This window comes from Variovorax dokdonensis (genome assembly GCF_030316895.1).
Lineage (GTDB): Bacteria > Pseudomonadota > Gammaproteobacteria > Burkholderiales > Burkholderiaceae_C > Variovorax > Variovorax dokdonensis.
Map to the genome: position 1 here is coordinate 395,355 of NZ_JASZYV010000003.1, position 57,671 is coordinate 453,025.

The 57,671-nt window shown below is 67.7% G+C and carries 44 protein-coding genes and 1 tRNA gene (2 of these 45 cut by a window edge); 24 read left to right on the forward strand and 21 right to left on the reverse strand.

All coding sequences use genetic code 11. The annotated features are described in order from the left end of the window. A protein-coding gene (locus tag QTH91_RS15615; RefSeq protein WP_286661019.1) for a hypothetical protein crosses the window boundary here: on the forward strand, nt 1-141 show its final stretch. It extends 837 nt beyond the left edge of the window; only the last 141 of its 978 coding nucleotides appear in the window; its start codon lies beyond the left edge, outside the window; it ends in the stop codon at nt 139-141. 100 nt (nt 142-241) lie between these two features. Here the strand turns inward: QTH91_RS15615 and QTH91_RS15620 are convergent, their stop codons facing one another. After that, the gene (locus tag QTH91_RS15620; RefSeq protein WP_286661020.1) at nt 242-1,327 is read right to left on the reverse strand and encodes a PKD domain-containing protein; all 1,086 of its coding nucleotides are present in this window, start codon (nt 1,325-1,327) and stop codon (nt 242-244) included. Nucleotides 1,328-1,586: 259 nt separating this feature from the next. Here QTH91_RS15620 and QTH91_RS15625 point away from each other — a divergent pair, with 259 nt between their 5' ends. Next, nucleotides 1,587-2,336 (forward strand): response regulator transcription factor, encoded by a 750-nt coding sequence (locus QTH91_RS15625; RefSeq protein ID WP_286661021.1) that lies wholly within the window; start codon nt 1,587-1,589, stop codon nt 2,334-2,336. Between the two features lie 93 nt (nt 2,337-2,429). Here the strand turns inward: QTH91_RS15625 and oxlT are convergent, their stop codons facing one another. Then, complete coding sequence (gene oxlT / locus QTH91_RS15630; protein WP_286661022.1) at nt 2,430-3,782, reverse strand: oxalate/formate MFS antiporter; 1,353 nt, start codon at nt 3,780-3,782, stop codon at nt 2,430-2,432. Nucleotides 3,783-4,048: 266 nt separating this feature from the next. Between oxlT and QTH91_RS15635 the strand changes: the two genes are divergently transcribed. Beyond that, complete coding sequence (locus tag QTH91_RS15635; protein WP_286661023.1) at nt 4,049-5,875, forward strand: sensor histidine kinase; 1,827 nt, start codon at nt 4,049-4,051, stop codon at nt 5,873-5,875. Here QTH91_RS15635 and QTH91_RS15640 read toward each other — a convergent pair. Continuing rightward, nucleotides 5,872-6,273, reverse strand: coding sequence for a response regulator (locus QTH91_RS15640; protein ID WP_286661024.1), 402 nt, complete (start codon nt 6,271-6,273; stop codon nt 5,872-5,874). The two genes, QTH91_RS15635 and QTH91_RS15640, sit on opposite strands and share 4 nt — an antisense overlap. A 257-nt stretch (nt 6,274-6,530) precedes the next feature. Between QTH91_RS15640 and QTH91_RS15645 the strand changes: the two genes are divergently transcribed. After that, complete coding sequence (locus QTH91_RS15645; RefSeq protein ID WP_286661025.1) at nt 6,531-8,042, forward strand: hypothetical protein; 1,512 nt, start codon at nt 6,531-6,533, stop codon at nt 8,040-8,042. Here the strand turns inward: QTH91_RS15645 and QTH91_RS15650 are convergent. Next, complete coding sequence (locus QTH91_RS15650; RefSeq protein ID WP_286661026.1) at nt 7,994-9,349, reverse strand: glycosyltransferase family 87 protein; 1,356 nt, start codon at nt 9,347-9,349, stop codon at nt 7,994-7,996. The two genes, QTH91_RS15645 and QTH91_RS15650, sit on opposite strands and share 49 nt — an antisense overlap. Nucleotides 9,350-9,560: 211 nt before the next feature. Here QTH91_RS15650 and QTH91_RS15655 point away from each other — a divergent pair, with 211 nt between their 5' ends. The 4 genes from QTH91_RS15655 to QTH91_RS15670 are packed head-to-tail and all read left to right on the forward strand — an operon-like array spanning nt 9,561 to nt 14,446. Further along, nucleotides 9,561-9,935: a DMT family transporter gene (locus QTH91_RS15655; protein ID WP_286661027.1), complete on the forward strand. Its 375-nt coding sequence runs from the start codon at nt 9,561-9,563 to the stop codon at nt 9,933-9,935. A 23-nt stretch (nt 9,936-9,958) separates the two neighbouring features. Beyond that, on the forward strand, nt 9,959-11,383 hold the full coding sequence (locus tag QTH91_RS15660) for a UbiA family prenyltransferase (RefSeq protein WP_286661028.1): 1,425 nt from the start codon (nt 9,959-9,961) through the stop codon (nt 11,381-11,383). A gap of 30 nt (nt 11,384-11,413) precedes the next feature. Beyond that, nucleotides 11,414-13,087 carry a hypothetical protein gene (locus tag QTH91_RS15665; RefSeq protein WP_286661029.1) on the forward strand — a complete coding sequence of 558 codons (1,674 nt, stop codon included), beginning with the start codon at nt 11,414-11,416 and terminating at the stop codon, nt 13,085-13,087. 9 nt (nt 13,088-13,096) lie between these two features. Further along, entirely contained in the window at nt 13,097-14,446 is a 1,350-nt protein-coding gene (locus tag QTH91_RS15670) for a glycosyltransferase family 87 protein (protein WP_286661030.1), read from the forward strand. 4 nt (nt 14,447-14,450) lie between these two features. Here QTH91_RS15670 and QTH91_RS15675 read toward each other — a convergent pair whose 3' ends face one another. Then, complete coding sequence (locus QTH91_RS15675; RefSeq protein WP_286661031.1) at nt 14,451-16,061, reverse strand: FAD-dependent monooxygenase; 1,611 nt, start codon at nt 16,059-16,061, stop codon at nt 14,451-14,453. Nucleotides 16,062-16,068: 7 nt separating this feature from the next. After that, a complete protein-coding gene (locus QTH91_RS15680) occupies nt 16,069-17,058 on the reverse strand; it encodes a Bug family tripartite tricarboxylate transporter substrate binding protein (RefSeq protein ID WP_286661032.1) in 990 nt (329 codons plus the stop codon). Between the two features lie 71 nt (nt 17,059-17,129). Here QTH91_RS15680 and QTH91_RS15685 point away from each other — a divergent pair, with 71 nt between their 5' ends. Continuing rightward, complete coding sequence (locus tag QTH91_RS15685; RefSeq protein ID WP_286661033.1) at nt 17,130-18,053, forward strand: LysR family transcriptional regulator; 924 nt, start codon at nt 17,130-17,132, stop codon at nt 18,051-18,053. Between the two features lie 53 nt (nt 18,054-18,106). Beyond that, nucleotides 18,107-18,180 (forward strand) — tRNA-Gly (locus QTH91_RS15690). Nucleotides 18,181-18,226: 46 nt separating this feature from the next. On the opposite strand, the gene asd is transcribed toward QTH91_RS15690, so the two are convergent. Further along, a complete protein-coding gene (gene asd / locus QTH91_RS15695; RefSeq protein WP_286661034.1) occupies nt 18,227-19,168 on the reverse strand; it encodes an archaetidylserine decarboxylase in 942 nt (313 codons plus the stop codon). Between the two features lie 58 nt (nt 19,169-19,226). Between asd and QTH91_RS15700 the strand changes: the two genes are divergently transcribed. Further along, entirely contained in the window at nt 19,227-20,894 is a 1,668-nt protein-coding gene (locus QTH91_RS15700) for an aminotransferase class III-fold pyridoxal phosphate-dependent enzyme (protein WP_286661035.1), read from the forward strand. A gap of 24 nt (nt 20,895-20,918) precedes the next feature. Here the strand turns inward: QTH91_RS15700 and QTH91_RS15705 are convergent, their stop codons facing one another. Continuing rightward, nucleotides 20,919-21,545 carry a hypothetical protein gene (locus QTH91_RS15705; protein WP_286661036.1) on the reverse strand — a complete coding sequence of 209 codons (627 nt, stop codon included), beginning with the start codon at nt 21,543-21,545 and terminating at the stop codon, nt 20,919-20,921. A gap of 156 nt (nt 21,546-21,701) precedes the next feature. On the opposite strand from QTH91_RS15705, the gene QTH91_RS15710 reads away from it, so the two are divergent. After that, nucleotides 21,702-22,952 (forward strand): glycosyltransferase family 4 protein, encoded by a 1,251-nt coding sequence (locus QTH91_RS15710; RefSeq protein ID WP_286661037.1) that lies wholly within the window; start codon nt 21,702-21,704, stop codon nt 22,950-22,952. A gap of 1 nt (nt 22,953) precedes the next feature. Here the strand turns inward: QTH91_RS15710 and QTH91_RS15715 are convergent, their stop codons facing one another. Together QTH91_RS15715 and QTH91_RS15720 are read right to left on the reverse strand one after the other, a co-directional pair. Continuing rightward, complete coding sequence (locus QTH91_RS15715; RefSeq protein ID WP_286661038.1) at nt 22,954-24,768, reverse strand: ATP-binding response regulator; 1,815 nt, start codon at nt 24,766-24,768, stop codon at nt 22,954-22,956. Continuing rightward, on the reverse strand, nt 24,768-25,370 hold the full coding sequence (locus QTH91_RS15720) for a response regulator (RefSeq protein WP_286661039.1): 603 nt from the start codon (nt 25,368-25,370) through the stop codon (nt 24,768-24,770). Before QTH91_RS15720 ends, QTH91_RS15715 begins: the two co-directional genes overlap by 1 nt. A 118-nt stretch (nt 25,371-25,488) precedes the next feature. On the opposite strand from QTH91_RS15720, the gene QTH91_RS15725 reads away from it, so the two are divergent. The 3 genes from QTH91_RS15725 to fusA all read left to right on the forward strand — a co-directional run bounded on the left by QTH91_RS15725 (nt 25,489) and on the right by fusA (nt 28,586). Then, nucleotides 25,489-25,755: a hypothetical protein gene (locus QTH91_RS15725; RefSeq protein ID WP_286661040.1), complete on the forward strand. Its 267-nt coding sequence runs from the start codon at nt 25,489-25,491 to the stop codon at nt 25,753-25,755. 68 nt (nt 25,756-25,823) lie between these two features. Next, a complete protein-coding gene (locus QTH91_RS15730) occupies nt 25,824-26,462 on the forward strand; it encodes a class I SAM-dependent methyltransferase (protein ID WP_286661041.1) in 639 nt (212 codons plus the stop codon). Nucleotides 26,463-26,525: 63 nt separating this feature from the next. Next, entirely contained in the window at nt 26,526-28,586 is a 2,061-nt protein-coding gene (fusA, locus tag QTH91_RS15735; protein ID WP_286661042.1) for an elongation factor G, read from the forward strand. Between the two features lie 7 nt (nt 28,587-28,593). On the opposite strand, the gene QTH91_RS15740 is transcribed toward fusA, so the two are convergent. Next, nucleotides 28,594-30,441: a tannase/feruloyl esterase family alpha/beta hydrolase gene (locus QTH91_RS15740; protein ID WP_286661043.1), complete on the reverse strand. Its 1,848-nt coding sequence runs from the start codon at nt 30,439-30,441 to the stop codon at nt 28,594-28,596. 353 nt (nt 30,442-30,794) lie between these two features. Between QTH91_RS15740 and QTH91_RS15745 the strand changes: the two genes are divergently transcribed. After that, complete coding sequence (locus QTH91_RS15745; RefSeq protein ID WP_286661044.1) at nt 30,795-31,832, forward strand: FUSC family protein; 1,038 nt, start codon at nt 30,795-30,797, stop codon at nt 31,830-31,832. Nucleotides 31,833-31,860: 28 nt separating this feature from the next. Here the strand turns inward: QTH91_RS15745 and QTH91_RS15750 are convergent, their stop codons facing one another. The 5 genes from QTH91_RS15750 to imuA form a co-directional block, all read right to left on the reverse strand. Next, nucleotides 31,861-32,055, reverse strand: coding sequence for a hypothetical protein (locus QTH91_RS15750; protein WP_286661045.1), 195 nt, complete (start codon nt 32,053-32,055; stop codon nt 31,861-31,863). A 36-nt stretch (nt 32,056-32,091) separates the two neighbouring features. Beyond that, nucleotides 32,092-32,886, reverse strand: coding sequence for a hypothetical protein (locus QTH91_RS15755; protein WP_286661046.1), 795 nt, complete (start codon nt 32,884-32,886; stop codon nt 32,092-32,094). Between the two features lie 107 nt (nt 32,887-32,993). After that, entirely contained in the window at nt 32,994-36,362 is a 3,369-nt protein-coding gene (locus tag QTH91_RS15760; RefSeq protein WP_286661047.1) for an error-prone DNA polymerase, read from the reverse strand. Next, entirely contained in the window at nt 36,355-37,746 is a 1,392-nt protein-coding gene (locus tag QTH91_RS15765) for a Y-family DNA polymerase (RefSeq protein WP_286661048.1), read from the reverse strand. Before QTH91_RS15765 ends, QTH91_RS15760 begins: the two co-directional genes overlap by 8 nt. Continuing rightward, nucleotides 37,715-38,524: a translesion DNA synthesis-associated protein ImuA gene (imuA, locus tag QTH91_RS15770; RefSeq protein ID WP_286661049.1), complete on the reverse strand. Its 810-nt coding sequence runs from the start codon at nt 38,522-38,524 to the stop codon at nt 37,715-37,717. The genes QTH91_RS15765 and imuA overlap by 32 nt, the downstream gene beginning before the upstream one ends. 109 nt (nt 38,525-38,633) lie before the next feature. Here imuA and QTH91_RS15775 point away from each other — a divergent pair, with 109 nt between their 5' ends. Together QTH91_RS15775 and QTH91_RS15780 are read left to right on the forward strand one after the other, a co-directional pair. Further along, nucleotides 38,634-40,493, forward strand: a complete 1,860-nt coding sequence (locus QTH91_RS15775) for an ABC transporter ATP-binding protein (protein ID WP_286661050.1) — start codon at nt 38,634-38,636, stop codon at nt 40,491-40,493. A gap of 239 nt (nt 40,494-40,732) precedes the next feature. Further along, nucleotides 40,733-43,879: an ATP-binding protein gene (locus tag QTH91_RS15780; protein ID WP_286661051.1), complete on the forward strand. Its 3,147-nt coding sequence runs from the start codon at nt 40,733-40,735 to the stop codon at nt 43,877-43,879. On the opposite strand, the gene QTH91_RS15785 is transcribed toward QTH91_RS15780, so the two are convergent. Genes QTH91_RS15785 through QTH91_RS15805 form a run of 5 tightly spaced genes read right to left on the reverse strand, consistent with a single transcriptional unit; the run spans nt 43,857 to nt 51,076 of the window. Continuing rightward, nucleotides 43,857-45,695, reverse strand: coding sequence for an acetoacetate decarboxylase family protein (locus QTH91_RS15785; protein WP_286661052.1), 1,839 nt, complete (start codon nt 45,693-45,695; stop codon nt 43,857-43,859). The genes QTH91_RS15780 and QTH91_RS15785 overlap by 23 nt on opposite strands. Before the next feature lie 12 nt (nt 45,696-45,707). Beyond that, on the reverse strand, nt 45,708-46,892 hold the full coding sequence (locus QTH91_RS15790; RefSeq protein ID WP_286661053.1) for a saccharopine dehydrogenase NADP-binding domain-containing protein: 1,185 nt from the start codon (nt 46,890-46,892) through the stop codon (nt 45,708-45,710). Between the two features lie 37 nt (nt 46,893-46,929). Further along, a complete protein-coding gene (locus QTH91_RS15795; protein ID WP_286661054.1) occupies nt 46,930-47,997 on the reverse strand; it encodes a polyprenyl synthetase family protein in 1,068 nt (355 codons plus the stop codon). Between the two features lie 8 nt (nt 47,998-48,005). Beyond that, complete coding sequence (locus QTH91_RS15800) at nt 48,006-48,839, reverse strand: hypothetical protein (protein WP_286661055.1); 834 nt, start codon at nt 48,837-48,839, stop codon at nt 48,006-48,008. Then, the gene (locus QTH91_RS15805) at nt 48,836-51,076 is read right to left on the reverse strand and encodes an FAD-dependent oxidoreductase (RefSeq protein WP_286661056.1); all 2,241 of its coding nucleotides are present in this window, start codon (nt 51,074-51,076) and stop codon (nt 48,836-48,838) included. The genes QTH91_RS15800 and QTH91_RS15805 overlap by 4 nt, the downstream gene beginning before the upstream one ends. 332 nt (nt 51,077-51,408) lie before the next feature. On the opposite strand from QTH91_RS15805, the gene QTH91_RS15810 reads away from it, so the two are divergent. From QTH91_RS15810 to QTH91_RS15835, 6 genes are all read left to right on the forward strand, one after another. Then, entirely contained in the window at nt 51,409-52,140 is a 732-nt protein-coding gene (locus QTH91_RS15810; protein WP_286661057.1) for a carbonic anhydrase, read from the forward strand. 118 nt (nt 52,141-52,258) lie between these two features. Then, the gene (gene argG / locus QTH91_RS15815; protein ID WP_286661058.1) at nt 52,259-53,599 is read left to right on the forward strand and encodes an argininosuccinate synthase; all 1,341 of its coding nucleotides are present in this window, start codon (nt 52,259-52,261) and stop codon (nt 53,597-53,599) included. Nucleotides 53,600-53,627: 28 nt separating this feature from the next. After that, nucleotides 53,628-54,983 (forward strand): DUF2868 domain-containing protein, encoded by a 1,356-nt coding sequence (locus QTH91_RS15820; RefSeq protein WP_286661059.1) that lies wholly within the window; start codon nt 53,628-53,630, stop codon nt 54,981-54,983. Continuing rightward, complete coding sequence (locus QTH91_RS15825; protein WP_286661060.1) at nt 54,980-56,431, forward strand: GTPase/DUF3482 domain-containing protein; 1,452 nt, start codon at nt 54,980-54,982, stop codon at nt 56,429-56,431. The genes QTH91_RS15820 and QTH91_RS15825 overlap by 4 nt, the downstream gene beginning before the upstream one ends. A gap of 261 nt (nt 56,432-56,692) precedes the next feature. After that, complete coding sequence (locus QTH91_RS15830; protein WP_286661061.1) at nt 56,693-57,541, forward strand: glutamine amidotransferase; 849 nt, start codon at nt 56,693-56,695, stop codon at nt 57,539-57,541. Then, a protein-coding gene (locus QTH91_RS15835) for a CDP-alcohol phosphatidyltransferase family protein (RefSeq protein ID WP_286661062.1) crosses the window boundary here: on the forward strand, nt 57,538-57,671 show its start. It continues 508 nt past the right edge of the window; 134 of the gene's 642 nt are visible here — the first part of the coding sequence; the start codon lies at nt 57,538-57,540; its stop codon lies off the right edge, out of view. The genes QTH91_RS15830 and QTH91_RS15835 overlap by 4 nt, the downstream gene beginning before the upstream one ends.

The window sequence follows — 57,671 nt, forward strand, 5'->3', positions numbered from 1 at the left end:
CTCAGCACCGTCGGTCTCGGCCTCGAACTGGACACCAGCAAGTACAACCCCTTCTACGTGAGCCGCCTGCGCCTTGTCGCGCGCTATGTGTTCGGCAACAACGTCGAGGGCGTTTCGCTGGGGCTGGCGGCAAGCTTCTGAGCTTCGCGGCGCATCTGGCCCAATGAAAAAACGCCCATGCCTTGGCGGGCATGGGCGTCTTGCGTCGAGGCTCGCCTGTGGGGCGAGCGCTCCAGGCCGATCAGGGCGTGGTCGTCTGGATCTGGGCCATGACGCCGTAGGTCTCCAGGCCCACCCAGTCGGCACCGTTCTTCAGCACGTTGCTGGTCGTTGCGCCAGCCGTCGGCGAAGCCTTGGCGACTTCGTAGAGGCCGACGTTCAGCGAATCCCAGCCGCCGGTGGCGCCGATCGGCGTGGGGCCGTGGGTGCGCGTGTTGTATTCGACGGCGAAGCGGACCGCGTCAGGCAGCGTGACCTTCAGGCTGGCCATGTCGAAGACGATCTTGAAGGCGTAGCCGTTGTAGCACTTGCCGTCGCCGCCCTTCCACTGCTTCGTATCAGCACAGGTCGCATCGGCGGTCGGACGATAAGGAATGGCGAATTGCTGGGTGCGCACGGCCAGTTCGTTGCCCATGTTGTCGAACAGGCGCAACGTGATCTCATGCGGGAAGCTGGCACCGACTGCTGAGGTGCAGGTGCCCAGGTTCCATTCGCCGCTTTCGCATGCCCAGCTGCTCATGCCGACGGTGACGCTGTCGAGAAGGCGCGGCACGTCCGCGGCCAACGTGACTGCCTGCCCGACGTTCTTGAACGAATAGGCTTCGGCGCCCACGCTGGGCATGTTGAACGGGAACGTGGCCGGAATCGCATCGAAAGCGGCCGACTTCATCGCATCGACCGTCAGCTCGACCGTGGAAGCGGCGCTGTCGACCTTGCCGTCGTTGACGATCAGGCTGAAGGTGTACGTGCCGGCCATGTCCGGCGTGAAGGTGGGTTCGGCGCTGGTGAAGCCGCTCAGTGCGGCGGTGCTGCCGTCCGGCTTGCTGGCCACGGTCCAGACGTACGTCAGGCTGTCGCCATCCGCGTCGGCGCTGGCCAGGCCGCTCAGCGAGACGGACTTGCCCGTCTTGCCCGTCAGGGCGGCGCCGGCGTTGGCAACGGGTGCCACATTGCCCTTCGGCGTGACCGTTTCGCTGGGCTTCGGGGTCTGGGTCGAGGTGTCGGTCGCGGCTGCGTTCGATCCTCCCCCGCCGCAGCCGACCAGAGTGGCGGCGACGAGCATGGCGAGTGCGGTGGACGAGGCTTGAATGGGGCGGAATTGTTTCATTGCCTAACGTTCTATATCTTTTGTTACAACGTTAGGAATTCTATGAATCCTTTCGTCTTAATAAATAAGACAAACAGGCCTTTTCGCCTATTCAGGTAGGAAACTTCTGCATTGGTGAGACTTTTTTCCGTCTTTGTTGCCAGATGTCAACAGATAGCGGCAACATGACGTCATCAACACTGATGAGACTCGGCGCGCTTCGCATGCCGGCACAATGGCGGCGTCACATTTGAAAGACGTTTCTCGCCTCCTCATGACCATGCCCGACACCGCCGCCATCCGCGTGCTGATTGCCGATGACCAGGCGCTGATCCGCCGGGGGATGGGCATGCTGCTGGATGCCGCGCCAGACATCGAAGTGGTCGGTCAGGCTGCCGACGGCGTCGAGGCCGTGGCGCTCGCCCGGCAGTTGCAGCCGGACGTCGTGCTGATGGACCTGCACATGCCGCGCATGGGCGGCGTGCTGGCCACGCGCCAGATCACCGCCGCCCTGCCCCACACCCGGGTGATGGTGCTGACCACCTTCGACCGCGACGACCTGGTCTTCGACGCGGTGCGGGCGGGGGCGCAGGCCTACCTGCTCAAGGACGCCTCCGAAAGCGAAGTGATCGACACGGTGCGCGCGGTGCACCGGGGCGAGTCGCGCCTGACGCCGCAGATTGCGCGCAAGGTGATGGACCAGTTCCGCCTGCTGGCCGATCGCATCGCGCATGAGCCCGAGCATCCGGCGGCAGTCGCGCCAGTGCCGGCGACAACATCCGGGGCCGTGGCAACGGACCTGCAAGCAGCCGAAGCCGGTACGCCCGACCCGTTGACCGACCGTGAAACCGCCGTGCTCGAACTGATCGCCAAAGGCCAGAGCAACCGGCAGATCGCCACGGCGCTGCACCTGGCCGAAGGCACGGTCAAGAACCACGTCAGCCGGATCATGCAGAAGCTGCACGCCAACACCCGCACCGAACTGGCGGTGCTCGTGCTGGCACGCAACAAGCGCCAGCACGAAGTCTGAAAGCAACACGGCGCGCAGCCCTTTCAGACTGCGCGCCGTGTGTCGCGGCTAACGTTGCGCGCCCCGGTTGTCGACCGGGGGCACGAAGGCGGATCAGCCTGCCGAAGCCAGGCCCTGCATGGGCTTGCGAGGCGGCTGCTCCTCGGGCGGTGGCAGCTTGGTGCCGGCCACATGTGCCGCCAGCATCGGCCGCAGGGCGACGATGGCCAGGAAGGCCGCGAACAGATCCAACCCCGCCACCGTGTAGAGCACGGTCGACCACGTGCCGGTGGCTTCCATCATCAGGTTGCCGAGCGGCACGAACAGCGCGCCGATGCCCTTCGCGCAGTACAGCACGCCGTAGATCTTGCCGATGTGCTTGGTGCCGAAGGCATCACCCGCCAGGGCGGAGAACAGCGAATACACCTCGCCCCAGGCCAGGAACACCACGCCCGACAGGATCAGGAAGGCCCACGGGTTGTGGCCGAAGTAGCCCAGCGCGATGATGCCCAGGCCCTCCAGCGTGAAGGCGATCACCATCGTCTTCTCGCGGCCGATGTGGTCGGAGATCCAGCCGAACAGGGGGCGCGAGATGCCGTTCATGATGCGGTCGAGCATCAGGGCAAGCGGCAGCGCGGCCATGGTGAAGAAGTACAGGTCGACCTTGAAGCTCTTGACGCCCAGATCCTGCGCGATCACGCCCAGTTGAGCCACCGCCATCATGCCGCCGGTCACGACGCACGAGAACATGAGCAGCATCAGCCAGAACAGCTTGGTGTGCAGCGCCTCCTTGAGCGTGTAGTCGCGGCGGCTTTGCGTGAGCTTGGCCGACGCCGGGACCTTGGCGTTGGCGCCGGGCGAACGCAGGAACCAGGCGGCCACGAAGGCCAGCGAGCCCTGCAGGATGCCGAAGAACAGGAAGGCGCTCTGGAAACCCGACGATTCGATCATCGCCGCGATCGGCAGGATGGTCGCGGCCGAACCCGCGCCATAGCCGCCCGCCGTCAGGCCCACGGCCAGGCCGCGGCGATCAGGGAACCACTTGAGCGCGTTGTTGATGCAGGTGGCGTAGATCGAGCCCACGCCGATGCCGCCGATGGCCGCACCGATGTAGAAGCCGAGCAGCGTCGTCGCCTGCGAGTTGATCACCCAGGCCACGCCGATGAAGATCGCGCCGAAGGCCACGATCAGACGCGGCCCGAACTTGTCGATGAAGTAGCCCTCGATCGGCGCCAGCCAGGTCTGCACCAGCACGAAGATGGTGAAAGCGATCTGGATCGATGCGCGCTCCCACCCGAACTTGCCCTGGATCTCGGGCACGAACAGCGTCCATGCGTACTGGATGTTGGCGGTGGCGATCATGCAGACGATGCCGACGGCCAGTTGCAGCCAGCGGTTGTCGTACCAGCGCTGCGGCTGTCCTGACGATGTGCCGGCGTTGCCGTGCGTGAGTGGGGCGGTGGTCATGCGCTCATGTCTCCGTGCGTTGAGTGGAACCGGGAAGAACCGCGTCGTCGTGCCGTCGTGGCGACCCTTGTCGGACTTGGTTCGCGTGTGGCATGCACTGTCTTCCCGAACGCCTGGCGGCGCGCCTGCCGTAAGTCACGCGCAGGATCGAGACAAACCCCAATCACCTGGGGAAACTGCCCATGACGAAAGTCATTGGCCCATTGGTATTCATCGCGTTTGTCGCGAGGGCAATCACCCCGTGCCTTTGCGACAATGCGCCGCCCATGACCTTCGCGCAGCGCATCGACCCACGCCGAAGCCTTGCCGCGGCAGTCGGCTGGTTGCTGATCGCGCTCGCCCTGTGCCTGGTGCTGGCGGCCAACCTGTGGCTGCGCGGCTTCGTGAGGTCCACCTTGCTCGAACAGCACAGCCAGCGGCTGGAAGGCGCGGCCGAGCACGTGAGCGCCGAACTCGACACCGCCCTGCTGCTGCGCCTGCAGTCGGTCAGCGTGGTCGCCACCATGCTGTCGGAAGACGTTCAGAGCAGCGACAGCAACAGGCTGCGGCGTTCGCTGGAGGCGGTGCGCCGAAGCGTGCCCGATCTGATCTGGCTGGCCGTGACCGACGCCGACGGCTTCATCGTCGGTGCGACGGACGAAGCCGTCGTCGGCCAGAACATCTACCAGCACGCCTGGGCCTCGCAGGGGCTGGACGCGGCCTGGATCGAGGAAGGCCGATCGCCGCGCGAGCACTTCCTGAAGTTGACCGCTCCGGTGAGCAATGCCGACGGCGCCATCGTCGGCGTGGTGGCGGCGCACATCAACTGGCGATGGGTGCAGCAGATGGTGGCCAGCATCCGCGCATCGCCCGGGCAGTGGCTGCTGATCGATCGCGACGGCGTGGTGCGCGACGGACCGCCGGCGCTGGTGGGCCAACGCTGGCGCGAGGCCGGCGATCCGCTCACGCCTTTCGACCCACGCGTCGCCGGCCTGGGCAACGACGGCTCCGACCTGCCGTCGCGCATCCAGGTGCGGCGCCTCTTGAACAACCAGCCCTACATCATCGCCACACCACCGCTGGCGCCGGGCGGCACGCTGCGCCGGCTGGGCTGGCAGGTGGTGGTCATCGAACCGGTGGAAACGCTGGCGGCTTTTGCTTCTGCCATCGAGTGGCGCATCACGCTGGTCCTGAGCCTGCTGGGGCTGGGCATCGCGCTCGCGGGCGTTGCCGCCGCACGGCGCCTCACGCGGCGCGTCAGCGTCATCGCGCAATCGGCCGATGCGGTGCTTGCCGGAAGCGCCCACCGCATCGAAGTGCCCGAAGGCAGCGACGAGGCGGCACGCCTGGGCACCGCGCTCGACAAGTTGCTCGATACGCTGCGCCAGGAGCGCGACGAACTGCGACAGCTCAACGCCGAGCTGGACGAACGCGTGAAGCAGCGCACCTCGGAGATCAGCCGCCTGGCACAGGAATCACGCGACGCGGCCGTGGTGCGCGAACGCCTGCGCCTTGCGCGCGATCTGCACGACACGCTGGCCCATTCGATGATGGCGATGCTCACCGAGATCCGCGTGCTCAAGCGCCTGGCCATCGCGCGGCCCGAAGCCTTGCCCGATGAGCTGGTGCGCGCCGAGCAGGCCGCGCGCGACGGACTGGACGAAGCACGACGCGCCATCGACCAACTGCGCAGCAACCCCGTGCGCGACATCGGCCTGGGCGCCGCACTGACCGATCTGGCGCGCAACTTGGCGGAACGCACCGGCATCTCGCTCGACTGCCGGATGGCACCGCCGCTGTCCACGCTGGCTGCCGAGCCGGCCGAGACCCTGTACCGGATGAGCGAGGAGCTGCTGCGCAACATCGAGCGCCATGCCGGCGCACAGCTGGTCCGCATCAGCCTGCAGGTGGATGCCGAGGGCGTGCCCACATTGGAAATTGCCGACGACGGCATCGGCTTCGATCCCGAAGCGGGCCCGGCGGGCCACTACGGCCTGGTCGGATTGCGCGAGCAGGCGGAGGCGATCGGCGCGGAACTCGTCATCGACACCCAGCCTGGCGGCGGCACACGCACCGTTCTTCGCTGGGGACAGACGCAGGAAGTGAGCGTCTAGCAGCCCTGGGGCTGCGCCACCTTGCCATCGCTGGCGCACGTCTTGCGCAGCGACTGGCGGGCGCTTTCGAGCGCCGCTTCCAGGTCTTCGAGCCGGTAGGGCTTCTGCAGCCAGATGGCGTTGTTGCCAGGTGGCCGCGGCTGGCCGGTGGCGAAGATCACTTCCAGCGGCGATCGCGCGCTTTGGCGGATGGTCTGCACCAGCTCGTCGCCAGACAGGCCCGGCAGGCCGATGTCGGTGATGAGCACGTCGAAGGCGCCGTCCAGGAAACGCGAGCGCGCCACCTCGGCGCTGCTCGCGCCGGCCGCGAAATGGCCCAGCGCCTGCAGCGCGCCCGTCGTGGTGGTCAGGGCGCTGGGATCGTCTTCGACAACCAGTATTCGTAGCTTCCCGCTCATCTGGCCGGTGTCACCGGCTTGGCCACTGGCCGGTTCGGCTGAATCTGACTCGGACGCCCTCTTGTTCATGCCTGACATCGTGGGCGCTTCGGACGCGAATTGCTCCCGGCGCGCGGCGCATGGTCGTGTAGGACGGCAGCGGTGGTGGGTCGTGACTGCCCCTCCACCCTTCTGATGGCCTACGCCGAATAAATGCAACAAAAGTTTTCAGCTCGTGCAAGAATTCCCAGCGTTCTGGCACGTATGAGAGGACCTGGATGTTGACGATGCGAAACGACGCGGCGAGTGTCGGCCCTCGACTTGCATCAAGCCTCGCGCTGCTTGCTCTGGCCGTCATCGTGCTGGTCGGCCCGCGGCTGTACTTTGCCGGCCTGGGCCTGCCGATCCAGGTGGGCGACGCGCTGTTTTTCATCCCCACCGCGTTGCAGCACCTGCTGACGGGGGAGTTGTCGAACCCCTACATGAGCCCGATCCAGGCCGGCGGCGGTCCATACACCTGGCATGGCTGGCTCTATCCGATGGCGCTGAGCTGGATGGGCCACGGGTCGGGCGTGCACGCGGTGCGTGGCCTGCTGGTGCTGGACACCCTCCTGATTGCGCTGGCCTCCTTGATCCTGGCGTGGAAGGTCAGCACCGTCCGCGCGCCGCTGCTGCTCAAGTTGGCCACGATCGTCTGCGGCTGCGGCTTGCTCGTCATCAGTGCAGGCCGGCCGGAAGTGATGGCGCAACTGCTGCTCGTGCTGTGGCTGGCCGTCGTGCGTTGGCCCATGGACCGGCACTCGGAGATCGCCACTGCCGTGCTGCTGGCGCTGATCGCCGTGGCGCAACCCACCATCGCCCTGCTGGGCGGTGTGCTCTTCGCCATCCATCGCACCTGGGTCGGCACAACGCGCGAGGCTGTACCGGCGATTGCCTGGATCGCCGCTTCGTCCATCGCGCTGGCCTTGCTGCTGACGGCGCTGATCTACCCGTGGCCCCTGGCGGACCTGGCCCATGGGCTCGTCGAGCAGGCGCGCAGCCTGTCAAGACGCGACGACGGCGACTTCTTCATGATCTACGTCGGGTTGGCAAGCAGCCCCATCCAGATCGTCTGGCTGGTCCTGGCGGTGGCCCTCGGTGCGGTGATGTACGCGCGCGGGCCCGCGGGCCGGCCGGCCTCGTGGCTGTTCTATCCGCTCGTTGTGCTGGGGGCCTTTCTCGCGTGGCGCTTCGGCATGCGCATCTCGTACACCGCGTACAACCTCTGGGTGTTCTTCCCGCTCGTGGCCTACGCCATGCTGGTTGCCGCCAGCACCGAACGGCTGAAGCCGTTTCATCGCTTCTTTGCAGCGGCGCTGGTGGGCATGGCCCTGGTGCTGCTGTTGGCGCAAGTGCGCACGCTGATCACGCTGGATCGCTCTGCGCAGGACATGGCCAGCCTGGATCAACTCGTGCAGCAGGTCGAGGCCGATCTGAAGGCCGGCAGGCGCGTGGCCATCAGCCCCAACCTGGCGCTGGCCCGCTTCGACTGGCACACCCGCCGCAACGTGTCGGTGATGCCGTTGAACGACATCCAGAAAGCCGGAGCGGCCGATGTCGTCTATCTGAACCAGGCCTCCACCGGCAAGCGCAGCGCGCCCCGGTACGAGGGCTGGCGCATCGACGGCGACCACTACATGGATGCCCTTCAACTGCGCGGCATCCGCATCGCCAATACGCCGCTGTCCTATGCCTATGCGCGCTACGTGCGATCCGGGATGCCCGGTGCGGCCAAGGCGCCGGCCGACTGAGGCCTGGCGGCGGCGCCGCGCAGCAATGCGGTCAGCAGCGCCAGCATCAGCAAGCCGCCGAAGAACACATACGACTGCAGGACGTTGAGCCGGGAATCGGCCAAGGGCCGCGTCGCGTCGAGCAGCGACTGGCTGACCAGCACATAAGCCACGAACAAGGCCGGCACGCTCGCGACGCCCCAGGGCCGCCGTTCGAGCACCGCAGGCAATGCGAGCGCAAAGATCGGAAAGAGCACGCCGTAGTGGTGCGTCCAGGCAATGGGCGAGGCCATGGTCAGGGCCAGCATCACAAGGCCCAGATGCAGTGCCGTCGGCGTGGCCGTTCGCCCGAAGAGCAATCCGAAGCCCAGCAAGGCCACGGTCGACACCAGCGTCACCCCGTACACCAGCGGGTGATAGGGCGCGAACGAATTCGCCGTCCATGCCACGTTGCTGCCATTCAACAAGGCCCGGTTGATCAGTCCATTCATCGTCTGGTTGTCGAAGAATGCTTCGCCGCGCTGGCCGATGTAGGAAGCCACGGCCGCATAGTCCAGCACGTTCTGCAACCCGTACATGGCGATGGCCAGCACGCCGAACAGCGCCGTGGTGCCCGCGATGGCGGCGGTCAGGCCCCACTGGCGCCGCAGCATCGCCCACGGAACGATCACCAGCCAGTGCGGCTTGACGATGCAGCACAAGCCGATGCAAACGCCGGCCGCCACCGGCGCACCGCGCAGCCACGCCCACAGGCCCAGCGCCGCCAGCAGCGTCATGATGGTCTGGATCTGTCCCAGCGTTTCCGACAAGGCGATGGGGTAGAAGCAGATGGCACTGGCGGTACCCGCGGCCATCGCCGCCAGCCATTGCGGCAAGGACAGCGGCAGATTGCGCTCGGCCGGCGAGCGGGACGCATCGATCAGCAGGGCCGAGAACACCAGTCCGATCAGCGGCACACAGGCCCGTGAGATGACCTGGGCAGCCACCAGCAACGTATCGGTGCCCACGGAAAAAGCACGCTGCAGCAAATCGAAACCCACGAGCGAGGTCAACGGGTACTGGAACTTGATGTGCTGCTCGAAAAAGAGCACTTGGTAGATCCGCTCGCCCGGGTTCTCCCGCAGGAAGCGGATGGCCTCCAGCATCGGAGCCCAGGAATCGACGGCGCCGCGCGGCACGAGCACACGCAGGGCGTGGCGGAACGAACTGTTTTGCGGATGGCCATCCAGCATGGACACCGCGAATCCCACCAAGAGGCCGCCCAGCACGAACAGCGCCCACATGCGCCAAGCGCGCCGGACGCCCGCGGCGCCTTTTTCGCTACCCATTCCACCTCCGTCCAGTGATCTTTGGATTCTGCAGCGCACCCCTGCCCTTCATGCCTTTTTTGGGACTAGGCCAAGTGGCAGGGAAAAGCGTGCAACAAGCCTGCCAAAAGGAGAGTTGTGTCATGAGGTGACATAGATTAACCTTTTGTATTAAGTATTCCTACCACCCTCGCGACGGCGGGCCGGTGGACAGCCAACCGCCCTGCGCTCCATGAACCTCGCCACTTTTTCCATCATCCTGGCCGGCGTCTGCCTGAACTCGGCGGCGCAGTTGCTCCTCAAGGCCGGGGCCAGGGCGATCGGCCACGTCTCCCTGGGTAGCGCGGCATCGACGATGGCCGCCACATGGGCCGCCGCCACGCAACCGTGGATCGTCATCGGCCTCTTTTGCTACTTCGTGAGCGCCGGCCTGTGGATCGTCGCCCTGACGCGCGTGGACATCACGGTCGCCTACCCGATGCTTTCCATGGGCTACGTGATCGCGGCGCTGCTGGCCTGGCAGTTCTTCGGCGAGCAACTCACGCTCTCCCGCGTCCTGGGGATCTCGATCATCCTGATCGGCGTCGTCGTGCTGGCCAGAGGCTGAGGCCGTAGGCAAGGAGAAACTTGGTGAGCACTTCGAACACGTTGTATGTAGATCTGGACGGCTCCCTGATCGCCACCGACCTGCTGCACGAGTCCACGCTCAAGCTGCTGCGGGTGTCGCCGCGGTCGCTGCTCGATCTGCCCAAGTGGCTCATGCAGGGCAAGGCCAGGCTCAAGCGCGAGATTGCCTCGCGGGTCGACATCGACGTGACGACCCTGCCCTACCGCAACGAGGTCGTCCAGTTCGTCCGCGATGCGAAGGCCAGCGGCCGGCGCACCGTTCTGGTCACGGCCAGCGACCGGCAGTTCGCGCAGGGCGTTGCACAGCATCTGGGGCTGTTCGATGACGTGATCGCATCCGACGGCCTGGCCAACATCAGCGGCGCGCGCAAGCTGCAGGCGATCAATGCCGATGCCGAAGGCCAGGCGTTTTGCTACCTGGGCGACCACGCGGTGGACCTGGACGTCTGGCGCGGCGCAGACAGCGCGGCCGTGGTCAGCCGCTCTTCCTCGCTCTTGCGGCGCGCCTCCAGCGCCACACGGGTCGAGGCCCACATCGAACCGCCTGCGGTGCCCATCAAGCGTTACCTGTACGCGATGCGCGTGCACCAATGGCTCAAGAACATCCTGGTCTTCCTGCCGCTCTTGCCGGTGCTGCATGAACTGACCGCCAGCGTGGTCGGTCACGCATTGCTGGCCTTCGTGGCGTTCGGCCTCATGGCCTCGGGCATCTACGTGCTCAACGACCTGCTCGACCTGGAGTCCGACCGCAAGCACAAGCGCAAGCGATTCCGGCCGTTTGCCTCCGGCGAAATCCCCGTGCGCACCGGCGTGATGATGTGCCTGGGTCTTTGCGGCGGCTCGCTCCTGCTGTCGGTGCTGCTGATCAACCTGCCGTTCCTGTGCGTGCTGATCGCGTACATGCTGCTCACCACGGCCTATTCGTTCTTCCTCAAGCGCCGGGCGATCGTCGACGTGTTCTCGCTGGCCAGCCTCTACACGATCCGTGTCGTGGCGGGCGCCGCCGCCACCGGGCTGCCGCTGTCGCTGTGGATCCTGTCTTTCTCGCTGTTCATCTTCCTGAGCCTGGCGCTGGCCAAGCGCTACGTGGAACTGTCCGGCACGCCGGCAGAGGTCATGCAGATGGCCCGCGACCGCAACTACCACCTGAGCGACGTGCCGCTGGTGCTTGCCGGCGGCGTGGCGGCCGGCCAGATGGCCGCGTTGCTGCTGTGCCTGTACCTTCAGGACCAGCAGATGCTCGAGCGCTACGCGCAGCCCCACGCCTTGTGGATCCTGGTCCCGGTGTTCCTGTTCTGGATCATGCGCATCTGGCTGAAGGCGGTGCGGCACGCCTTGCACGACGATCCGGTCGTGTTCGCCGCTCGCGACTGGGTGAGTCGGTTGTCGGTAGGTATTGCCGCAGTGGCGTTCTGGTTCGCGGGGTAGCCAGTGCGGCCGGGCCATCCAGCGGGTCGGATGACCGGCGACGAAAACGATGGAACCTGGCCCAATGCAGTTCTCGGCAAGCCACTGCAGGCACTCGCGATTGCCGCATCGATCTCGGCATTGACGCTGTGGCTGACCGGGTTCGTCTATGGCTCGAACCTCAACCTGTTCAACATCCCGTTCGTCGAGCGATTCCTCGAACGCGAGGAGTTTGCGGCAGACGCTTTCGTGACTTCCCTGGATGGGTTCACGAGCGCGGTATGGCCGCCCATGCGCTGGCTCGCGTTGTACGTGTCTGCGCCAACGCTTTTCCTGCTTGCGCACATCGCCACGAGATTCGCGACAGTGCTGGCGCTGTTGCTTCTGGTGCGGCGGTTCGAGCGCGAGCCATGGGCCATGACCGCCTCGGTCTTGATGGTCGCCCTGGCCATGATCCTGATGGAGCATTCGCCGGTCGGCATCCATCAGATGTTCATCGATGCGTTCACCCATTCCATGTTGACGTGGCCGTTGATCTTCCTGCTCCTGGGCACGCTGCCCACGAGCCGCTTTCGGCTGTCCGCGGTCATCCTCGCTCTGCTGCTGGACATCAACGCATTCGTAGGGCTGTGGATGCTGGCCTTGGCGATCGCCCTGCGCGGGCGGGAGTTTTGGCTCGCGAACCGGCGCGTCCGCGTTCAGAGCACCGTTCTGTTTCTGCTTTTCGCCTTGCCTGTGGTTGCCTGGATCCTGGGCTCCATGGTGCATACCGGCGTGGCGACATCGTTCAGCTACCGGCAATACGTGCGCGAGTACTTCCCCCAGCACTTCCTGATCGAAGCCGCATCGACCCGCAGCCTGATTCGTGAGGGCCTGTACCTGGCCGCGGGTTGGCTGGCTGCGGGCCTGATCGATCACACGGCGTTCTGGCGCCGCGCGCTGGCCTGCCTCGCGGCGATCTTTCTGCTGGGATGCGTTCTGCCCTATCTGTTCGATTCACGAATCGTCTTCAACCTGCATCTGCTGCGGGTGGACGGCGTTCTCATCGCCGTCAGCCTCATCGTTCAGAGCCTTGCCTTCGTGCGGATGATTCGCACCACGTCGAACTGGTCCTACCGCCTGCTGCTGGCGCTGGTTGCCGCATCTGCCTTCGCCTTGCCGCTGAGCATTTCCTTGGGGCTGGGCGCCTTGCTGATCCTTGCCTTCCATGCGTGGGTCGTGCAGCGGCACGCACTCCAGCAACTGCGCCCCTATGCCCAGCGCCTGCCCCGCATCGCCCGGGCTGCGCCCATCACCGCAGCCTTGCTTTCGTGTGCGCTCGTCCTGCTGGCCACCTGGCGCGCCGTGGCCGTGCTGCCCGCGCCCAAGCCTCCGCTCGGCGCCTCGTGGGACCAGGTGGCCGCCACAATCCGGCAAGACGGTGGCCCCGGCCCCTACCTGGTGCCGCTGGGGGACGACGGGGACGTCTTCCTGCTGCAGGCGCAACGCCGGCCCTGGGTGAGCTGGAAGGAAGGCGCCGCGGTCATGTGGAACCCCGGCTTCTTTGCGCAGTGGCACGCCAGGCACAGCGCGGTCATGCAGTTGAAAACGCCGCAAGCGCTGCTGGGCTATGCACAAGCGAATGGCATCGCACAGGTCGTGCTCAAGACACCCGCAGACTGCGGACCCGCGTTCCATGAGGCACTCAGGACCACCGACTATGTCTGGTGCAGCACGGTCCGCTGAATCGCCACCATGAGCGCGCACCCCATGAATACGCCGCCGTCGTTCGCCGCTCGACGCCAGCAGTTCCGATGCTGGCGCTTCTGGCTGCTGCTGGTGGTGGGCGCCACCGCGTTGAACGATGTCGTGCTGCGGCTGGCAGGCTTGGGCGCAGACTCCACGATTCGAACGGCGCAGCTTCTGCTGACCAACCAGTCGTATCTCGATTCATGGGCGCCGATGCTCAAGGCTTCGGACTTCCTGATCGCGCACCCGGACACGTCGACCTTCTATCAAACGATCTTCTTCGAGCAGCGCGTCAAGTTCCAGTATCCGCTGACCTCGCTGCTGATCATCGACATTCCTCGGCGCCTGCTGGGCGTGGACGCGGCCGTGATCATCAAGCTGCTGCTGTATCTGTCGCGATTGGCGGTGCCGGCCATCGGCCTGGCCTTTGCAGCGCTCATGAAGAATGCGCTGGCCGAAACCCGATCTGGCGACGCGCGGACCGGCCTTCTGAATGCCTGGATCGCCGTGGGCGTGGGTGTGTTGAGCGCCGCGCTCTTCTATCCCATCGCCCGCTCCGAAGTCCTGGGCCAGATCCAGACGCTCATGACGCTGCTGGCCGCGCTGGCACTCCTGGCGTGGCAGCGCGGCGCCAGGTTCACTTCGGGCCTCTTGCTGGGCTTGTGCTGCGTCGTCAAGCCCCACTGGGCGGTGCTGCTGGCTTGGGCAGTGCTGCGGCGCCAGTGGCAGTTCGCCTCTGCGGCGGCGGCCGTGATGTGCGGATCGCTTCTGGTTGCCTGGGCCTTCTACGGCGCCGGGAACGTCCTGGGCTACGTCTCCGTTGTCGAGTTCATCGGCCGGCACGGCGAGAGCTTCTTTGCCAATCAGTCGGTCAACGGCCTGGTCAACCGCATGCTCTTCAATGGCAACAACACCGAGTGGGACGCGCACGCGTTTGCGCCCTTCCACCCGGTGGTGTATGCGGCAACCGTGAGCTCGACGGTGATCCTCCTGCTCTTCGCGCTGCTCTGGAGGCGGCGAGACGAACCGACGGCGCTGCATCTTTGCGTGGCCTTGCTCGCGCTCACCATGGCGTCACCGATCGCCTGGGAGCATCACTACGGCGTGCTCTTTCCGATGTATGCGCTGGCCTTGCCTGCCATGCTGGATCGCCGGCCGCTGGGCAGCGCGACCCTGCCCATCCTGGCCTTGACCTACCTGCTGACCAGCCAGTCCTTCTCGCCCTTGACGAACCTGCTGGCCCAGACGCGTTGGAACGTGCTTCAGTCGTACCAGCTGTTCGGCGCGGCCCTGATGCTATGGCTGGTCGCGCGCCTGGCGAGAGACTCGGCCAGGCATGGCGCGGCCACACCTTGAGCCGTCAGAGACCGCTGGCTGTCGACAGCACGAGCCGTGCGTCTTCCACAGACGCCGCCTGCCCCGCCCATGCGACGAACTGGTCGGGCCGAACGAGGACGAGGCCAGCGGCGTAGCGTGCGGTCTCGTCGGTCTGCACCGCCTCGACGATGCTCAGTGGAAGAGACATCGCCTCGGCCGCCGCACGGAACTGTTCGAGCGTCGCCGGTGGCGCATCGAACGCGAGCAGCGTGAAGCCTGTGCCCAGCCGGTCGTAGACGTTCTGGCCACCGGGCTGGCTCGCGGGCGCAAGATGATGGCCGTTGCGAGCCTCGAACTGGTGCGACCCTTTGGCACTGCTGCTCCGCCCCGCACTGTCCCACACCACCGGCGAGCCCTCGTAGTTCGGCTCGAAGGCGTGCACCTCGCCCACGGCCCCCTGCGCCCTCGCCTGCCAGGCGGCCTCGAAGGCATCCTTGTCCACGGCAGGGTCGTGCCGGGCCAGGAACTGATCGTCGCTCTCGATGGACTTGGCAATGAAGTCCCCGATGGTCGAATCGAACACGGGGCGCCGCTCGGCATCGTAGGAATCGAGCAGGCGCTCGCCGCCCCAACCCTGAAGCACGGCAGCGAGCTTCCAGCCCAGGTTGCGGGCATCTTCCAAGCCTGAATTCACGCCGTAGCCGCCATAGGGCGGATGGCTGTGCGCCGAATCGCCGGCCACGAAGACGCGGCCCTTGCGGTAGCAGTCGGCAAGCATGAAGCGCAAGTCCCAGAAGCCAATGTGCTCGAACTCGACGTCGAAGGTCTCGCCCACCGCTTCATGAAGGTAGCCGGCAAAGTCGAAGTTGTCGCGCGTCGTGCCGGGCGGCACCGGCGCGTGGAAGAACCAGGTGGTGCCCAGGTCGACACGGCCGAAGAACTTCCAGTAGCCGTTGAGCTGCGGCTGCAGCACGTTGTAGTAGGACTTGCCTGGATAGCGTTCGAGCAGACGGTGCAGCGCCTCGGAGCGGAACACCAGCAGCACCATCATCCGGTCGTGATCCGTCCTGGTCTGCGTGATGCCAGCCTGCTCGCGCACGACCGAACGCGCACCGTCCGCACCGACCACATACGCCGAACGCAGCAGCTTGCGCCCGTCGCCCTGGCGCTCGCGCAGCGTGACCGTCACGCCGTCGGCGTCCTGCGCCACGGCTTCGGCTTCCCAGCCGTAGAGCGTCTCGATCGATGGCAACTGCGCCGCACGTTCGCGCAGCACGCGCTCGGTCGCGTATTGCGGCAGCCGCTCGTTCGCCATGAAATAGAAGGGCTTGACCAGGTCGCGTTGCAGCCAGTCGTAGTGATAGGGCCCGAGCAGCGTGCCGTAGGCCGTCAGCCCGCCGATGCCGTAGTTGGGCGGGATGGTGCGCGCGGCGCGCAACTGAGGCTCTGCCCCCCAGAAGTGAAAGTGCTCCATCGTGCGCTGGGTCAGGTTCTGGCCCTTTGGAATCGGTTGCGGCTCGGGGTAGCGCTCGACCACGATGACCCGAACGCCGCGTTGGCCGAGTTCGATGGCCAGGCCCATGCCGACCGGGCCGCCGCCCACGATGATCACCTCGGCGTCGTTCGCGCCGGGCGTTGCTTGTTGCTTGCTCATGCCCGCCCTATTCCGCCGTGATGCCTTGTGCCTTGATGAGATCGGCCCAGCGCTTGGCGTCGCTGGCCATCAACTTGCCGAATTCCTCCGGCGTTCCGTGGGCGGGCGTCATGCCCTGGGTCTCGAAGGCCTTGGCCACCGAAGGCTGCGCCAGGATGTCGCCCAGTTCCTTGTTCAAGCGCTCGATCACCGGCCGCGGCGTTGCGGCGGGCGCCAGCACGCCGTACCACATGTCGACTTTCAGGTCGCCGAGGTTCAGGCTGTTGAGAGGCGGCACATTGGGCAGCAGGGCATTGGACGTGTCGGAGCTGATGGCCAACGCGACCAGCTTGCCGGCCTTGACATGCTGGAGCGCCACGTGGATGGGCAGGAACATCACGTCGATCTGGCCGCCCAGCAGGTCGGTCACCGCCGGCGCCGTACCGCGATAGCTGATGTGCGTCAGCGAGACGTGCGCCCGGTTCTTGAGCAGCTCCATGGCCAGATGGTGCGGCGTGCCCACACCCGGCGAGCCGTAGTTGAGTGCGCCCGGCTTGGCCTTGGCCCTGGCGATCAGCCCTTGCAGCGAATCGATCTTCGTGCCCGGATTGGTGACCAGCAACAACTGGCCCCAGCTGGTCTGACTGACCGGCGCGAGATCGGTGAGCGGATTGAAGCCCGCGTTGGGATACAGCGCCATGTTCATGACCAGCGTGTTCACGCTCACGAGCAGGGTGTTGCCATCGGGGGCGGCGCGGATCACTTCCTGCGTGCCGATGTTGCCCGAGGCGCCCGGCTTGTTGTCCACGAAGAAGGGCCGCTTAAGCCGCTCCGACAGCACAGGCCCGATCTGACGTGCGATGAGATCAATGCCGGTGCCGGCCGTGAATGGAACCACGAGGCGGATGGGCGCATCGCCCTGGGCTCTGACGATGGGAGCCGCGAGCGCGGCAAGACCACCGCACAGGATGCGGCGGCGCAGGGTCGATGGTGGCAGCAGACGGGCCGCTTTGGTCATGTCGTTGTCTCTCTTGAACTGGAGGCCAAATTACAACGACACTCCTTCGTTTGATCAAACGGAAGATTCTGATGAACTCTTCATCAAAGCTGATCAATGTGAGCAGCCGCCAACTGCATGCCTTTCTTCAGGTGGTGCGTCTTCAGAGCTTTGCGAAGGCGGCCGAGCAGGTGCACCTTTCACCCTCGGGCATGAGCATGCTCGTCAAGGAACTGGAGGAGCAGGTGGGCGCGCGCCTGTTCGACCGCACCACCCGTTCGGTCTCGCTGACCGACGCCGGCAAGCGGCTCGAACCCGTGGCCGAGCGCATCGTCGGCGAACTGGGAGAACTCGCTGCGGTGGTGGGCGGGGCCGAGGCGGCCGTGCGCTCGCGTTTGCAGGTTGCGGCCACGCCGATGGTGTCGGCCAGCCTGCTGCCTGGGGTCATGCGCGACTTTGCCAAGAGCCACCCGCAAGTGAGCCTGCATCTGGAAGACGTGGAGGTGGGCCTCGTGCGGCAGAAGGTGCTCGACGGCGAAGCCGACATCGGCCTGGGCTTCTTCGTCAAGCCTGCCACCGGCCTGTCGCGCCAACCGCTTTGCAAGTTCAGGCTGATGCACATCAGCCCGCCGCAGTCGGCGCGCAAGGGCCTGCTGACGAGCCAGCCGTGGACCAGCCTGGCGGACGTGCCGCTGGTGAGCCTGCCGGTCGGCAATCCGATCCAGGTCCTGATCGAAAAGCATCTGGCACGCCTGGGCCGGGCCAACGAGGAGCGGCCGCGCGTGAACCTGATCGGCACCATCATCGGCATGGTCCGCGCCGGTCGCGGGCATGCCGTCATCCCCTCCTTCGCGATGGAGGAATGCCTCACCCGCGGGCTGGGCGTGACCTTGCTGCGTGAGCCGGAAGTGGAACTCGATCTTTATCTGGTGTCGCGCCGTGGCTCGAAGCACAAGCCTGCGGCGGTGGCGTTCGCCAATGCGCTGAACGAGGCCGCGTCACGGCTGGCGGGGTAGCTGCGCGCCACTTTCTGCCGCCGCTGGCGGCCGCGCTAGAATCCGCTCCCATTGCGGGTGTAGTTCAATGGTAGAACGGCAGCTTCCCAAGCTTCATACGAGGGTTCGATTCCCTTCACCCGCTCCAAACAAGTCGACGACAAAGGGCCGCAATCCAGCGGCCCTTTTTCTTTTCAGGCCGCGCCACCCCTCTGGCCGGCCTCCTCCACCGGCAAGCGCATCAGCGCCTGTCCCATCTGCACACGCTTCCCGGTGGCGATGCCTTCTGCCAGCGCAAATCCTTCGGGCGCAAAGACGATGATGGTGGAGCCCTGCTCGAACCATCCCATCTCCTGGCCCTTTTCGTAGCGCGCGTTGCAGGGCATGCGCGTGGGGCCCTTCCACTTCAGGTGCAGTAGCACGTCCAGGCAGTGCAGGCGCATGCTGGCCACCAGGATGGCCGCCACCGGCACCAGCGCGATGCGGTGACCTGATGCGCTCAGCCGCGCCTGGAGCACGGCCCGCTCGTTGCGGCAGAACAATCGTTCCACGCGCTTGAGCGCCACGGGGTTCACGTTCCACGTGTCGCCCGACAGGTAGCGCACCTCCTGCACCTCGCAATCGTGCGGCGCATGGAAGCGGTGGTACATGCCGGAGCGCAGTCGCAAGGTCACGAAGGTGCCGTTCCTGAAGGGCTCGATCGCCTGCGCGTCGCCGAACAGTTCCGCCGCCGAATAAGGAAAGCCCTTGGCCTGGAACACGTTCACGCCGGACATCGGGCCGCAGGCGCCGACGATGGCGTCGCACGGGCTGGCCAGGATGGAAGGTTCGGCCTCCACCGGCCGCGCACCGGGCCGCAGTTCGCGGGTGAAGCAGTCGCGCATGCTGCGAAAGGGCCGCTGCACGGTGTCGTGCAATTCCAGGTCGCCGAAGAACTTCCATACGGCGATCGATGCTCGGCTGACCAGCGGCTGCTCGATGCGGCTGAACCAGCCCATGAAGCGTGTGAGCGCGATGCGCGGCACGCGGTTGGTCAGCAGGAAGTTCAGGTCTTCCTGCATCAGCAGCGCGTCGCGCATGCGCCGGACGAGCGACGGCCTGGCGGTCGCGGGGGTGTTGGCAGTTGGTGTTTTCATGATGATGTCAAGAAGGGCGGATAGACAGTGCACCAGCCATCAGGAGTGCTATCCGAACATGACTCAGACCCTCGTTCTTTCTTCCGTGGCGATTGCCGCGGCTCTGGCCACTGCGCCGCTGGCGTGGCGCCGCCTGGAGCTCTCGCGCGCCAAGCACCCGTCGCTGCGCGGGCATTCGCGCATCGCGCGCCGCGTTGCGGCCCAGGTGCCGGGCTATGCCTACGACGACGACCTTTTCTTCGCGGTCGATGGCGCGCCGCCCGAGGTGGCGGCCCGCAGGCGCGCGGGTTTCGAGGCGCTCTCGCGCACCTTCAAGAGCCGCTTCGCGCGCAGCATCGCGGCAACGTCCGAATTGCGGTCCGGCCTGTCGGACCTGCAGTTCACCAGCAACTACCGCGTGCCCTACCCTTTCAGCCCGCTGGTGCGCGAACACCTTCCCACCGGCAGCTTTGCCGCATCGACCCACGGCGTGACGATGACGGACCTGGACGGCAACCTGTTCTACGACCTGACCGGCTCGTATGGCGTCAACCTCTTCGGCACCGACTTCTACAAGGCCTGCATTGCCGAAGGCAGCCGGCGGGCCGAAGCGCTGGGCCCGGTGCTCGGCACCTTCCACCCCTGCGTGGCCAGCAATGTCCAGCGCCTGAAAGCCATCTCGGGCCTGGACGAGGTGTCGTTCCACATGTCCGGCACCGAGGCCGTGATGCAGGCCGTGCGCCTCGCGCGCTATCACACGCGGCGCAGCCACCTGGTGCGCTTCTGCGGCGCCTATCACGGCTGGTGGGAAGACGTTCAACCGGGCCCCGGCAATCCGGTCGACGTGCGCGCCACCTACACGCTGCGCGAGATGGACGAACGAAGCCTGCAGGTGCTGCGCAAGCGCAGCGACATCGCCTGCGTGCTGGTCAACCCGCTGCAGGCCCTGCATCCGAACGCCGGCGCACCGGGCGATTCGTCGCTGGTCGACAGCAGCCGCGGCGCCGGTGTCGACCGCAACGCCTACGCGCAATGGCTGCAGCAGTTGCGCAAGGTGTGCAGCGAGCGGGGCATCGTGCTCATCCTCGACGAGATCTTCGTCGGCTTTCGCCTCGCGCCGGGCGGCGCGCAAGCGTATTTCGGCGTGCAGGCCGACATGGTCACCTATGGCAAGACGCTGGGGGGCGGCCTGCCCATCGGCGTGCTTTGCGGCCGGGCCGCACTCATGAAGCGCTTTCGCGAAGACCGGCCGGCCGACATCTGCTTCGCGCGCGGCACCTTCAATGCGCATCCCTATGTCATGGCAACGATGAACGTGTTCCTCGAGCGTCTGCAAGAGCCCGACATCCGCGCGCACTACGACGGCCTCGACGAGCGCTGGAACAACCGCGCCGAGCTGCTCAACACCCGCCTGCGCGAAGCCGGCGTGCCGGTGCAGGTGGCGAACCTGTCGTCGATCTGGACGGTGTTCTACACCCAGCCCTCTCGCTACAACTGGATGCTGCAGTACTACCTGCGCGCAGAAGGGCTGGCGCTGAGCTGGGTGGGCACCGGCCGCATCGTCTTCAGCCTGGCCTACGGCGATGCCGATTTCGAGGAAGTGGCCCGCCGCTTCGTGGCTGCGGCGCAGGCGATGCAGGCCGATGGCTGGTGGTGGCACGACGAATCCGTGAGCAACAAGTCGATCCGGCGCGGGCTGCTGCGCGAGATGCTCGCGCAGCGCTGGGCCGCGGCGCTCGGGCGCTGAGACCAAGCCGCGCCCGCGCCGGGTTCAGGTGCGGCTGCGCGCCGCCGCGCCGGGCATGCCCAGGTGCGGATCGATCAGCTCGCCGCGCAGCAATGCCAGAGGCGCGCGGTGATAGAGCCAGATGTCGTGGAACGGGTCGGTCAGGATCTTGGTGGCCCACACCAGGCCCGTCCGGATGTCCTGGAGCAGAAACAGGTGCACGGTGCGGAACACCAGTCCGCCCGCACCCAGCACCAGCCAGACCAGTCCCAGCTGATGCAGGTAGCCGGACATGCCCTGCGTTGGAGCCATCAGGCCCAGGAAGCTACGGTCCCACCACAGCAGCACCGGCACCGCGGCCCACAGGGCCATCAGCACCACCTTGCGCCGCAGGTTGTAGCCGACCTTGATGTCTTCCTTGTGTTCGTGCGTGGCCTGGTTGACATGGTCGTAGCCCTTGGGCTCGAAGAAGAAGTGGCCGGCCTGGCGCGTCGTCATCGACACGCACCAGCCCAGCAGCGCCGCCCAGGCCGGCTCCACGAAGAGCAGCGCATAGGCGACCACGAAGCTGATCGCGCTCACGAGGTGCAGCGACTGGTTGATGCGGCTGTGATGGTAGTAGCGATGGTCGTCCCAGCGCTGGGTCTGCAGGCTGTTGAAGAAGTCGTTCAAGCGGCGCTCCTCGTGCTTCGGTGGTGGATGTCCGTGCGCGCACCGCGAGCCGGTCGCCCGCCGTGCGTGACGGCATCGTGACGCGCCAACGTGAAGCATTGGTGACGAAGCACGCTCCGTCATGCGCCTGTTGCAATCGCCCGCCAACATGCGCGCATGACCGACATCGCCAACGCAGACCCGATCGTCGTGGACCACATCCCGCAGGCGCACCGCACGCTGCGCATCGCGCTGGTCACCGAGACCTATCCGCCTGAGGTCAACGGCGTTGCCATGACGCTCCAGCAACTGGTGCATGGCCTGCATGCGCGGCAGCACGAGATCCAGCTGGTCCGGCCGCGCCAGGCCGAGCAGGACGCCGCCCGCCGCGTCGACGGCCTGCAAGAGGTGCTGATGCGCGGTGTGCCCATTCCGCGCTATCCGGAGATGAAGATGGGGATGCCGGCCCACCGCGCCCTGCTTGCGCTGTGGTCGCGCCAGCGCCCCGACGTGGTCCACATCGCCACCGAAGGCCCGCTGGGCTGGTCCGCGCTGAAGGTGGCGCAGCGGCTCAAGCTGCCGGTGTGCTCGGACTTTCGCACCAACTTCCATGCGTACAGCCGCCACTACGGCATCGGCTGGCTCGCCCGGCCGATCATGGGTTACCTGCGCAAGTTCCACAACCGCACCGCCTTCACCATGGTGCCCAGCGAAGCCCTGCATGAAGAGCTGCGCGAGTTCGGCTTCGAACGGCTGGTGACCGTGGCCCGGGGCGTGGACACCCGGCAGTTCGATCCCGCGCGCCGCAGCGAGGCCCTGCGCCAGTCATGGGGTGCCGGACCGCAGACGCCGGTGGCGCTCTTCGTCGGCCGCCTGGCTCCCGAGAAGAACCTGACCGCCCTGGTGCGGGCCTTCGTCGCGATGCGCGAGCGCCGCTCCGACACCCGGTTCGTGATCGTCGGCGACGGCCCGGCCACCGTAGCGCTCGCCAGCGCCCTGCCCGACGCCACGTTCTGCGGAACACGGCGCGGCGAGGATCTGGCGGCGCACTACGCTTCGGCCGACTGCTTCGTGTTCCCGAGCATGACCGAGACCTTCGGCAACGTGACGCTCGAAGCCATGGCCAGCGGCCTCGCAGTGCTGGCATACGACCACGCCAGCGCCGGCCAGATGATCACCACGGGCCACAACGGCCTGCTGGCCCCGTTGGGCAACGAAGAAGCCTTCGTCGGCCTGGCCCGTCACCTGGTGGATGAACCGCTGCATGCGCGCCGCATGGGCGAGCAGGCACGCTTGCGAGCGCAGGAAGCCGGCTGGGCGCGCATTGTCTCGCAGGTCGAAGAGGTGCTGTTCAAGACCGAAGCACTCGCGCGCATCGCCGGCACGAGCGGCGCATCCGCGGCGACTTCTCCCGTCCTGGCGCGTTAGCTCAGACCGCTGGCGCGCGTACGTCCAGCGTAGAGGCCGAGGCGTCTGGCATGCGCCCTGCCAGAAGATCGCTCATCGCACGGTGCAGCTCCCCCGGCAGCACCGGCTTGTGCAGCAACGGCACGCCGGTGGCCATCGCCTCGCGCAGGCGCTCCGGTGCCGTGTCGCCGGTGACGAGCAGCGCCGGCATGTCGCCGCCGAACTCGCGCCGCAGCGTGGCCACGGCATCGGCGCCGGTGCTGTGGCCGCGCAGGCGATAGTCCACGATGGCCAGGTCGGGCCGGTGCCCGGTGCCGAAGATCAACACTTCCTCGATCGAGTCGGCCACGTCGCATCGGCACCCCCAGGCCCGCAGCAATTGCTGCATGGCCGTGCGCACCGTTTCGTCGTCGTCGATCACCAGCACGCGCATGCCGTCGAAACTGCGCTGCGCGGCTGGCTTGTCTGGCACAGCAGGGGCCATCGGCATGCCGGCGCGCGCCAGCGGCAGCCGGAAGCGGAACACGCTGCCGCGCCCGGCAACCGACGACAGGCGAAGCTCCTGCCCCAAGGCACGCGCGAGCCCTTGCGCGATGGCCAGGCCCAGGCCGAGACCCTTGCGCCGGTCGCGCTCGACGTTGCCCAGTTGATGGAACTCGCGAAAAATGGTCTGGTGGTGGGCCGCCTCGATGCCGACGCCGGTGTCCCACACCTCCAGCGAAACCGATCCGCCCCGCGTGCGGCAGGCCACCAGCACGCCACCGTCGTCGGTGTAGCGGATGGCGTTCGACACCAGGTTGCGCAAGATGAGTGCGACCAGCGCCGGATCGCCCTTGACCACCGCCCGCGTCTCTCGCGATCGGTACACGATGCCCTTGGCATCGGCCAGCGGCGCGAGCTCGTTCTCGATGCGGTTGAGCAGCGGCTGCAATGCGAAAGCCTGGAACACCGGCTTGACCACGCCGGCTTCCAGCCGCGAGAAGTCCAGCAGCGTGTCGAGCATTTCGGCCGAGGCTTGCCAGGTGGCGCGTGCATTGGCCAGCGCGGCCTTCTGCTCGATGGTCAACGGCGTGCGCGCCAGCACCTCGAGGAAGAGGCCCTGCGCATGGATGGGCTGGCGCAGGTCGTGGCTCGCCGCAGCCAGAAAGCGGGACTTGGCCAGGTTGGCCTCTTCGGCAGTGCGGTGCGCCTGCTGCGCGTGTTCGCTCTCCACGCGCAAGCGCTCGACCAGGCCCACGTTCTCCAGGCCCAGCGCAATGGCGCGCCGCGCCGCACGCGCGCCATTGCGCGCCTGCCCGATCAATGCAGCGATATAGAGCAGCACGGCCACCGCCAGCGTCCGGTAGGCAGGGTCGTCCATCGTCCACAGCTTGCTCGACAGCATCGCCGCCTCGGACAGGCCGAACACCACGAACAACGGGAAGATGGGTGCGAGCGAGGACATCGAGCTGCCGGCCACGCCCGCAAGCGTCGCCACCACCAGCACGCTGCCGGCCACGGTGGTCGAGCCCAGTGCGGCCCACGCCAATGCGCCCCAGAGCGCCCCGTCGATGAGGTTGAGCACCATCTTGCGCCCGAGCACGCTGCGCGCGGCCACCGGCGTGATGGTCGTTTCCAGCAGGCGGCGTGCATCCCATGCCAGGAAGAGCTTGAAGATGATGATGGCCGCGCACCAGGCGCCAAGCGCGAAGCCGTTGCTCGGGTTGGCCAGCACGAAGACGAGCGTCGGCGCCACCAGAAGCGTCGGAATCACCGAACTGCCGACGTTGCCCAACTGCAGCCGCAGCTGCTCGACCAGCATCCGATCTTCGGGCAGCGGAGGGTCGATGCCAGCCATCAGGTGACGATGCCGCGCTGGCGCGCCGCAAAGCTGGCTTCGGACCGGCTCGAAACCTGCAGGGCCGCGAGCACCGCCTGCACATGGCCGCGCACGGTGTTCTCGGACAGATCGAGCCGCCGCCCGATGAGCTTGTTGGACAGCCCCTGGCACATCAGCGCAAGCACCTCGCTCTGGCGCGGCGTGAGCAGCGCCGGCTGCGGTGCGGCCGGTGCCTGCGCACTCACCGGCAGGCCGCGCCGCACCTGCGCGATGACCGAAAGGATGGTGTCGGCGGGTTCGGCCTTGGAGACGAAGGCGGCGGCGCCGCGCTCGATGGCCGCCGACACCTTCTGCGGCGCGACCTCGGACGAAAGCATGATGACCGCCGCCTGAGGCCAGCGGCGCTTGACCAGGGCAATGCCCTCCAGGCCGCTCAGCCCCTGCAACTGGATGTCGAGCAGCACCAGCGCCGGATCGCCGATCGGCAAGGCCATGGCCTCTTCGAGCGAAGCGGCCTCGCTCGCTTGCAGATCGGGAATGGCCGCGCTCAGCACCATGCGCAGCCCGCAGCGGAACAGCGAATGGTCGTCGATCAGCAGGATTTGGGGCGGCAACAGCATGGGCCACCGGATTTTGCCCAAGCCACGGATAGGCCGACCGGTCCAAATGGACTATTTACCGCGCAAGCGGGAGCGACGACGATCGGCAGCACTCCCGCAGAACAGCAAACGCCGCGAAATGAAGCCTTTGGTTCACGTCCAACGCCTCGAGAAGAATGCCTACACCTACGACGTGAGCGCGTTCGGCAATCTGACGGCGGGCGACGGGGTCACCTTCGAATCGCTGGAGCTGTGCCTGTTCGACGCCGCCGCTTCGCTGGACCAGTACTTCGCCAACGTCGAACTCCAGCTCGACGGCCGGCCCATCGGCCCCTGCGCCACCCGGACGATGCGGCGCGATCCGGCCTGCGTGGCCCAGCGCATGCGCCGGCATACCCAGCGCTAGCCACTGTTTGCGCCACGCCAGGCGCGGCGCCGCGTACGGCCCGCGTACGGCCCGCGTACCATGGCCGGATGCCGCTGCAACCCGACGACCTGGCACGAATCACCGCCACCACGCTCGCGCACTACGACCGCAACGCGCAGGAGTTCCGCGAACGCACTTGGGACCATGACGTTCAGCAGAACATCGACGCGCTGCTGCGCCACATCGTGGTCGCGCCTCCCTTTTCGATCCTCGACTTCGGCTGCGGACCGGGCCGGGACCTGATCGCCTTCTCGCGCCTGGGGCACCGCCCCACCGGGGTCGAAGGCTCGCCCGCGCTGGCGCAGATGGCGCGCGAGGCAAGCGGCTGCCCGGTGCTGCATCAGGACTTTCTGGCGCTCGATCTTCCGCCCGAAAGCTTCGACGGCATCTTTGCCAATGCCTCGCTGTTCCATGTGCCGGCCCAGGAACTGCCGCGCGTGCTGCGGCAGCTTTGGGCCAGCCTCAAGCCCGGCGGCGTGCTTTTCTCGTCCAACCCGCGCGGCGAAGGCCAGGAAGGCTGGCGCGGCGAGCGCTACGGCAGCTGGCACGACCTGCCCGCATGGCGCGCGCACATGCAGGCCGCCGGCTTCACCGAACTGGAGCACTACTACCGCCCCGAGGGCCTGCCGCGCGAGGAGCAGCCTTGGCTGGCCAGCGTCTGGCGGCGGACAACCCCGGTTGCGTGAGGCGGATTCGGGCCGGACAATGGTTCGGCCAGGCCCTGGCCACATGGGCCGAAGGAGACGCCCATGCCAAGCCGATCGAGCGGCCTCGCGGCCGAATTGGAACAAGTACGCACCTTGGCGCTCACCGGCCCGTCGGCCAGCGGCAAGACCACCCTGGCAGAAGCCCTGTTGCAGGCCGCAGGGATGATCGGCGCGGCCGGCAGCGTGGAGCGCGGCAGCACGGTCAGCGACCATGATTCGATCGAGCGGCGCATGCAGCACTCGCTCGTCTCCTCGGTGATGCACCTCACGCATGCCGACACCCGCGTCCATTTCATCGACACGCCCGGCAGCCCCGACTTCCTCGGGCAGAGCCTGCCGGCGCTGGAAGCGGTAGAGACCGCCGCCATCGTCATCAACGCAGCCACGGGCATCGAGCCGATGGCGGTGCGCATGATGCAGTACGCGGCCCAGCGCAACCTCGACCGGCTCATCATCATCAACAAGATCGACAGCCAGGGCGTGCAACTGGGCGACTTGCTCGCGCGCATCCAGGCCACCTTCGGCCGCGAATGCCTGCCGCTCAACCTGCCGGCCGACGGCGGCGCGCGCGTGGTCGACTGCTTCTTCAACCGCGAAGGCGAGACCGACCTGGGACCGGTCGAAGCCGCGCATCGCGCGCTGGTCGAGCAGGTGGTGGAGGTCGATTCCGAATTCGTCGACCGCTACCTGAACGACGGCGACGTCGATGCCACCGAGCTTCACGCGCCGCTGGAGCAGGCGCTGCGCGAGGGGCACCTTATCCCCGTGTGCTTCGTCTCGGCGCGCACCGGCGCGGGCCTGCCGGAGCTGCTCGACGTCATCGTCAGGCTGCTGCCCAACCCGACCGAGGCGAATCCGCCGGCGTTCCTCGTCGGCGAAGGTGAAGAGGCACGCCCCATGAAAGTCGAGCCCGACCCGTCGCGGCATGTGCTGGCCCATGTGTTCAAGGTGTCGGTCGACCCCTTCGTCGGCAAGATGGGCATCTTCCGTGTGCATCAGGGAACGCTGGCGCGCGACGGCCAGCTCTATGTCGGCTCGAGCCGCAAGCCTTTCAAGGTGAGCAACCTGTTCATGCTGCAGGGCAAGGACCATGTGCCCGCCGGACGGCTGCTGCCCGGCGACATCGCCGCCGTCGCCAAAGTGGACGACCTGCACTTCGATGCCGTGCTGCACGACGCGGCAGAAGACGACCACGTCCACCTGGCCCCGCTGGACTTTCCGGTGCCGGTCCACGGCCTGGCGGTCGAGCCCAAGCGCCATGGCGATGAGCAGCGCATGTGGGAGATCCTGGGCAAGCTGGTGGACGAAGACCCCTGCCTGCGCCTGGAACATGTGGCCGCCACCAACGAGACGGTGATCTACGGCCTGGGCGAGTTGCACCTGCGCGTGCTGCTCGAACGGCTGCAGGAGGTCTACAAGTTCGAGGTCAACACGCGCCCGCCCCGCATCGCCTATCGCGAGACCATCACCGCCCCGGCCGAAGGGCACCACCGACACAAGAAGCAAAGCGGCGGTGCCGGCCAGTTCGGCGAGGTGTTCCTGCGCATTGAGCCTCTGGAGCGCGGCGGTGGCTTCCAGTTCGTCGACGAGGTGCGCGGCGGCACCATCCCGGGCCAGTTCATCCCTGCGGTGGAAAAAGGCGTGCGCGAGGTGCTGGAGCACGGCGCCATCGCGGGCTACCCGGTGGTGGACGTGCGCGTGGTCGTGTACGACGGCAAGCACCACAGCGTGGACAGCAAGGACATCGCCTTTGCCACGGCCGGACGCAAGGCTTTCATCGAAGCGATCCGCGCGGCGCGCCCGATCGTGCTGGAGCCGGTGGTCAACATCGACATCGCGGCGCCCGAGCAGTCGATGGGCGACATTACCGGCGACCTCTCAGGCCGTCGCGGCCTGGTCAACGGCACCGACAGCGACGCCGCCGGTGTCGTGCAGATCCGCGGCCAGGTGCCGCTGTCGGAGCTGTCGGGCTACCAGTCGCGCCTGAATGCCCTGACCAGCGGCCAGGGCCGCTACACGATGCTGCTGTCGCACTATGCGGCGGTGCCGCCGTCGGTGCAGCAGACGCTGACCTCGCAGCATCAGCAGCGCGACGACGACTGAGCCTCACTCACTGGCACGCATAGCTCGTCGCCACGCGCGGGTCGGTGCCCTGGTAGACCGGCTTGGCCGGATGGCTGCACAGCAGGCCCGACGCCTTGGTCGGCGCCGAAGCCGGCGTCTGGATCTCGAGCCGCTCGGGCGAGTTGCCCTGCTCCACCCAGCCGGTCAGTGCCGCATAGAGCTGGTCGTTGGTCGGCAGCGGCAAGGATGCGGCCGTGTTGGTCGTGCCGTTGGAAAAGCCGTGCGCCATGCCGGGCACCAGGAACAGCCGGTAGTAGTTCTTCAGGATCAGCGGCGACACCGGGTCGTTGGCGATCTGGGCGTTCAACCGCTCGTAGTAGTTGAGCGTGCCTTGGATCGGAATGAGCGTGTCCGCCATGCCGTGATAGACCAGCATCTTGCCGCCACGCAATGCGAACTCGTTGAGGTTCGGATCGTCGGTGTTGATGTTGGCAAAGGTCGATTGCAGCGCCAGGCCCTGGTCGGCGGCGTTCGACAGGTTGGCGTAGGTCAGCGTCTTCCACTTGTCCATGCCGTTCGAGACCGCATTGATGAAGTTGGGCTGCGCATAGCTCGCATCTTGCAGTTCGAGCGCGACCAGATCGGTGGCGATCGGGAACGGCGTCGGCCCGGCCAGTCCCAGCATGTTGGTGCCGCGCGTCAGGCCGAACCACCGCTGGTTGGACGCCAGCATCGGCCCCATGCCGATGTCGGTGGCCGGGAACGGCACCGAGCCGTCCGTCGTCTGGCCATACCAGATCTTGTTCATCGCCTGCGCCTGCACCTTGGTCACGCAACTGGCGGCCGGACCAGTGCCGCCATCGCTCACGCACAGCACGGTGGCGTCGAGCGACGGGTCGTAGCGGCAGGACATCGGATCGGTGATGTAGCCAAGATGCTGGCCGCCCACCACGTCACAGGCGTTGATCGCCGCATTGCCCATGGCCGTGAGTTGCGCGCTGGTCAGCGGCACGCCGGCCAGGTCGCGTTGATAGACGACCTGCGGGTACAGCTCGCCGGTGATGAACTTCGTCCAGTTGATCGCAGGCGCGCCGGCCAGGATGCCGTCGAAGTCCTTCGGGTAGACCTGCGCCAGCTTGTGCCCCTGGCGCCCGCCGGTCGAGAAGCCGTTGAAGTACGCGTACTTGGCCGGCTCGCCGTAGTACTGCCTGGTCAGCGCCTTGGTCTTGTCCGCCATCTCGTGAATCGCGCGCTGGGAGAAGTCGTTCCACAGCACGGTGTTGGGCGTGCCGTCGGGCTTCATGGCGAACGAGCCGCCGTTGGCGGTGTTGGCGTGGCCGGTGTCGGTGCTGGCGGACACGGCGCCCTCCACCATCGCCGTGGTCGCGGGCGCGCCGGAGCTGCCGCCCGACGTGCCTGCCAGCACCGTCAGCGAGGTGTGCGCGCCGCCCGCCCAGCCGCCACCGCCCTTGGCGTGAATGCGCTTGTTCCATCGATCCTGCGTTGGCAGCCAGACCTCGATGCCGATGCCCGCCGAAGTCGACGGTGCGTCTTCCGGCCCCGGGTTGCCGGGCCCGACCAGCAGCTTGACCATGCACACGTCGGCGCTGGCCACGACCGGTGTTCCGGGCTGGGTGCCGCCGGGCAGCGCCAGGGTGTCGCCCTGCTTGAAGGCCCGCACCAGAAGCACCTTCGTCTGGTCGTCGGGCGTGAAGCGCGACTTCATCGTGTCGTCGCACGCCAGCTTGGCTTCGGCGGGCGGTGTGCCGGGGCCGGGGCCACCGCCTCCACCGCTGCCGCCCCCGCACGCCGCAACGACCGCGCCCGCAAAGGCAACGGATAACCACCGGATCGAGGCGACCGGCACCGGATGCTTGATCTCGAAACTGCGCATGAATGTCTCCTTCGGTTCGCCGGGGCAACGTGCGGCGGCGTGAGGCAGTTTTGCGCTCGGGCTTTTACGTTCGACGTAGGCACGAAGCGAACGGCGCGTGGGACTCGCCGCACACGCACGAGGCTGCCCAGAGAGAAAGCGCTTGTAGGACTCGGTGCCCCAACTTTACGAAGGCTACGTTGCCCGTCGGCAACGCAGCGAGCCATGCAACAGATGTGGCAAGCTGTGAGCGCCATGCATGAACACGTCACCACGCCGAGGCTGCTGGCCATTGGGCGCGCAATTGGGCACGCAATGGGGCACGCAATGATCGAGATCCATCGCTGCACCGCCGTTGCGCGGTCAATCGCGGCATGAAGGGCGAAGCGCGGCGAGGCAACGTGCGACGCGATACGCCGTCAGGTCTTGCCCGCTTTCGCTTCGTGCGCGAGGGGCACCTGTGGCACGGCCTTCAACTCGCGGTGTCGATCGCGCTGGCCTACGGCGTATCGCGTGCCTTCGCCCTGCCGCAGCCGCACTGGGCCGTGATGAGCGCGTTGATCGTCAGTCGGCCAGATGCGAGCGCGACGCGCTCGGTCGGGCTGCAGCGACTGACGGCAACGCTGGGCGGCGCGCTGGTCGGGCTCGGCGGGGCGGGCCTGGTTCACATCGGCTTTGGGCCTGCAGAGCTGGTGACGTTGATCGTGGTGATCGCATTGGCCATTGCGACGGCCGACCGCATCGGCCTGCGCAGCGCCAGCATCACGGCGCTGATCGTGATGGGATCGGGCGCGCTGCAGGACGGATCGCCGCTGGCCGTGGCGGGCCTGCGCACTCTGGAGATCGCCGTCGGCGCGTCGGTGGCCATGGGCTGCGCATGGGCCGCGCACCGCCTGTCTGTCGTGTCTCGGCCTTCTGCGGTGGTGTCGGGCCTGATGCTCGAACTGGCGGCCCAGGTCGAAGCGTCGACGAGCGACGACCGCGCCTTGCGTGAGGCGCAGAGCAGCCTGGTGCGTGCGACGCTGCGCCGCTTGGGCGAGATGGTTCACGGGGCGCCGGCAGGCTCTTCGCAGCGAACGCTGTTCGGCTTGGCCATGCGCGTGGCGCAAGACGCCGGATGGTTGGCGCGGCAGGCGGCCGAGGTCGCATCGTCGTCGCCGGAGCAAGTCAGGCAAACAACATCTGCCGCCGCCAATGCGCTGCGGGCGGCAGCAAGAAGTTTCGATGGGATGGAAAGCGCGGAGACAGCAACGGCGGCCATCGCGGCGATGAGCACCGTTGGCGGCGAAGCCTGGCGGGTCGATGCCTTGTTGGCCTTGCAACAGGACCTGCGCAAGGCGCTGAAGGTAGCCGATGCCACCGGCTCGGCTTTGGCGAAGACGTCGGGTCGACCGCCCAGTCCGCCCAACTGAGCGCACCGCTTCGGGCCGCCGGGAAAGCTCAGAGCAGGAAGCGCTTGACCACCACCGCGGCGACCACCACGACCACGAAGATCAGCGCGATCTTCAAGAAGCCGAAGTTCGAAGGTGGCGGGGTGCGGCGGCCAGACTCCAGACCGGCGCGAAGCGAAGCAAATTCCGAGCGATCGGGCTTGTCGCGAATGGAGTCGTAGTAGGGGTTGCGATCCTGAGACATTGTGTAAGCCATTGTGCTTACTTTGTCTTACTGTGTCTATTTGTTTTTGAGCTCGCCTTCGCTGTCGGCGGAATGCCAGTCGTCTTCCACCAACAGGGCCTGCGCATCGTCATCGAATCCGGCCATCGGTTGAGCCTTGGCCAGCGCCATCCAGACTCCGAACGGCAGCCGTGCCTGCGGCCGATGCACCGCCGCCCGGGCAACCACCAACTGGCCGTCCTGCGCCACCAGCACGCCGCATTCGGCCGGGATTTCCTCCGGCCGTGCGATCGGCCGGCCGCGCGCATCGCAGCCCAGCACGTACCAGCACTCGCCGCCCAAGTCGAGGTAGGCGGCCCGCTTGTCGGGCTTGCGCAGGTCCGACAGCAGATCGGCACGCCGCACCTTGATCTCGTGCACCACCGGTCTCGCATAGGCTTCGACGCTGGTGTTGCGGATGGAAAAGACGTCGGGCTTGGCGATGCACCAGCGGGGCGGATCGCCCTCGTTGGCGCCCGCAAGACGCGCGCGAAGTGCCAGGCCGCGCCAGGCGATGCGGCCGGCGCGCGTCATCTCGCGCGCCACGCGCTCCACCAGCGCCTCGTGCGCCGTCAGCACCGCCCGGTTGCTGCTGAGCGAGTCGGCGATGCGCGCGATGCCGGCGTCCGTGACGCGCAGCGTCTCGTGCCCCAGGGGTGAACGCACCCGCTCCAGCAGGCCCGCCGCCAGCAGTTCGATCTCGATGCCGTCCTGGCATGGCCAGCCCGCCGAGCGATACATCTCCCGCAGGCGCCGCGCATGCAGCCGCCCGAACGGGATGGCGCCCTCGACTCCAGGCAATTGGTCAGCCATGGCAACAAAGACTAGTGCATCCGAGGCAACGCAGCGAAGCCTTTCGCGAACACCGCGGAACCGGCTTTGCCGGGCCGCAGGTGTTGCCCCCTTGAGGGGGTGGGCAGTCAATGGAAATCACGGCTGCGGCTTTGCTCGGCCAGGCGGCCCAGCAGCGGTGTCAGGTCCTTGAACCCGGTGGCCAGCACGTGCCGCACTTCGCCGCCGGTGCCGTGGTCGCGCTGCCAGGTGCCTTGTACCGCCAGCAGCCTGGCCTTGAGCAGCGGCTCGCGCCAGGCCTCGGCCACGTCCTGCCAGACGATGACGTTGACGTTGCCGGTTTCGTCTTCCAGCGTGACGAACATGGTGTTGTTGGCCGTCTGCGGACGCTGGCGGCCCATGACGATGCCGCAGGCGCGCACCGTGCGCCCGTTGGGCAGTTCGCGCAACTGGGCCGCGCTGGCCAGCCGCATGCGCTCCAGGCGCGGGCGCAGCAGCGCCAGCGGATGGCGGCGCAGGGTGAAGCCCAGCGACGCGTAGTCGCCCACGATCTCCTCGCCCTCCGACGCGGCCGGCAGCGCCAGCGGCGCCTCGTGGATGGGCACGCCCTTGAGCAGCGCCGGCGCGCGGCGCTGGGCCGTGGCCTCCCACACCTGCTGGCGCCGATGGCCGGCCAGCGACATCAGCGCATCGGCCGCGGCCAGCGCCGCCATGTCGCCGGCATCCAGCCCGGCGCGCAAGGCCAGGTCTTCGGCATCGGCAAAGGGCGCCTGGTCACGCGCCAGGACGATGCGCCGGGCGCCCTCCTCGCTCAGGCTGGCCACGCGGCGCAGGCCCAGGCGCACGGCCGGCTGGTTCGCATCGCCCTGGCGTCCGGCAAGCCGGGGCTCGTGTTGCGGCACCGGCGGCGCATTGGGCGCGCGCGGCTCCAGCGTGCAGTCGAGTTCGCTCACGCACACATCCACCGCACGCACCTCGATGCCATGGCGGCGCGCATCCTGCACCAGTTGCGAGGGCGAATAGAAACCCATGGGCTGCGAATCGAGCAGCGCAGCCAGAAAGCAGGCCGGCTCGTGCAGCTTGATCCAGGCGCTGACGTAGACCAGCAGCGCGAAGCTGGCGGCATGGCTTTCGGGAAAGCCGTATTCGCCGAAGCCCAGAATCTGCTTGAAGATGCCCTCGGCGAAGTCGGGTGCATAGCCGCGCTCGATCATGCCCTGCACCAGCGGCTCGTAGAACTTCTCGATGCCGGCCTTGCGCTTCCAGGCGGCCATCGAGCGGCGCAGCCGATCGGCCTGGTCGGCGGTGAAGGCGGCGGCGATCATGGCGATCTGCATCACCTGCTCCTGGAAGATGGGCACGCCCAGGGTGCGGCCCAGCGCGGGGCGCAGCGCCGGATAGGGCTCGGGCAACGTCTCGCCAGCGCGCAGCTTCTCGCGGTTCTTGAGGTACGGATGCACCATGCCGCCCTGGATCGGCCCGGGCCGCACGATGGCCACCTCGATCACCAGGTCCTCGTAGCAGCGGGGCTTGAGGCGCGGCAGCATCGACATCTGCGCGCGGCTCTCGATCTGGAACACGCCGATGGTGTCGGCCTCGCAGATCATGTCGTACACAGCGGCGTCGCCCTGGGCGATCTGATGCATGCCCATCGGCACGCCACGCCAGCGCGCGCGCAGGTCGAGCGCGCGGCGGATGGCGCTCAGCATGCCCAGGGCCAGCACGTCGACCTTGAGCATGCCCATGGCTTCGAGGTCGTCCTTCTCCCATTGGATGATGGAGCGATCGGGCATGGCGGCGTTTTCCACCGGCACCAGCCGGGTGAGCCGGCCTTGGGTGAGCACGAAACCGCCGACGTGCTGGCTCAGATGGCGCGGAAAGCCGCGGATGGCGCGCGTCAGCTCGATCCACTGCGCCAGCTTGAAGGGCGCTTCGCGCACGCCGCAGCGTGCCTGGGCTTCTTCGAGCCGCTCATCGACCACGTCGTCGCTGAACCAGTAGTGGTCCTTGGCGAACTCGTCGACCAGCCGCTCATCCACGCCCAATGCCCGGCCCATGTCGCGCAGCGCGCTGCGCGAACGGTAGCGGATCACCACCGCCGCGATGGCGGCGCGCTCGCGGCCATATTTGGCGTAGATGTACTGGATCACCTCCTCGCGCCGCTGGTGCTCGAAATCGACATCGATGTCGGGCGGCTCGCGCCGCTCGCGGCTCATGAAGCGCTCGAACAGCAGGTTGCCCGTCTCGGGGTTGATGGCAGTGATGCCCAGGCAGTAGCAGACCGCCGAGTTGGCCGACGAGCCCCGTCCCTGGCACAGGATGTTCTGCTCGTTCGCAAAGCGCACGATGTCTTCCACCGTCAGGAAGAACATCTCGTAGCCCAGCTCGGCGATGAGCGCCAGTTCGTGTTCGACCTTGTCCTTGACCTTGGGCGGAATGCCGTTGGGATAGCGCTTGCGCGCGCCCGCCCAGGTTTTTCGCGCCAGCGTCTGCGTGGGCGTCTCGCCATTGCCGACGTTCTCCAGCGGATATTGGTAGTGGGCGCGAATCTCTTCCAGGCCGAAGCGGCAGCGTCCGGCCACCACCAGGGTGTTGGCCAGCAGCTGCGGCGGATAGAGCGCGGCCAGCCGCATGCGCTGGCGCAGGTGGCGCTCGGCATTGCCCTGCAGCGCAAAGCCGCATTCATGCACAGGCTTGCCTTGGCGCACCGCAGTGATCGCGTCCTGCAGCGGCTTGCGCGACCGCAAGTGCATGTGCACGTCGCCGCTGGCCACCAGCGGCACCCCGGCGGCAGCGCCGGCCGCCTGCAGATGGGCCAGCCACAGGTCGTCGTCGAATTCGTTGGGCAGCGCCACCGCCAGCCACAGGTGCGCTCCGAACAGGCCGGCAGCGCGCTCGAGATGGCCGCAAAGCGCCGGCAGGTCGAGCTCCGCGCCGGGCACGCGCCGGGGCGCATAGAGCACTTCGCAGTGCGCGAGCGAGGCCAGGTCGCTGCGCAGCCAGTCGACCCGGTAGTGGCCCTTGTCGGCATTCATGCGCGCCGCGCTGATGAATTCGCACAGGCGGGCCCAGCCTTCGAGATCATGCGGCAGCACCACCAGCCGGCCATGGCCGAAGTCGAACTCGCTGCCGGGCAACAGCCGGAAGGCATCGTTGCGCGGTTGCGGCGCCTGGCCGGGATGTTCGAGATCATGTTCGTCCAGCGTCTCGAGGTGTTCGCGCAGGCCCACATGCGCGCGCACGACGCCGGCGACGGAGCATTCGTCGGTGATGGCCAGTGCGGTGTAGCCGAGCCCATAGGCGCGCTGGACCAGTTCCTCCGGATGCGAGGCGCCGCGCTGGAAGCTGAAGTTGGTGATGCAGTGCAGCTCGGCATAGTCCGGCAGCAGCCGCACCGGCTCGCGCTGCGACGCGGCGGTCGGACGGGGCGGCAATTGCAGCACCTTCGCCCGGGCGCTGCGGCGCGCACGCAGTTGCTTGTCGCTCAGCTCAGGCATACAGGCCCTGCAGGTACCAGCGCGGCGGCCGCTCGCTCGCCAGCCACGCGGTGGGACGCTCGCGATAGATCCACACCAGTCCGGCGCCGGGGCTTTCGGCGATGTAGTAGTCGCGCACGGCCAGTTGCCCTTCTTCCCACCAGCCGGCTTCCACCCGCTGCGGGCCGCTCAGGCGCGTCAGGCGCCCCTGGTAGTGGGGATGGCCTTCGCGCACTTCCAGCGCCAGCGGCTCGCGCAGCAGCCAGGGGGGATAGAGCGAGCCCGGCGCCTGGGAAGAGGCGGCCGCAGCAGCTGATGGATCGATAGCCGATCTGGCCGAAGGCTTGGAGGGCTTGGAAGGTGCAGCAGCGGGCCGCCAGCGCTGCATGCGCTCGGGTCGGTGGTCGGCCTGCGACATCGGCACCAGCACCTGATCGGGGCCCAGGCGTGCGCCCAGGCGCTCGACCAGTTCATGCAGCGGGTCGCCCTTGCGGTTGTCCTCGGGCAGGAAGCTGGCGCTGGCGGCGCGCCACGGCGCGGTGTCCAGCGCACGCAACCGCAGGGCATTGGCCGGCGCTGCCAGCCGGCCGCGAGCCAGGCGCTCGTTGAGCAGCCGGCGCAGATGCGCCATGTCCTGAACGGGCTGGGCGGTGCGCACCTGGATCTGCTCGTGGCGCGGCAGGTCGACGCCGTCGACGCGGCGCAGATCCAGCGTCCATTGCAATTCAACGGCCAGCACCCCGAGCTGGCGCGCACGCAGCCACTGCTGCAGGTTGCCCAGCAGGCGTTGGGTGGCGCCCATGAGCGCAGGCGCGCTCTCGGCCAGTGCCGGCAGTTCGATGGCCTGGTCGAACACCTCGGGCAGGTGCAGCCAGACATGGCGTTCGGGCGCCCGGCCCCAGGCGGCGTCGAGCGCCTCGCACAGCACGGCGCCGAAGCGGCGCACCCGGCCGCCGCGCGGCAGCGCGTCCAGGTCGCCCCAGGTCCGGCAGCCCAGGCGGGCCAGCAGTTCGAGATGCGGGCGGGCGGCGCCGAGGGTTTCCAGTGGCAGGCCGCCGGGCAGATCGCGCGGCGGGGTGGCGCCCTCGGCCCGCAGCCGCAGCAACGCCAGCGCCACCAGGGCCGTGCCGCCGCCGGCCTGCAGCAGTTGCATGCGCGGTACCGGGTTGCGCGCGGCCAGCTCGCGCCGCAAGCCCCGCGGCCCGCCCCACAGGCGTTCGCAGGCCGAGACCTCGAGCACGAGCGCCTCGTCCAGCCAGCTGACGCGCGGCGTGAACTGCAACGCCCACCAGCCCAGCGCCTCGCGGTCCGGCGGCGGATCGGCCGCATCGCTGGCAGTCGGCGCCTTGGCATCAGGCGAGGCGGACGGCGGCTCAGGCAGCCATTGCAAGGCGATCCACCGCATGGCGCGATTCCTTTTCGGTCGTGTTCAGCGCTGGCGCCTGGATGCGCACCACCGGCGCACCCGCCAGCGGCGCGCCTGCCTGCTGCTGGCGCACCTTGCGCCGCAACTGGCCGGCCGCCAGAAGAGCCGTCATGCGCTGGCTGCGTGCCGGCAGGCTGACCGGCGCGGCCAGCGGCGGCCCGCGGCGCTTGAGGATGTGGATGTCCATGTGCTGCGGCCCGGCGTCGGCCAGGCGCAGCCGCAGTCGCGCCGGCGAGGCGGATGCCGCCAGCGCCTCGGGACGGCAGACGAAGAGCAGCGCCTCGTGCTGCGCCGCCGCCAGCTGCAGCCGGCGCAGTTCGCCCACGCGCGCGGCCGGCAGCCAGGCGAGCACCGCCGCCACCTCGGCACAGCGCAGCGCCTGCTCGCAGGCCCACAGGCGCGCCGCCGGCGCCTCGGCACGGATCCACAGCAGGGCCTCGGGCGGCAGGCCCGCGGCCGCCAGCGCAGGCGCAAAGGGTTCGCAGGGCGCGCCGAGCAAAGCCACCGGGCCGCGCCGGCGCTCGATCGCCTGCACCAGCGCCGGCAGCAGCAGTTGCCAGGCATGGGCCGCCGGGCTGGCCTGCAACAGTTCGGTGAGCGCCCCCAGCGGCCAGCCGCCGCCGGGCAATTGCGCGTCGAGCGCGGCATGGCCAGTGGGCAGCACCGCCGACGAATCGGCCGCGCTCAGCTCGTCACCGCGCCAGATCGGCTGACCGGCGGCGGGAACGTAGGCGGCTTGAAGAAAAGAGTGGCCCATATGCATCCAATGACTGTATTTTTATACAGTATTTGACGCTCCGCCACCATCGGCCGCAAGCACCTTTTTTTGGCCCCGGCTAAAGTCTCGCCCTCCCCGGGAGACCCCTTTGTTCCACTTCTTCGAAAAACTGCTGCACCCCTACCCCGCCGCCGAGCCATTGCCGCCGCCGGGGCGCTTCTTCGCCTTCCTCTGGAAATGCACGGCCGGGGTGCGCGGCAAGGTCCTGGCCATGGCGCTGCTGACCGCCGCGATGTCGGCCTTCGAGGCCCTGCTGTTCGCCATCCTGGGCCGCGTGGTCGACTGGCTGTCGGACGTGGCACCGGGGCAGTTGTGGGCGCAGCGCGGCAATGCGCTGACCTGGCTGGGCGTGGCCCTGGTGGCCAGCATCTTCGTGGTGGCGCTGCAGACCATCGTCAAGCACCAGACGCTGGCGGTGAACCTGCCCATGCGCCTGCGCTGGAACTTCCACCGCCTGATGCTGGGCCAGAGCATGGCCTTCTATCAGGACGAGTTCGCCGGCCGCATCACGACCAAGGTGATGCAAACCGCGCTGGCCGTGCGCGACACCATCTTCGTGCTGGCCGACGTGCTGGTGGCCATGATCGTCTACGTGGCCACCATGATCATCCTGGCCGGCGTGTTCGCCGGGCCGATGGTGTGGCCCTTCGTCATCTGGCTGGTGCTCTACATCGGCGCGATGGTGTATTTCGTGCCGCGCCTGGGCCACATCGGAAAGATGCAGGCCGACGCCCGCTCGACCATGACCGGCCGCGTCACCGACGCCTACACCAACATCGCCACCGTCAAGCTGTTCTCGCACACCCAGCGCGAGGCGGCCTTCGCGCGTTCGGCCATGCAGGAATTCATGGTCACGGGCTACGGCCAGATGCGGCTGGTGAGCGCCTTCGAGATCGTCAACCACACCCTCAGCATGGGCCTGACCGCCGGCATGGCGGGCATGTCGCTCTGGCTGTGGTCGCAAGGCACGGTGGGCGTGGGCGCGGTGGCCGCTTCCACCGCGATGGCGCTGCGCCTGCAAGGCATGTCGCACTGGATCATGTGGGAGATGACGGGCCTGTTCGAGAACATCGGCACGGTGCAGGACGGCATGAAGACGCTGTCGCGCCCGCGCACGGTGGTGGACGCGCCCGATGCCAAACGGCTCGACGTGCCGCACGGCGAAGTGCGCTTCGAGCACGTGAGCTTTCGCTACGGCGCCGCGGACGACACGCGCCGCGTGATCGACGACCTGACGCTCACCGTGCGTCCGGGCGAGAAGATCGGCCTGGTCGGCCGCTCAGGCGCGGGCAAGTCCACGCTCATCAACCTGCTGCTGCGCTTTCATGATCTGGAGTCGGGCCGCGTGCTGATCGACGGGCAGGACATCGCGCAGGTCACGCAGGATTCGCTGCGCCAGCACATCGGCATGGTGACGCAGGACACGTCGCTGCTGCACCGCTCGGTGGCCGACAACATCGGCTACGGCCGCCCGGACGCGACGCCCGCGCAGATCGAGGCGGCCGCGCGGCGCGCAGAGGCGCACGAGTTCATCCAGACGCTGAGCGACCCCGCCGGCCACCGCGGCTACGAGGCGCAGGTGGGCGAACGCGGCGTCAAGCTCTCGGGCGGCCAGCGCCAGCGCATCGCCATCGCTCGCGTCATGCTCAAGGACGCGCCCATCCTGCTGCTCGACGAGGCCACCAGCGCGCTCGACTCCGAGGTCGAGCACGCCATCCAGGAAAGCCTGTATGCGCTGATGGAAGGCAAGACCGTGATCGCCATCGCCCACCGCCTGTCGACCATCGCGGCGATGGACCGGCTGGTGGTGATCGACGAAGGCCGCATCGTCGAGGAAGGCGATCACGCCAGCCTGCTCGCGCGCGGCGGACTCTACGCGCGCCTGTGGGCGCACCAGAGCGGCGGATTCCTGGGCGAAGACGCCAAGGAATGGGCCGCCGCCGCGTAGCGGCACACAACGCCGCAATAGATCGCGGCAATACCCCGGCGAAGGCCGTCGCGCGAGCGCGGCCGAGCCATGAATCGAGACGACGTCCTTGCTGGACAAGCCCCTCAATATCAATGAACAATTGTCAGGTTCACGAGGGAGACGACGACATGCCGGCCATTTGCCGCAGTTGCCAACGCAACAACCGAGACGACGCCAAATTCTGCGATTCCTGCGGCAAGCCCCTGAGCCCTGCAGGCGTGAGCGCGCCGCCTCTGCCCGCCCCGGTCGAGTTTCGCTACGGCACCTTCCTCTTTTGCGACATGGTGCAGTCCACTGCGCTGGCCAATCGCATCGATCTCGAAGAGCTTCGCCAAGTCTTCCGCTGGTTCCGCGAACAGGTCGGTGTTGTGGCAAACCAACACGGCGGTAACATTATTCGCTTCGTCGGCGACGGCGCCTTCCTCTCATTCGGGCTGCCCCAGGCTACCGAAGACGCGACCGAGGCAGCCGTGCTGGCCGGCCTCGCGCTGGTCAAGGCCGTCTCGGAAAGCGAACCCATCCCGGGCCTGCGCATCGCCTTGCGCGTGGGCATCGCGTCGGGCACCGTGGTCTACGGCGACATGATCGAAGGCGCGGCCTTCAAGGAAGAATCGATCGTCGGTGCCGTCGCCCACCTGGCGGCGCGCCTGGCCGCCGCGGCACCACCCGACGGCGTGGTCATCTCCGACCACACCCGCCGCGCCATCGGCCAGTTCTTCGAATGCAAGGACATCGGCCGCATCGAACTCAAGGGCTTCGAGAACGGCGAGCGTGCCTGGCAGGTCATTGCCCAGACGCAGATCGCTTCGCGCTTCGAGGCCTTTCGCGGCCACACCAGTTCCAACGAGCTGATCAACTGCGTCGAGATCATGGCCGCGCTGAACGAGGCGTGGACCCATGCGCTGGCGGGCCATGGCAATGCCGTCATCCTGGTGGGCGATCCGGGCATCGGCAAGTCCAAGCTGGCGCGCGTGCTGCGGGCGCGAGCGCTCGAATCGCACGCCACCGTGGTCGAGATCGACTGCACGCCCAGCACCCGCAACACGCCGCTGTTCCCGATTTCCGTGCTGGCCCGCCGGCTTGCCGGCATCCGCGCCGAAGACTCCGACGCCGAGCGCCTGCGCAAGGCCGAAGCACTGCTCAAGCGCGTGGCGCTGACGCAGGACCCCGAGGCCGCACTGACTTATCTCGAACCCATCTTCGGCATCGTGGACACCGCGCGCCCCGAAGGCGGCGACAGTGCCGAGCTGGTTCGCGAACGCACCATCGGCCTCCTGGTGGACATGATCAAGACCGCCATGCGCAGCGGCCCGCCGCTGTTCATGCTGTGCGAAGACATGCACTGGGCCGACGCATCGACCATCCTGGTCCTGCAGCGCGTGGGCGAGGCACTGGCAGGGCTGCCCGCGCTGATGATCGCCACCATGCGCCCCGGCCCCGACAGCGTGCCCTTCGACCTGAAGGATGCACGCCGTCTATCGCTGGCCGCGCTGGACGAGAAATGCGCGCAGGACCTGGTCCGCCTGCTGACGCCTGCCAAGAGCCTGAGCGATGCGGCCGTGGCCCGCATCATCGAACGCGCCGAGGGTGTGCCGCTGTTCCTCGAGGAGCTGTGCCGCAGCGAGCTCGATGCGGCGAGCCAGCCGATCCAGCACAGCGCACCGCGCGCGCGCCCGTCGGCGGTGCCGCAGATCCTGCAGGGCGTCATCGAGGCCCGCCTCGACTACGCGCAGAACATCAAGCCCATCATTCAGGCGGCATCGGTCATCGGGCGCAACTTCTCGCTGCCCCTGCTCGCCGAACTGCTGCCCGAGCGTCGATCCCAGCTCAACGACGCCGTCGCCTGGCTGGTCGACTCGGGGCTGCTCACTTCCGGCATCGACGTGCGCACGGGCCAGATGAGCTTCCGCCACGCCTTGATCCGCGAGGCGGTGTACGAGACCTTGCTGCTCGAAGACCGCGAGCGGCTGCACGGCCAGGTCGCGCAGTTGCTGGTCCGCCACTTCGACCGTCTGCCCGAATCGGCACCAGACCTGGTCGCGCACCACCTCATTGCGGCCAAGCGCTACGACGAAGCCGTGGTTTCGCTGATTGCCGCCGGCTCGCTGGCTTCGGGCCGCGCCGCCTATCAGGAATCGGCCAGCCACAGCCGCATGGCGCTGGCGCTGCTCGACAAGCTGGAAGACACGCAGCGCAAGCACCAGCTCGAACTGCAGTTGCTGGTGCAGCTCGGCGTGGCCATCAGCGCGACGCAGGGCTACACGGCCCCCGAAGTCGAAGCCACCTATCGCCGCGCGCGCGAGATCGTTCACGACGCCGACCCCGCGCAGGCCTTCGGCGGCGTGCGTGGGCTGGCCACCTACTACTTCGTGCGCAACGAACAGGCCATGGCCGACGAGATGTCGACGCTGGGCCTGTCCATGGCCCGCAGTTCCGGACGCATCGACTTCGTCATCGAGGCGCTGACCGTGCGTGGCTACACCGATCTCTACACCGGGCAGCTCGACGCCGCCCGCGCCGCGCTGGAGCAATGCCTCGACCTGTACCGCGAATACGACGGCTCGCGATTCGACTACCCCTCGGTGCAGGACGCCGGCACCGCCGCATGGTCGGTGCTGGGCATGGCCTGCTGGCTGCGCGGCGACAGCCTGGGCGCGGACCGCAGCGTCGAAGGCGCGATGAGCCACATCGAGCGGCTTGCGCGCCCCTTCGACACCGCCTACGCCAACTGCTTCATCGCCCAGCAGTTGAACGTGCAACGCCGGTTCGCCGACGCCCTGCGCCATGCCACCGCCTGCGTGGAGATGTCGCAGGAGCACGGTTTCGCAACATGGCTGGTGTGCGGGCTGATGCAGCAGGCGGTGGCGGCCGCGTCGCTCGGACCGTCGCAGGCTGCGGTCGATGGCTTGCGCGGCGCCATGACGGCTTACCTGGGCGCCGGTGCACAAGCCGCCATTCCCTTCTTCTGCTGGGGCCTGGCGCGCGGCCTGCGGAACCTGGGCGACGACGACGGTGCGCGCGCCGCGCTGGCGCAGGGGCTCGAATCGGCCAAGTCGACGGGCGAGACCTACCTCGTCGCCGAACTGCTCATCCTGTCGGCCGAACTCGCGGCCTCCGACGAAGCCGCCCTGCTGCTGCTCGAAGAGGCGCGGCAGGTGGCCACCGACCAGGGCGCCGTCGCGCTCGCGCTGCGCGCGTCGCTGACTGCGCTGCGGCGGCGCAAGCTCGTTTCGGACGATGCCGAGCGCGACGAACGGGCCTGGCTCGTTCTCGAAGGACAGGCGCCTACGCCCGACGATCCGCGCTGGGCACAGGACGCCCTGGCCGCGGTCTCGCGCGCGCTCACCAGCTCAAGCTATCGCTGACGCTCAGGTCCAGGTTCATCCTGAGCCTGTACCAGTCGCCGGCCGGTAGGTTGATGTCGTCCTGGCCCAGGACCTCGCACAGCGCGCGCCACGGATCGCCTTCCGGCCTGCCTTTCGCCGACAGGCTCAGCGAGGCAATGCCCGGTGGGAACAGCGCGGTCATGCTCGTGATCTTCATCTGCCCGTGAATCCACGTGGGCGGCAGGCCGCGTTTGTCTACCGGCGTCGCCTGCACCGTTCTAAAGCCGCTGAAGCCGTTGGACATGGCTTGCCGGGCGAACGACTTGCGGAATTCGCGGCCTCCGAAATCGCTTTGGCGCCAGCGCGAGAAGCCGGGCATGTTGCCGAGCACGGCATCGAGGTCGACGCGCTCGAATCGCTGGTCGTCGCCCGAGTGCGTCGGATAGCGCAGTTCCAGCAGCCGATGGCCTTGCGCATCCCGAAAGCCAGGCTGCGAACGCACCAGCACCACCTGCGACACCGAATGCTCGCGGTCATCCCGCCTCCCGGCCATGTCCAGCGGGTGGAGTTGATCGTCCTCGCGGATGCAGAACTGCGCGAGTTCCTTGGGAAAGCCCTGCGACTCCCGGCCCACCATCTTCGACCAGGGGTTGTCGACGAAGATGGTCGGCACGAACAGCGATGCGTCTCGCGCCTGCGAACCATCGTCGTCGACCTTGCCCACCAGCAGGCGCACCAGCACCTCGTGCTGCGACATGTAGTCGTGCGGCATGAGGGGCGCGGCCGGAGAGCGCGTGCGCATCTGGCCGTAGTGAAGCAGTTCGATCACCACCGTCGGCGTGGCGACGCGCCAGCTGAAGTCGTCCATCGCACCAGGTGCGTCGCGATGGAAGTTCAGCGGCCCTGCCAGTTTCTGCAACATCGGCATGGCCGAATCCGGCAAGCTCAAGCGGAAGCCGACCACCTCGACGTTGTCGAACACGAAATGCGGCGCACCGAACACGCTCGCCGCGGGCAAGCGCTCCACCTTGGGAGGCACGGGCTTGTCGGGAGCTCGGGGCCAGCAGGAGAAGGGCAGCTCGGGGAACGGCAGGGTCGAGAAAGCTGGCGACGGCGCAAACACCGATGTCGGGTCCAGAAAGCGGCCCGCTGACAACTGCTCGAAGCCTTCGGTGACGGGTGCGCCCGCCTCTTGGCAGAACACGTCGGCCAGCGCCGGCCATGCGGCCTGGTCGACATGCAGGGCCACACCGGCCCCATCGAGCGTGCGCAGGCCGCGCCGCAAAGGCGACCAGCTGAAGCGGCTGATCGACAGATCGGTGGTCTGCCGCGCGATGTCCGGGGCCGACTTGAACTGGCGGTAGCCCGGTGCCCAACCGTCGCTGTAGTGCAGATCGTCGCCATCCAGCGCGAACCTCACGCCCTCGAGCGTGAGGATGCGCTGGTCGCGCAGCGTGATGGGCATCGACATCGAACGTAACGGATAGGCCGGCGAATGCACGACGAGCCGGATCGCACCATCCGGCCCACGTTCGAGGTCGATGCGCGACTCGACGATCGGAATTCCGTGCCTGCGAAAGTCGTCGCACCATGGCTCGTCGTTTGAAAACGCCATCCAGCACGTCAGGGCGCCGGCGTGTTGGCCCACGCCTTCCACCGAGATCAGCAGGGCGATGCGCCGCCTGGCCTCGGGCGACGCGCCCGGATCCGGCTGCGCGCTGATCGCCTCGATCGTCGCGAGCGGCGAAACGCCCCCCGTGATCGCGTCGCGCAGTGCGGGGTCGAAGGCCTGCGCCATCCGACTCAGCGGCTCCAACTGCATCGGCAGACGAACTTGCCAGAAGTTGTGTGACATCGCTCGTCCCGCCTACAAGGGCTGCAGGGGCCGCAGCCACTCGCAGCCGGCGAGCGGTCCATCCGCGGCGCCCACCATGGCATGAATGGGCGACAGCACCGCGGCCGGCGTCTGCCAGCCCCTAGGGGCATCGTTCACGCCGCACGCCACGGCCAGCACGAGTCGGGCCGTCAGTTCGTACGGATCGCCGGTCTTGAGGCACGCATCGATCATCGGCTTGCGCCACGCGTTCTCGATCTGCAGCACCACGCGGTGCTGGTTGTCGCGCCGCTCCTCGTCGGTGGGCCCCTCGGGCAGCGCATCGACCTGCCACTGCGTGAGTTCGCGCAGCATCGGCAGCTGATAGGCCGCCGCCACCGTCGACGCCACCTGGTAGGTCATCCGCAGCGAGCCCGACATTTCGATGTACGACTCGACGCTATCCGCGTTCACCCCTCGCCTGCGCAGCGTGTTGCGCGCACTGAGGGTGTCAATCATGTTGGCGGCGGTGGCGATGCGCGGCATGGGCGCCTGCTTTTCGTGGGCACCGCTGCCGCCGAAATTGAAGCTGCGTTCGATCTTGCCGATGGGCGCATGCTGGATGAGCAGCTTGGTCTTTTCGGCATTCGCGCGCGCCACCGTGACCTGTTCGCGAACCATGCGCAGCATGGTCCTGGCGCTGCCGCGCGAGAGGTACTTCATGCGGTCCACGGCGATGCGCACGGCGCCAATGCCTTGCGGCACCTTTGCCCGCTTGTCCAGCTTTTCCAATGCGGCGTCGAGCATCAGGTCCGACAGGGCCGAAGTGTGGCCGGCGCCGCAGACGATCGTGACGTCCCGGCTGTTCGCCACATAGCCCAGGTCGTCCATGCGCTTGTAGACATCGACCTCACCGCCGATGTCCACGTAGTGGCAGTGCACGCTGATGGCCGACTTGGCCAGGCGCTCGCCCGTGGCGCTGAAGGGGCCGGCGGCGTTGATCACCACGTCGAACCCGCGCAGCGCATCGGCGACCTCGCGCTCCTCGTCCAGGCCGAAGGCACGCCACTCCAGACCCAGCCGTTCGGCGAGGGCTCGCAGGCGAAGGCGATCGCGCGCGGCCAGCACGACTTCCATCGACGATGCGCCATGGCGCATCTGGCGCGCGGCTTCCTGCGCAATCAGGCGGCCGGAATAGCCGGTCGCGCCGTACAGCAGGATGCGTCGCTTGCTCGTCATGACAGATCTCCGTTCTTGGTTCTTGGTGCGCGCGAGTTCAGTGCAGCCTGCGCAGGACCCACGTCACCAGCGCGCGCACGAACCGCAGGTCGCGCCCCTCGGGCAATCCAGCGAAGGCCTGCGAGAACTCGTGCAGCGCCGCGCCGGCCAACCCGTGCGCCACCTGGCGGGCATGTTCGATGGCGCCGGTGCGCGCCATCAGGCCGAGCACCCACTCGACTTCGCCCGTGTCGCGCTCGGCGCGCGGCAGGGACAGAAAGCGGTGCAGCCTTTCGCGCTCGGCTTCGCTGGCCTCGCGCATGGCGTGGATCAGCATCAGCGTTCGCTTGCCTTCCAGCAGGTCGCCCGCGCGTTCCTTGCCGTAGTCCTGGCCCGGCTCCAGGTTCAGGATGTCGTCCTGGATCTGGAAGGCCGCGCCGAAGAAGAAGCCCAGCCGCACCAGCGTGTCCAGGTGCTGCGATGCGCCGCGCGTGCCGATCAGGTAGCCGATGCGAAGCGGATGGATGGTGGTCAGCCAGCAGGTCTTCTTGAGCACCATGGTGAGGAAGGCCTCCTCGTCCACGTCTCGGGTGTTGTGCTGGCGCCATTGCAGTTCGAGGGCCTGGCCTTCGGTGGTCTCCCAGGCCATGCGCTCGGTCTCCTCGAAGATGCGAAACGCCAGGTCGCTGCCGAGCCGGTGGATGTTGTCCTTGAGCGGCCGCACGCTCAGCAGGCCCAGCGCATCGCCCGCGTTCAGCGCCAGTGGAAGGCCATGCAGCGCGTGCAGCGTGGGCGTGCCGCGGCGCTCTTCGCTGTCGTCCTCGATGTCGTCGTGGATCAGCATGGCGTTGTGCAGCAGCTCGATGGCGGCCGCGCACGGCAGCGCATCTTCCAGCGAGGCGCCGAAGGCCCGCGCCGTGGCGATGCACAGGCTGGGGCGCAGCATCTTGCCGCCGCGGCCCGGATAGTCGGCGATCATCCGCGCCAGGCCGTCGTCGCCCTCCGGAGCCGGCAGGTAGCGGGCCAGCCGCTCGCGCGTGCTGGCGCCGTATTCGGCGCACACCTGCGCAACCAGCGCATCGTCGACGCCGATGTCCGCGAATGCGCCGGTGTCGTTGAAGCCCATGGTGGCGCCTAGAGCTCGATCTCGATCAGGCCGAGTTGCTCGCCCTGCAGCGAGCAGACGGCCGCGCGCCAGCGCCCTGCGGGGTCGTCCTCGTGCGTGGCCAGGCGCAGCACGGGCGAATCGCCCTCCTGCGACACGCGGGCCGGTGCCAGCTTGTGGGGCGTGCTGGCATCGAGCAGGAAGAAGACCAGTTCGAGTTCGGTGTCCAGTGCCTCGCGCGCCACCTCCCAGGTGCGCAGCGTCACCGCCCGGCGGGCACTGCCCGGTTCGTGCATGACCCGCACGCGCGGCACGCGCTGCGGCTCGAAACCGCTCGAGGCCTGCGCCCGCGTGCCCGGCCGCTCGTCGGGGTGGTCCGCCGAAGACGCCGCGCCATCGTGCGCATGCCGTGCCTTCCGGAATGCGTTTCGGCCGTGGTCCTTCTGCAGCCCCAGGAAATCGCCCAGCATCCGGTACTCGGCCGCCAGCAGGCGCTGCACGAGGCTGCCGGGGTCTCCGGACATCGATTCGAGCCATTGCAGGCCGGTCATCGCCGCGTTGTTGGCCAGCCGCTCGCCGGCATCGAGCATCTTGCCCGGATCGCCGCTGTGGCCGCTGCGCTCGGCGGCGCCGCGAAGCCGCTGCGCCGCGCGCATGCCGCGTTCGATCTGCTCGTCCACCACGCGATAGCCCATCTGAACGGCGGCCACGACGGCGTCTTCGGCCGTCTTCAAGGGCACACCGCGAAGCAGCTTGCCGTCGACCATCCGGTCCGGGCTGCGGTAGTAGCCGCCAAAGCTTCGGTTCGGTCCGAGCTGCTGCGGCTCGGCGCGGACCCAGCGTCCGTGTTCGTCCTGTTTCATGGGTGGTCGTAGCCAACGATGTCGGCAAGTGCCGGGAATCCGCAGATGGCGTGCGACGCCAGCATGCCGGACATGACAGCCGCCTCGACGCAGCCTTCGTTGAAGCTGCACTCGGTCCAGTCGCCCGCGATCGTCATGTTGGCCACCGACAGGTCGAGCGGCGAGATGCGGTAGGCGATGGTGCCCGGCATGGCCAGGGTGTAGCGCTCGGAACCCTTGAAGTTGGCCTGCATGTGCTGCTGCTCCAGCGCCTCCTTCAGGTCGTCCAGCGGCTTGCCGTCCAGGCCGACCAGCGCCTTGAGCACCGGACTCTCTTCAGGCTTGGCCACGTCGCCCGTGGCGGCGGGCCACAGCGTGGCCATGCCGCGGGTGAGCTTTTGATAGAGGTTGTCGCGCACCAGCTTGCGCAGGCGTTCCTCGTTGCCGCCGTGCTCGCGGATGTCCTTGTCGCTGAGCACGCCGGTGAAGTAGGCGATGGAGCGCGTCTCGTGCACCGTCTCGATGCCGTTGGCGTCGCGCCAATTCTGCTCGGCCTCGAAGGTGTCCGACAGGTCGCCCCACGATTCGAAAGGCGGCTCCAGCGCGGAAACGAGGCCCGGGCCGCGCATCCAGCCCAGTTGCGTGGCACTGCGGTCGAGCCAGACCTGCGCGGACTGCGTGCCCACCGTCTTGACGTGCCTTTGCATGGCATCCCAGCGCGGCAGGCACCTGAAGAGCCCGGGGCGCTTATCCGCTTCTTCGTCGCTGACGTGGCACAGGGCGCGGAAGTCGTCGATGCCCATGGCGAAGATCACCATGTCGAAGTCCTCGCCATCATGAAGCTCGATGCGTTCGGACTGGCCCGCCAACGCCTCGGGCTTTTCGTAGGCCCAGCCGCCGCCCTTGTCCAGCGCGTCGTCGCTGTAGGCCGCCACCTGCGCCTTGGCGCAGGGCAGCTTGAAGGTCAGGCGCTGCACGCGGGCCTCGGGCTTGCCCAGGTCCGGCGTGAAGTCGATCGATTCCAGCTCGTGCGCCAGGCGAAAGCGCACGCCGCGGCGCTTGAGCACGCTGTACAGCGGCGAGAACATGGCGTCGCCCATGCCCGAGCGCATGCGCCAGAAGAGCGAGCCGCGGTAGGTGAAGAACATGCGCAGTGCACCGCGCAGTGCCTGCCCGGCCGCCAGCGCCGGCTTGCTGCGGTCACCTTCGCGGAAGCAGAAGGCCAGGTCGTACAGCCCGAGCACAAAAGGTGAATCCACCGATTCGCGCATGGCCCCGTGCTTGCGCAGCCAGTCCATGCAATCGATCTCGTTGATCGCGTCCAGACCTTTAGGGTCGAACAGCACCCGGTCGCGGTACAGGCCGACCATGATGGTCATGATCAGGTCGATCACCTGCGTCTTCTGGCGCACCTGCGGATCGACGCTGACCACGTCTTCCAACTGGCGGCGCACCTGGGCCACCAGCGCTTCGATGAAGGCCAGCACCGACGTGGTGAACTGCGGCGCCGGATTGTGCTCGCGCAGCCAGTTCTCGACGATCGTCAGGGCCTGAAGCACGCCGGCCGCGGTGGTCAGGGTGCCCACGCGCAGCAGTTGCGTCATGCTGTCGAGCATCACGCCGGGCGATCGCATGGCGTCGAAGGAAAGGTTCAGCTCCAGCGCCTCGTCCAGCGCGGAGCGGCTGGCCTTGCCCGGCTTGCCTGAAGCCGGCGCGATCAGGCTGAGGATGAGCGCCTTGCTCAGTGCCACGCAGCGCGCCAGATAGCCGGACAGGGTGAATGGGTTGGTCTCGTCGTCGAGCGGATCGCCGGGCATGCCCTTCATGGGAGGCAGGAAGCCCGACCAGACTTCCCACGCGCCATGCATGCGCGTCGCCACGCCGATGTGCGGCTCGGGAAAATACGCGTCGTCGAAGGTGCGATGCGGCAGCGGGCCGTGCTCGGGCGTCACCATGCCGTAGCAGTCGCGCATCATCTTGAAGGCGTTCTCGTAGAAGCCCAGCCAGATGTGCAGCCCGTGCTCGCGGATGCGGCCTGCCGCGTCCCGGCCCGAGCCGCCCTTGCCACCCAGGCGGAAGCTGCGCTCGTACACCGTCACTTCGAGCGGCGGCACGAACTGCTCGGCCTCGCCTGCCTTGCCGTCTTTTGCGGCCTCGCGGCATTCATCGATGTGGCGGGTGAGCTGCCATGCGGCCGTCATGCCGGCGACGCCGCCGCCGACGATGGCCACGCGCATGGGACGATGGTTGGCCGTCATGCGCGGCCACCCGGCAATCGGATGGCGACAGGCGCATCTGCACGCCACCTGTTCGTGCAGCAGCACCAGGATTGAAAACGACGCTTGCCCACGCTGCTCACCTTTCCCGTGTTCTTATTCCGTTTCTCCACAACGCTGTGGAGCCTTGCAGCGACGAGCCGCCGGCGGCGGGAATTCTGTCACGAGAATTGACGTTTGTGATGCAAAAGTTACTACATCGGGGCGTCTGTCGATTCGGCGCACCACTCGATGGCCCGTGCAGCACGTGGGCGTGATCTCGATATAGTTTTTGCGCGCTACGTGGCGCTAAAAAATACGAGACAGGGAGAACCATGAAACGCTTATCGAGCGCGTGCTGCGCCGTCGCCATCCTTCTTTGCGGACCGAGCGTCCGGGCCGAAGACAACAAGCCGATCGACTATTCGCGCCAGCATCAATGGGTTGGTGAGCTCGACCGGGCCCAGTCACCCATCGACATCGTCACGAAGCAGGCACAGCCTGCCGGGCCGAACGAACCGCACGGGCTCGATTTCCGCAACACACGCCGTGTGCTCGGCCGTCTGCAGGACCAGGGGCACTCGGTGCGATTCGACACCGGCGCCGACACGATCGAGGCGCACTTTCGCGGGCGCTATTTCCGGCTGGTGCAGTTGCACTTCCACCTTTTTAGCGAACACGCGATCGACGGCGTGCACCAACCGATGGAGGCGCATCTGGTCTTCAAGGCCCAGAACGGCGCGCTGGCGGTCGTGGGCGTCCTGTTCAGCCAGGGCGACAGCAACCCGGCCGTGCAGTCCATCCTCGACGGCCTGCCCGAGTCGGGTAAGACCGGCAAGGAGCAGGAACTCGACGTGCGCGAGCTCCTGCCCGAGAACCTCGCCTACTTTCACTACCTGGGCTCGCTCACCACGCCGCCGCTGACGCAAAACGTCGAGTGGTACGTGCTCAAGCAGCCCGTGTCGGCGAGCGCCGCGCAACTGGCCGTCTTTCGCGAGCGCTATGCCGACAACAATCGCAAGCTGCAGCCTCGAAACGGCCGCCCGCTGATCGAATCGGGCGACTGAGGGCGCGGACTGAGGGCGCGCCACGACTCGGCGATTGGGCCACGGCCGGTGGTTGTGGTCCAATTCCGGGTTCCGTGCCGACCCGTCCGCCGGACAGAACCGAACCCGTACGCAAATCATGAGCACCATCCTGCAGAACCTCCCCACCGGCCAGAAGGTCGGCATCGCCTTCTCCGGCGGCCTGGACACCAGCGCCGCGCTGCTGTGGATGAAGAAAAAGGGCGCCGACCCCTACGCCTACACCGCCAACCTGGGCCAGCCCGACGAGCCCGACTACGACGAGATTCCTCGCAAGGCGATGGCCTACGGCGCCGTCAAGGCCCGGCTCGTGGACTGCCGCACCCAGCTGGTGGCCGAAGGCATCGCGGCCATCCAGGCCAGCGCCTTCCACGTCTCTACCGGGGGCATCACCTACTTCAACACCACGCCGCTGGGCCGTGCCGTGACCGGCACCATGCTGGTGGCGGCCATGAAGGAAGACGACGTCAACATCTGGGGCGACGGCAGCACCTTCAAGGGCAACGACATCGAGCGCTTCTACCGCTACGGGCTGCTGACCAACCCTTCGCTCAAGATCTACAAGCCCTGGCTCGACCAGAAGTTCATCGACGAACTGGGCGGCCGCAAGGAGATGAGCGAATTCCTCATCGCCAACGGCTTCGACTACAAGATGAGCGTCGAGAAGGCCTACAGCACCGACTCGAACATGCTGGGCGCCACGCACGAGGCGAAGGACCTCGAGTTCCTCAACTCCGGCATCCGCATCGTCAACCCGATCATGGGCGTGGCCTTCTGGAAGGACGACGTGGCCGTCAAGGCCGAAGAGGTGACGGTGCGCTTCGAGGAAGGCCAGCCGGTCGCGCTCAACGGCAAGACCTTCGACAGCGCGGTCGACCTGATGATGGAAGCCAACCGCATCGGCGGGCGCCACGGCCTGGGCATGAGCGACCAGATCGAGAACCGCATCATCGAGGCCAAGAGCCGCGGCATCTACGAGGCACCCGGCATGGCGCTGCTGCACATCGCCTACGAGCGCCTGGTGACCGGCATCCACAACGAGGACACGATCGAGCAGTACCGCATCAACGGCCTGCGCCTGGGCCGCCTGCTCTACCAGGGCCGCTGGTTCGATCCGCAGGCCATCATGCTGCGCGAGACGGCGCAGCGCTGGGTGGCTCGGGCCATCACCGGCGAAGTGACGCTGGAACTGCGCCGCGGCAACGACTACTCCATCCTCAATACCGAATCGCCCAACCTCACCTACAAGCCCGAGCGCCTGTCGATGGAAAAGGTGGAAGACGCGCCCTTCTCGCCAGCCGACCGCATCGGCCAGCTGACCATGCGCAACCTGGACATCGTCGATACGCGCGAAAAGCTCATGACGTACGTCAAGACCGGGCTGCTGCTGCCGTCGACGGGCACCGAGCTGCCGCAGCTCAAGGACGACCGCAAGGTCTGAGGCGCGACCGCGCCGCCGCACCGACGCCTTGGCCGCCTCCTCGCCGCTGCTCACCGAAGCCATCCGCGCCCTGGAGGCGGGCGGGCCGCTGGAGGATGCTCAGGCCTCGCGCGCGGCCGCTCGCGCCGCCGCCAGCGATGAAGACCGCATCGCCCATCGCGCGGCCTTGCTGGCCGAGCGACGGGGCCTGCCGGAAGGCCTGGCCCGGGCTCGGCGGATGGCGCCCTGGGTCTTGCTGGGCCTGGCGCTGCTGGTGACGCTGGCCGGCCTCGGACTGGCCGGCACGGTGGTGGATGCACAGCAGCGCCGCATCAATGTACTGGCGGCGCTGGTCGCGCTGCTCGGCGCGCACCTGTTGAGCCTGGCGGTCTGGCTGGTGGCGCTGCTCTGGCCGGGGACGCACGGTGGCGGCAGCGTGCTGGGCCGGGCCTGGCTCTCGATCACCGCCCGGCTGGCGCTCGGTCGCGGCGCCGAGGCGGCGGCGGTGGCGCAAGGCGCTCTTTCTCTCCTGCAGCGGGCCCGCCTGCTGCCCTGGCTGGCGGGCCTGGCCAGCCATATCGTCTGGGCCGTCGCCCTGTTCGCCGCGCTGGGGGCGCTGGTGTTCGCCCTGTCCTTTCGCGCTTACACGCTGGGCTTCGAGACAACCCTGCTCGACCCCGCCGACTTCGGTCGCGCCGTGCAGGCGCTGTCGGTCGTGCCGGGCTGGCTGGGATTTGCCGCGCCCGACGTCGATGCGCCGTCCGACCGGGCGCTGGCGCAGTGGCTGTTGGGTTGCGTGCTTGTTTACGGCCTGCTGCCGCGCATCGTGCTCGCGCTGCTGTGCGGCGGCGTCTGGCTGGTGCGCGCCCCCCGGCTGCGCCCGGATGCCTCGCTGCCCTACTACCACCGCCTCGCCGCGCGCCTGGAGGCGCTGGTGCCGGCCACGGTGATCGATCCTGACACGATCGCCCCGCCCGCCCATGCCCGTCATTCGCGGGCTGACGCCCCCTTGAGCGACGCCGCCCTGCTTGTTGGTTTCGAGCTCGCCCCCGAGCAGCCCTGGCCGCCCGCGCCGCTGCCGACCGGCATCGAGGCGCTGCCTCCGATCGACGGCAGCCAGGCGCAGCGCCAGCGCCTGCTCGACACGGTGGCGCAGCGCCGCCCGCGACTGCTGGTGCTGGCGCTCAACGCCGCCGCGAGCCCGGATCGCGGCACCGAGCGACTGCTGAACGATCTGCTGCCCCTGGCCGGCGAATGCCGCCTTTGGCTGCTGGCGCCAGAAGACCGGCCCGGAAACGCCCAGCGGTGGCTGGACTGGATGCGCGCGGCCGGCTTCGGCGACCTGGTCAGCTTCACCGATGCTTCGGCCCTGCAGGCGGCCAACACGGTCGACACCGCGCCATGAGCAAGCCCAACACGGATGGCGCGCTGCGCATCGCCGTGGTCGGCCACACCAATGTGGGCAAGACCTCGCTGCTGCGCACGCTGACGCGCCGGGTCGACTTCGGCGAGGTGTCCGACCGCCCCGGCACGACGCGCTACGTCGAGGCGATCGACCTGCGCGTCGAGGGGCGCGCCGCCGTCCGCTTCCTGGACACGCCAGGCCTGGAAGATGCCGTCGCCCTGCTGGCGCATGTGAGCACGCTGTCCGGCGACACCCGGCTCGATCGTGTCCGCCATTTTCTTGCCGGTCCGGAAGCACGCGGAAGCTTCGAGCAGGAAGCCAAGGTGCTGCGCGCGCTGCTCGAACAGTCCGACGCCGCCTTCGTCGTCATCGACACGCGCGAGCCACTGCTGCCCAAGTACCGCGACGAGATCGAGTTGCTTTCCGCCTGCGGCCGCCCCTTGATGCCCGTGCTCAATTTCGTTCGCGACCCGAACACGCGCGAAGAATCATGGCGGGCCATGCTGGCCGAATCCGGACTGCATGCGGTGGTGCGCTTCGATGCCGCAGCGCCCTTCACCGGCGCCGAGCACGAGCTCTACACCGACCTGGGCACCCTGCTGCCCGCTCGCCGCGACGAACTGCGCGCCGTCGTCCGACACCTGGAGCGCGAAGCACAGGAGCGACGCGCCGAAGCCTGCCGCGTGATCGCCGCGCAGCTGATCGATTGCGCGGCGCTACGCGACGAAGTGGAAGGTGCCGATTGGGACGACACTGCGCGCCGCGAACAGGCCATCGAGCAACTGCGCCGACAAGCCCGTGCTCGCGCGCAACGCGGCGTCGACGGCCTGCTCTCGCTCTACGGTTTTCGTCCGGGAGATGCGGCCGAGGCGCCGCTGCCAGCGCTGGAGGGCCGCTCCTCGCCCGACCTGTTCAACCCTGAACTGCTCAAGCGCGCCGGCCTGCAGCTTGGCGGTGGCGCTGCAGTCGGTGCTGCGCTGGGCGTGGTGGCCGATCTGGCCGTGGGTGGCGCGTCGCTGGGCGCCGGTGCGGCGCTTGGCGGCGCCCTGGGCGGTGCGCTGTCGCAAGGCTGGGGGCCATTCGGCCGGCGATTGATGGGCCGGCTGCGCGGCACCCGGGAGCTGTCGGTCGAAGACGCGGCGCTTTTCGTCATGGCCGACCAGCAGCTGCGGCTGGTGCAGGCGCTGGAACAGCGCGGGCACGGCGCCGTCGCGCCGCCCGTACAGCCCGATGCGGCCCATGCCGGCGACGACCCTGCGTCGGACGCCCTCAGCGACGCGGTGCGCGCCACCCGCCCCGCGCGCGCGCATGAGGAATGGGCGCAGACGCCTTCGCTGCGAGACAGGCTGTCCGGCACCTCGGGCGAGCGATCCGAAGCGGTCGACGCCGTCGCCCGCGACCTGGAGCGCGCGCTTCGATCGCTGGACGCGGCGAGCGCTCGGCCCTGAGGCGCGGCGACACGTCCGCCCGCCCTGGCAGGCGGCTTTGGGCGGCGCGCCAGTTTCTCGTGTCCTACACGCAGCCGCAGCCCACTCCGACGGCGCGAACAAGCCCCTACAGCCAAACTGGCAGCACACAAAACAACGCACAGGAGCTTCGCAGTGAACACCATCATCTACGTCGTCGGCTTGGTCGTCGTCATCGTCGCCATCTTGTCCTTCTTCGGACTTCGCTGACGCAGTGGGGTGTGGCCGGTGCATGATTGGGCCATGGTCCAAGCATCGGCAACTCAAATCCCCCCTGATTCCACGGCGGGCGCAGTCAGCGCCCGTACTTTCCTGATCGTCAAGGCAGGCGCCACCTTCGATGAGCTGCGCGAAGAGCGCGGCGATTTCGAGGACTGGTTCAAAGCAGGCCTGCAGTCTGGCTTGGCCGGCCAGCCGAATGCGTCCACGGACAAATCGGCTGGCGTGCCAATCCAGGTGCTCGACCCCCGGACAACTTCGGACTGGCCTTCGCCCGATCACGTTGCAGGCGTCGTTCTGACCGGGTCGCACAGCATGGTCACAGACCGCGAGCCCTGGAGCGAGCGCACCGGCCAATGGGTGGCGGAACTGGTCAGGGCCAAGGTCCCGGTGCTGGGCATCTGCTACGGCCATCAATTGCTGGCCGACGCACTTGGCGGCGAGGCAGGCAATCATCCGGTCGGCATGGAGCTTGGCACCGTCGAAGTCGAGACGCATGCGCAAGCGGCGCACGATCCGCTCTTTGCCGAACTGCCTTCGCGTTTCGATGCCCACGTCGTGCATCGGCAAAGCGCGCTGCGGCTTCCTCCGGAAGCGGTGACGCTGGCCAGCAATGCGTTCGAGCCGCACCATGCGTTTCGAATCGGCCCGAATGCATGGGGCCTGCAATTCCATCCCGAGTTCGACGAGGCTGCCATGCGCGGCTACGTCGACCGCATCGCGGCCACTCGCAACGACTCGCAGGAAGCCTCCGAGGCGACCCACGTGCGCGTGGGCCCGACGCCGCATGCGGCCGGCTTGCTTCCGCGCTTCGCACAGATCGTGGCGCAAGCGGAACGCGAGCGCGCCGCGCCCAGAAAGGACCTGGCATGAACGCACCCGATTCCTCCAAAGCCCCGCGCAAGCATTTCTCGATGATCCGCGGGTTTCACCTGGCGGACCTTTTCACGCTGGGCAATGCCGCATGCGGCGTGGGCGGCGTGCTGCTGGCCCTGGCTTCGCT

Excerpts from the sequence above, each read along its gene's own strand:
- QTH91_RS15620 (WP_286661020.1), bottom strand. The coding sequence starts at position 1,327 with ATGAAACAATTCCGCCCCATTCAAGCCTCGTCCACCGCACTCGCCATG.
- QTH91_RS15625 (WP_286661021.1), top strand. The coding sequence starts at position 1,587 with ATGCCCGACACCGCCGCCATCCGCGTGCTGATTGCCGATGACCAGGCG.
- oxlT (WP_286661022.1), bottom strand. The coding sequence starts at position 3,782 with ATGACCACCGCCCCACTCACGCACGGCAACGCCGGCACATCGTCAGGA.
- QTH91_RS15635 (WP_286661023.1), top strand. The coding sequence starts at position 4,049 with ATGACCTTCGCGCAGCGCATCGACCCACGCCGAAGCCTTGCCGCGGCA.
- QTH91_RS15640 (WP_286661024.1), bottom strand. The coding sequence starts at position 6,273 with ATGAGCGGGAAGCTACGAATACTGGTTGTCGAAGACGATCCCAGCGCC.
- QTH91_RS15645 (WP_286661025.1), top strand. The coding sequence starts at position 6,531 with ATGTTGACGATGCGAAACGACGCGGCGAGTGTCGGCCCTCGACTTGCA.
- QTH91_RS15650 (WP_286661026.1), bottom strand. The coding sequence starts at position 9,349 with ATGGGTAGCGAAAAAGGCGCCGCGGGCGTCCGGCGCGCTTGGCGCATG.
- QTH91_RS15655 (WP_286661027.1), top strand. The coding sequence starts at position 9,561 with ATGAACCTCGCCACTTTTTCCATCATCCTGGCCGGCGTCTGCCTGAAC.
- QTH91_RS15665 (WP_286661029.1), top strand. The coding sequence starts at position 11,414 with ATGACCGGCGACGAAAACGATGGAACCTGGCCCAATGCAGTTCTCGGC.
- QTH91_RS15670 (WP_286661030.1), top strand. The coding sequence starts at position 13,097 with ATGAGCGCGCACCCCATGAATACGCCGCCGTCGTTCGCCGCTCGACGC.
- QTH91_RS15675 (WP_286661031.1), bottom strand. The coding sequence starts at position 16,061 with ATGAGCAAGCAACAAGCAACGCCCGGCGCGAACGACGCCGAGGTGATC.
- QTH91_RS15680 (WP_286661032.1), bottom strand. The coding sequence starts at position 17,058 with ATGACCAAAGCGGCCCGTCTGCTGCCACCATCGACCCTGCGCCGCCGC.
- QTH91_RS15685 (WP_286661033.1), top strand. The coding sequence starts at position 17,130 with ATGAACTCTTCATCAAAGCTGATCAATGTGAGCAGCCGCCAACTGCAT.
- asd (WP_286661034.1), bottom strand. The coding sequence starts at position 19,168 with ATGAAAACACCAACTGCCAACACCCCCGCGACCGCCAGGCCGTCGCTC.
- QTH91_RS15700 (WP_286661035.1), top strand. The coding sequence starts at position 19,227 with ATGACTCAGACCCTCGTTCTTTCTTCCGTGGCGATTGCCGCGGCTCTG.
- QTH91_RS15710 (WP_286661037.1), top strand. The coding sequence starts at position 21,702 with ATGACCGACATCGCCAACGCAGACCCGATCGTCGTGGACCACATCCCG.
- QTH91_RS15715 (WP_286661038.1), bottom strand. The coding sequence starts at position 24,768 with ATGGCTGGCATCGACCCTCCGCTGCCCGAAGATCGGATGCTGGTCGAG.
- QTH91_RS15720 (WP_286661039.1), bottom strand. The coding sequence starts at position 25,370 with ATGCTGTTGCCGCCCCAAATCCTGCTGATCGACGACCATTCGCTGTTC.
- QTH91_RS15725 (WP_286661040.1), top strand. The coding sequence starts at position 25,489 with ATGAAGCCTTTGGTTCACGTCCAACGCCTCGAGAAGAATGCCTACACC.
- QTH91_RS15730 (WP_286661041.1), top strand. The coding sequence starts at position 25,824 with ATGCCGCTGCAACCCGACGACCTGGCACGAATCACCGCCACCACGCTC.
- fusA (WP_286661042.1), top strand. The coding sequence starts at position 26,526 with ATGCCAAGCCGATCGAGCGGCCTCGCGGCCGAATTGGAACAAGTACGC.
- QTH91_RS15740 (WP_286661043.1), bottom strand. The coding sequence starts at position 30,441 with ATGCGCAGTTTCGAGATCAAGCATCCGGTGCCGGTCGCCTCGATCCGG.
- QTH91_RS15745 (WP_286661044.1), top strand. The coding sequence starts at position 30,795 with ATGAAGGGCGAAGCGCGGCGAGGCAACGTGCGACGCGATACGCCGTCA.
- QTH91_RS15750 (WP_286661045.1), bottom strand. The coding sequence starts at position 32,055 with ATGTCTCAGGATCGCAACCCCTACTACGACTCCATTCGCGACAAGCCC.
- QTH91_RS15755 (WP_286661046.1), bottom strand. The coding sequence starts at position 32,886 with ATGGCTGACCAATTGCCTGGAGTCGAGGGCGCCATCCCGTTCGGGCGG.
- QTH91_RS15760 (WP_286661047.1), bottom strand. The coding sequence starts at position 36,362 with ATGCCTGAGCTGAGCGACAAGCAACTGCGTGCGCGCCGCAGCGCCCGG.
- QTH91_RS15765 (WP_286661048.1), bottom strand. The coding sequence starts at position 37,746 with ATGCGGTGGATCGCCTTGCAATGGCTGCCTGAGCCGCCGTCCGCCTCG.
- imuA (WP_286661049.1), bottom strand. The coding sequence starts at position 38,524 with ATGGGCCACTCTTTTCTTCAAGCCGCCTACGTTCCCGCCGCCGGTCAG.
- QTH91_RS15785 (WP_286661052.1), bottom strand. The coding sequence starts at position 45,695 with ATGTCACACAACTTCTGGCAAGTTCGTCTGCCGATGCAGTTGGAGCCG.
- QTH91_RS15790 (WP_286661053.1), bottom strand. The coding sequence starts at position 46,892 with ATGACGAGCAAGCGACGCATCCTGCTGTACGGCGCGACCGGCTATTCC.
- QTH91_RS15795 (WP_286661054.1), bottom strand. The coding sequence starts at position 47,997 with ATGGGCTTCAACGACACCGGCGCATTCGCGGACATCGGCGTCGACGAT.
- QTH91_RS15800 (WP_286661055.1), bottom strand. The coding sequence starts at position 48,839 with ATGAAACAGGACGAACACGGACGCTGGGTCCGCGCCGAGCCGCAGCAG.
- QTH91_RS15805 (WP_286661056.1), bottom strand. The coding sequence starts at position 51,076 with ATGACGGCCAACCATCGTCCCATGCGCGTGGCCATCGTCGGCGGCGGC.
- QTH91_RS15810 (WP_286661057.1), top strand. The coding sequence starts at position 51,409 with ATGAAACGCTTATCGAGCGCGTGCTGCGCCGTCGCCATCCTTCTTTGC.
- argG (WP_286661058.1), top strand. The coding sequence starts at position 52,259 with ATGAGCACCATCCTGCAGAACCTCCCCACCGGCCAGAAGGTCGGCATC.
- QTH91_RS15825 (WP_286661060.1), top strand. The coding sequence starts at position 54,980 with ATGAGCAAGCCCAACACGGATGGCGCGCTGCGCATCGCCGTGGTCGGC.
- QTH91_RS15830 (WP_286661061.1), top strand. The coding sequence starts at position 56,693 with ATGGTCCAAGCATCGGCAACTCAAATCCCCCCTGATTCCACGGCGGGC.